A 56,501-nucleotide genomic window follows, 5' to 3' on the forward strand; every position below is an offset into this window, starting at 1 on the left:
ATGACCAGGCGACTCGCGTACGCACAGCTGACGAACTCGATCGGCGACGGCGGATTCCTCGTCGTCTCCGCCCTCTACTTCACTCAGATCGTGGGCCTGAGCGCGGCGCGGGTCGGCCTCGCGCTGACCCTCGCCTGGGGCGTCGGAGCCGTCGCGGGCGTCGGGTTGGGACATCTCGCCGACCGCCTGGGCCCGCGCACCACGGCCGTCGTGCTCGCCGCAGCCACCGCCACGAGCATCGCGATCCTGCTGTTCACGCGGAACTTCGCCGCGTTCGTGCTGGTCATGTGCCTGTACGCGAGCTTCCAGAGCGGCCTTCAGGCGTCCAGGCAGGCACTCCTCGCGGGCCTCACCACCCCGGAGGAACGCACCCGAGCGCGTGCGCGGATCCAGTCCACGGCCAACGCGGGCATCGCGATCGGCGCGGCAGCGGGCGGGTTCGCGCTGCACCTCGGCACGGAGGCCGCCTACACGGCCGTGTTCGTGCTCGACGTCCTCGCGTTCGTCGTCGCCGCCGTGGTCCTGGGCACGTTGCCGGAGACCGTGATGACCAGGGCGAAGGGCAAGTTCGACGTCCTCAAGGACCGCCCGTACGCGCTGATCACGCTGATCAACGCCGTGATGCTGCTCTACATGCCGCTGCTGAGCCTGATCATCCCGCTGTGGATCGTGCAGCGCACCGAGGCGCCGACCTGGCTCGCGGCCGCGTTGCTGGTCCTCAACACCGCGGCCGTCGTGCTGTTCCAGGTCCGGATCGCCCGGCGCGCCACCGGTCTCCTCGAAGCCTCGAAGCTCGTGAAGCACGCCGGGCTGATCATGCTCGCGTCCTGTGCGGTCTTCGCCACCACGGCGTTCAGCTTCGGCGCCTGGCCGGTGACGGCGCTGCTGATCGCGGCCGCCGCGCTGCAGGTGCTCGGCGAGATGATGCTCGCCTCCGGCGCGTGGGAGATCAGCTTCACCCTCGCGCCCGCCGACCGGCAGGGCCAGTACCAGGGCTTCTTCGCGACCGGAACGGCCGTCGCGCGCATGGTCGGCCCTGCCCTGCTCACCACCGTCGTGCTCGGCTGGGGAGCACTCGGGTGGCTCGCGGTCGGCGGGCTGTTCGTCGTGGCCGGTTACGCGATGGGACCGGCGGTGCGCTGGGCCCGCGAGAAGAACTCCACGAGCTCCGGTGCCATGACCGACGACTTGTACATGTGCGTCTGACCGGGCAGCGTCCGGTACTCCGTGTCCGCCCCGAGCACTTCCGCGACGTTCTTCATCGTGTTGCGGAGGTACTCGGGGCTCTTGCCGCCGTCCATCGCGAGGGTCGGCACCTTCACCGTCCAGCGGTCGGTCGGCAGCTTCGCACCGCGGCCGTCGTCGCCGAGGATCATCAGGTCCCACGGCAGGGTGTGCGCGACCGGCTTGAGCTTCTTCCACACCGGGGTCAGCTTCATGATCGCGAGGCCGAAACCGGGTACACCGACCAGCTTCATGAACGTCGAGAGCATGCCGGAACGATCGTCGCGGGCCAGCATGTCGTTCATCTGCCGCACGATGTCCGCGGGACGAGGCTTGTACGTGTCGTCCACGACGAACGGCGTCTCGTAGATCGCGAGCCGCGAGATGCCGGGCAGTCGTGACGCCGCTTCGAGAGCCAGCACCGCGCCCGACGAGACGCCGAAGACGAACGCGCTGCCGCCGGCTTCCTTGATCACGGCGTCGAGGTCCTCGACCTCGCGCTCCAACGACCACGGCGTCGCGCCGTCACCGGTCTCGCCGCGGCCGCGCCGGTCGTACGTGTGGACGGTGAAGTTCTTGTCCAGCACCGAGGCCAGCTCGGTGGACGGGCCGAACATGCGGTGGCACATCGCGCCGTCCACGATGATCAGCGCGGGGCCGGAACCGGTGATCGAGTACGCGACCTCGGTGCCGTCGGCGGAAGTCGTGAAGCGCGTCATTTCTGCTCTCCCAAGGTGGTGTCGAGGAAGTCCTGCCAGTCCTGTTCGGACTCGTCGCCCTCGAAGACGTTGTGCGCGGCGATGATCGGACCGAAGAACCCGCGCATGAACCGATACATGCCCTTGTCGGTGCGCAGCGCGAGAGTGTGAGCGTTGCGGTGGAACTCGACGGCGTCCGGGAGCCTGGTCGTGATCGCCTCGTCGAGCTTCTTCCAGGCCTCGTCCCAGTCGGTGATCATCGGCCCGAAGACCGTGAGCGGACGGGCCGTGCGGCCGGGGAAGTGCGTCAGGTACTCGAGCAGCGTGCGCCGGAACAGCGCGCCGCCCAGCGTCATCGCCTCGAACTCGTCGGCCCAGTCGTCGCCGGGCAGGAAGCCGCTCGTCACCATCCGCAGCACGGTGGCGCTGTGCTCGCGGCCCTCGACGAGGAACTCGTAGGCGATGAAGCGGCCGTCGGGCGCCTTGCCGCTGTCGTACGCGAAGTGGCGCCCCGGTTCGTCCGCGGTGATCCCGCTCGTCGGCTCGTACCCGCCGAAGGCCATCTTGACCTGGCCGTTCGCGACCTCGTTGCGGCCCATGAACCACGAATCGATGCCCGGCCCCGTCGCGATGGCCGTCCAGACGTCCTCGACTGACGCAGGCACCTCTAGGTCGTCGGTGCTCGTGAACTCGTGGCCCATCGGTTCTCCCTGTCCTGGTTCGTGGATGGTCTCATCCTGCTCCCGACGATTCTCTTCGTCAAGACAGCGCAACTAGTCTTGACAAAAAAAGTTGTCGGTGGTTCCGTTCTCGCCACACCGAACCTCTGGAGGAACCCATGTCCCGCACCGCCTGTGGCGTCGTCGCCGGTCCGCTCTACCTCGTCGTCGGGTACGCCCAGGCGTTCACCCGCGAGGGCTTCGACCTCTCGCGGCATCCGTTCAGCATGCTCAGCCTCGGCTCGCTGGGCTGGATCCAGATCGCGAACTTCATCGTCAGCGGCGCTCTGTTCCTGGTCGCGGCGACGGGCATGGCGAAGCACACGAAATGGGGAGCGCGGCTGATCGGCCTGATGGGGGTGGGGATGATCCTCGGCGGGGTGTTCGTCGCCGATCCGGCCATGGGCTTCCCCGCCGGAGCGCCGGACGGTCCACCTGCCTCGTTGTCCTGGCACGGCGCTCTGCACGCGGTCGCGTTCGGGCTCGCGATGATCGGCTGGATCGGGGCGTGCTTCGTGTTCGCGCGTAGGCTCGGAGGATGGCTGGCGGTGGTGAGCGGCCTGACGGGCGTGCTCCTGGTGGTGCCGATGGCGTTCCTGGGCAACCCCGGCGGGACGGTGCTGCTCTACGTGGTCGCGACGATCGGCTGGGTCTGGACCTCGCTCGTGTCCCTGAGGCTGAACCGGCCTGCCTTCTCGAGCTGATCTGCCCGGAGTGCGGGCGCGTCACCACCGACGAGTACGCGCCCGGTTGTGCCGCCTGTCAGACCAGCTGATGGGCGTGCATCTTGCTGATGTCGTAGGAGACTCCGCAGAAGGTGCACTGCAACCCGTACCTGCTGCTGATGGTGAACAGCGGGATGAAGAAGATCGTCGGCTTCGTGTAGCGCCGGAACAGGTTGTGCGCAGCCTGCTGGTGGCAGTGCCCGCACACCAGCGACAGCATGCGCAGCTGCTCGATCGTCGTGCGCCAGCCGAAAATGACCATCTGCTCTCCTTGTGCCGGTTGTCCTTTTGACGTGTGAGGGCCCCTTCGAGTTGCAGTCGGGCCGCTGAATTCAGAAAGTGGACAGGTGGACACCCTGCTGCGGCCCTGGACCCCCGACGACGCGCCGATCATCCTGGCCGCGTCGGGCGAGGAGATGATGGACCGCCAGTTCACGGCCCAGATCGACTCGCTGCCCGCGGCCGAGGAGTGGATCGCGCTGCTCACGGCCCGCCGGACCGACGACGTCGCCTACTCGTTCGCCGTGCTGCACGAGGGCGTGCCGGTGGGCAACGTCGCCGTGTCGAGTGTGGAGCGCCGTCACCTGACCGGGTGGGTCTCGTACTGGATGCGGGAGGAGGCGCGCGGCAAGGGGCTGGCGACCAAGGCCTGCCTCGCGGTCAGCGAGTTCGCCTTCTCCGAGCTCGGCCTGTTCCGCCTGGAGATCGCGCACCGCCTGGACAATCCCGCTTCCTGCCGCGTCGCGACGGGCGCCGGCTACGCGGTGGAAGGCGTCGAACGGGCCCGGTTGCTCTACGACGGCGTCCGCTACGACACCGAGACCCACGCGCGGCTCGCCACGGACTGAGGTTCACACCGCGCCCCGGCGGGGTAGCCGGGAGTGCATGAGCGGACTGCAGGACGAACTGCTGCGGACGTTGGTCAAAGTCGCCAACGCCTTGCGCAGCGCGGAGATCCCCTTCGCGCTGACAGGCGGTTGTGCGGGGTACGCGCGCGGAGGGCCGGCGAGCGAACACGACGTCGATCTCCTCGTGCGCCCGGAGGACGCCACGGAAGCCGTGCGCGTACTGGTGAAGCGCGGGCTTCGCGCTGCCGAGCCGCCAGAGGACTGGCTGCTCAAGGTCTACGACGGGGATTCGTTGGTGGACCTGCTCTTCCGGCCGAACGAACGCCTCGTCACCGACGAGATCCTCGCGATGGCCGAGGAGATGCCGGTCGGGTCGGTGATGCTGCCGGTCATGCCGGCGACGTTCGTGCTGAGCAGCAAGCTGCTCGTGCTGGACGGGCATCGCTGCGACTTCAGCGAGCTGCTGCCCTTCGCCCGCGCGCTGCGCGAACAGATCGACTGGGAGCAGGTGCGCGAGGAGACCAAGGAATCTCCTTACGCCGAAGCATTCCTGATGCTCATCGAACGCCTGGACATCATCGGGAGAAGCCATGAGTTCCGAGCAGTACCTGGCAGCAAATCTGCGTAGGGCGGTGGCCGAGGACCCTCGCACCGCCGAACTCGGCGTCCGGGTCACCGTGCGCGGTGACCACGTGATGCTCTCCGGCGACGTGGCGTGCGCGGACCGCCGTGCCGCGCTGGAGGAGGTCCTGCACGAGGCCGCCCCCGAACTGACGATCTTCAACGACGTGCGCGTGACGCCTGCGGGCGAACCGGAGGGTGAGGAGGACCTGCGATGATCCGAGTCGCGGCTGTCGGGGACATCCACCTCGGCGAGGACATGCGCGGGCATCTCCGGCCGGCGTTGGAGAAGGTCGGCGAGCACGCCGACGTCCTGCTGCTGGCCGGTGACCTGACCCGGCACGGCACGGTCGTCGAGGCCGCCGTCGTCGCCGACGAGTTCGCGGACCTGCCGGTGCCCGTCGTCGCTGTCCTGGGCAACCACGACCACCACGACGACAAACCGCTCGAAGTCACCAAGACGTTGCAGGACAAGGGCATCCATGTACTGGAGGGCACGACGTTCACCCACCGGGCGAACGGCTGCTCGATCGGCATCGCGGGCGTGAAGGGGTTCGGCGGCGGGTTCGCGGGCAAGTGCGGCAGCGCGTTCGGCGAGCGCGAGATGAAGGCGTTCATCCAGCACACCTGCGAGATCGCGGAGAACCTGCAGGGCGCACTGTCCGAACTGGACACCGACATCAAGGTCGCGTTGACGCACTACGCGCCGGTGCCGGACACGTTGCGCGGCGAACCGCCGGAGATCTACCCGTTCCTCGGCTCGTACCTGCTCGGCGAGGCGATCGACGCCACCGGCACGGATCTCGCCGTGCACGGTCACGCGCACTTCGGCACCGAGCAGGGCATGACGCCGGGCGGGGTGCGGGTCCGCAACGTCGCGCAGCCCATCATCCGCTCCGCCTACACGGTCTACGTGCTGGAAGGGACCTCTTCGTGACCGTCGGTGACTTCATCAGGCAGATCGGGCCGCGGTAGCAGGAGTTCTTCGAGTTCTGGGCCACGGAGGTCGTGCCTTGATCGACGTGTCACGGGCTAGAATCCCCGGTATGACCACCAGAAAGGGCCATGCCGCGTAGGCGCCCCGACCGGGCCCGCGTCCACCGGCGCCGGCCAGGACAGTCCATTCCCCAGGTGACCGGGGCCTCCGCACCCACGGCGGGTGCCATCGCGAGGTTCGAACGCGATCACTTCCACCCCGGCGCGGTCGCGAGGGCACTCCGTTGCTGGTCGGCCTTCGTGCACGGCCCGATCCGCGCCATCACCGATTCCGAGTCCTGCCACTACTTCTACGGCGGGTGGGACGAGCCGGACTGGTGCCGCGGCATCCTGCGTGACGCCCAGCGCGCCCTGCCCGCCAAGGCCGCGCGTGAACTGCGGGCACTCGTCCGGCCGCTCGACGAGCTCTACCTGACCCGTGCGATCCCTGCTCCCGGCAACGCCTCCCTTCGCGAGCTGCTCGACACGCCATGACAAAAGCGCGGCGGGACAAGGATGTCCCGCCGCGCTCTTCAAGGCAGCGCGACCACCTTCTCGGGTCGTCACCGCCGCCCTAGGCGAGGATCTCGCCGACCGTGCCGGCACCCACGGTCTTGCCGCCCTCGCGAATCGCGAAGCCCAGCCCGGTGTCCATCGCCACCGCCTTGCCCAGCTCCACCGTGACCTCGACGGTGTCACCTGGCAGGGCCAGCGTCCTGTCGAGCTCCACCACGCCGACGACATCGCCGGTGCGGAAGTGGAACTGCGGGCGGTAGTTCGACGCGATGCCCGTGTGCCTGCCGCCCTCGGCGTGCGAGAGCAGGTACACGGTCGCGCGGAACCGGTTGTGCGGCGCGACGCTGCCCGGCAGGGCCAGGACCTGGCCGCGCCGGACGTCGCCGCGCTTCACCCCGCGCAGCAGGATCGCGGCGTTGTCTCCCGCCTGGGCCTGCTGCATGGGCTTGCCGAACGTCTCGATGCCGGTGGCCACGGACGACACGGCGTCGCCGAGACCGAGCACCTCGACCTGGTCGCCGAGGCCGAGCACGCCGCGTTCCACCGCGCCGGTCACGACGGTGCCGCGGCCGGTGATGGTCAGGACGTTCTCGATCGGCATCAGGAAGGGACCGGAGATGTCGCGCTCCGGCACCGGCACGTGCGAGTCCACGGCGTCGAGCAACGACACCACCGACTGCACCCACGCGGGGTCGCCCTGCAACGCGCGCAGGCCGGACACCCGCACGACCGGTGTGGCGTCACCGTCGAAGCCGTACTGGGAGAGCAGGTCGCGGATCTCCAGCTCCACCAGGTCGAGCAGCTCCGGGTCGCTCACCGCGTCGGCCTTGTTCAGCGCCACCACCACGTACGGCACGCCCACGCGGTGCGCGAGCACCACGTGTTCGCGCGTCTGCGGCATCGTGCCGTCCTCCGCGGACACCACGAGGATCGCGCCGTCCAGCTGCGCCGCACCCGTGATCATGTTCTTCACGTAGTCGGCGTGGCCGGGCATGTCGACGTGCGCGTAGTGACGCGTCGGCGTCTCGTACTCGACGTGCGCGATGTTGATCGTGATGCCGCGGGCCAGCTCCTCCGGCGCCCGGTCGATCCGGTCGAACGCCGTGAAGGTCGTGCCCGAAGGGTCCTTTTCGGACAGAACCTTGGTGATGGCCGCGGTCAGCGTGGTCTTGCCGTGGTCGACGTGCCCCATGGTGCCGATGTTGAGGTGCGGCTTGGCGCGCACGAACTCTTGCTTCATTGCCCTATGTCCTCGGGAGTCACAGCTGGAGGGTTCAGAACCGATGGACCGCTACAACCCTCCTCCAGTGGTCCTGAAGGATGGACTGGAGAAGGGTCAGAGTCGGGCGCCGGCCAGCTGTGCCAGGACAACGGCGAGCGCGTCCGCAGGAACACCTGCGTACGTGTTGTGCTCAGCCGTCAGGAACATGCGTTGATCGTGACAGGCGACTAATTCGTTGTCACCTGGTTTTTCGCGAGCCCGATCAACGCCCGCGCGGCCGGGCTGTGCGGACCCTCCGCGCGCCACGCGAAGGCGAGCCGGCTGTGCGGCACCGGATCGGTGATCCGCACGGCGTGCAGATCACCCACCATCGACGACGCCAGGATCGCCGGGCCGAGCCCGCGCTGCGCCAGCGTGATCACCATCGTCGGTGCGGAGGCCTCGAACGCGATCCGCGGCCGCCGCGAGCCGCACGCCGCGTCCAGCGCTCCGCGCAACCCCGTCCCCGGCGGCAGGCTGATCAACCCGCGCTCCAGCAGCTCGTCCAGCGGCACGGACTCCCTGCCGTACCAGGGATCCGAGGCGCAGACCGCGGCCACGAGCGGTTCGTCGGCCAGTACCCGGACGGACAACCCCTCCGGCTCCGCACCCACGTACCCGACCAGCGCGAAGTCCAGCTGACCGTCCACAAGGGACGAGATCAGCGCGTCGGAGTTGGCCTCCGCCAACGTGATCTCGACAGCGGGGAACGCCGAGTGGAACTCCGACAGCAGCTCGGGCAGGTCCATGATCCCGCAGGACACGACCATCCCGACGCGGACGGCACCGCGCACCAGCCCTGCCATCTCCTCCACGGTTCGCCGAGCAGCCTCCACCGACCCCAGCGCTGCCCGCGCCAACGGCAGCACCGCCGCACCCACGTCGGTCAGCGTGACGGTGCGCCCCGACCGGTCCAGCAGGTCGTGCCCGAGCTCCCGCTCCAGCCGCCGGATCTGGGCGCTGACCCCGGGCTGCGCGACGTGCACCCGCTCCGCCGCCCGCGTGAACGAGCCCGACTCGACGACCGCGACGAAGTACTCCAGCTGCCGAAGCTCCATAATCAACGATTATAGAGGCCAGCACAACTAGGTCTTGGACATATAACAGCAGGCCAGCGACCCTATGTCCATGCACATCTTCTACCCCGGAGACACCGGCTACGACGAGGAACGCAGCGGTTTCCAGACCGGGCTCCGCCACGAACCACAGGTGATCTTCGCCGTGGAGAACGCGCGGGACGTCGAAGAAGCCGTCGGCTACGCCGAGACTCACGGCCACGAGTATTCGGTCCAGAGCACCGGCCACGGCCTGACCACGGCCACGACCGGCGTCCTGATCTCCACCAGGCGCATGAACAAGGTCGAGATCGACCCCGGCAGCCGCACCGCCAGGGCCGAAGCCGGCGCGGTGTGGCAGCAGGTGATCGAGAAGGCCGCCCCGCACGGCCTCGCCCCGCTCAGCGGCGACGCGAGCGACGTCGGTGTGGCCGGCTACACCCTCGGCGGCGGATTCAGCGTGCTGGCCAGGGAGTTCGGGTTCGCGACGGACCGCGTCCGCAAGATCGAGAAGACCGGCGATGTCGTCACCGCGCTGGAGTTCGAGCTCCTGCCGATCGACCAGGTCCACGCGGGCGAGATGTTCTTCGAGGCCCAGCACGCACCTGAGGTGTTCGAGGCGTTCCACAGCTGGGACCTGCCCGGCCACGTCACCCCGACGCTCACCACCCTCGGCGACGTCGTGCGCATCACCTTCGCGAGCACGAAACCGTTCGGCATCGACCATCTCCGCGTCGCGCCCACGCTGAAGGAGGAGTTCAGCGCGAAGCCGTTCGCCCAGGCCGCCGGAAAACCGCTGCCGCCGCACGCCTACCAGGGCGACAACGTCCTGCTGAACGACCTGCCGCTGGAAGCGCTGCACAACGCCAGGGAGGCCGCCGCGAACTCCAGCGCCGAGATCTTCCTGGGAGTGCTGCCGCTCGGCGGCGCCCTCAGGACCGAGGCCACCCACCTCGTCAAGCTCATCTCACCCCGGCTGGGTGTGGAGAAGCAGCACGAAGAGGTGTTCGACCAGGTGCGACCGTTCGTGGTCGGACGGTCGCGGAATTTCCGTTACGCCGTAGGCTGACCTGTATGACCAGTGTGGTTCTCGTGGAGGACCACGACATGGTGGCCGAAGCGATCGGGCTGGCGTTGGAACGGGCCGGGATCGACGTGATGGCCCGTGCGTCCAGCATCGCCACCGCTCTCGCGGAGATCGGCCGCGGGAGGCCCGACGTCGTCCTCCTCGACCGCAGACTGCCCGACGGCGACGGCACCGCGCTGATCCCGGAACTCGTCAGCGCGGGCGCCAAGGTGCTGGTGCTGACCGGCGAGGCGACGGCGTCGGTCGCGGCGCGCGTCGCCGAGGCCGGTGGTGCGGGCCTGATCCTCAAGTCGGCACGGCTGGACGACCTGGTCGAGGCCGTCCGCATGGTCGCGGCGGGCGAGGTCGTGTTCGACTCGCGGCTGCTCGCGGGCGTGCTCGACCGGTTGACCGGCCGGGTCAAGACAGCCGGAGCCACGCTCACCGCACGCGAGCAGGAGACGTTGTTGCTGCTCGCGGACGGCGCGGGCACCGACCAGATCTCGACCAGGCTCGGCGTCGCCCGCAACACCGCGCGCAACCACGTGCAGCGCGTGCTCGGCAAACTCGGCGCGCGCTCGAAGCTCGAAGCGGTGTCGATCGCCCGCCGCGAGGGCCTGCTCGACTGACGCACCTGCACCAGACGGCCTGATCCGTCTGCGTCTGCCCAGATCAGAGCCGTTGATGCACTGTGATGGAGTGGCCATGAGTCCGCTCACCGAAGCCGTCTTCTCCCTCCCGGAGAACGACCAGCGCGGCGGTGTGGCGCTCGCCCGGGATTTCGCCCGCCGCACCGCGCTCGTCTGCGGCTATCGCGGCAACCACGAGGACGTCGTGCTCGTCGTCAACGAGCTCGCCACCAACGCCGTCCGGCACGGCAGCGGCCGCGCTGTCGTGCGCCTCTTCGTCGGCGCGGACCAGGTGCTGGTCGAGGTCTCGGACGACGCCACCGACCTCGGGCCACGTGCCGGCGGCTGGGGCCTGCGACTCGTCGCGACGCTCGGCGAGAGCTGGGGTTTCACCGAACGAGCCGGTCAGAAGGTCGTCTGGTGTGAGCTGACGGCGTAGGCATCATGATGAGGCCGTGCAACCGGACGCCTGGCGCGACAGCGATCTGTTCCGCCTGCTCGTGCAGGGGGTGCGCGACTACGCGATCTTCATGCTCGACCCCGGCGGGCACATCGTGAGCTGGAACGCCGGCGCCGAGCGCATCAAGGGCTACACCGCCGAGGAGATCATCGGGCAGCACTTCTCGGCGTTCTACCCGCCGGAGGACGTCAGCTCGGGCAAGCCCGAGTGGGAGCTGCGGGTCGCGAGGGCCGACGGCGCGATCGAGGACGAGGGCTGGCGGGTGCGCAAGGACGGCACCCGCTTCTGGGCGAACGTGATCATCACGGCGCTCCACGACGACGCCGGTGAGCTGCGCGGGTTCGGCAAGGTCACCCGCGACATGACCGAACGGCGGCGCGCCGAGCAGCAGCTCACCGACCGGCGCCGGTTGCTCACCCACCTCGTGGAGGCGCAGGAGCAGGAACGGCAGCGCATCGCCTGGGACGTCCACGACGACACCATTCAGGCCATGGTCGCCGTCGACATGCGGCTCCAGCTGCTCGCCCGCAAGCTGCCCGAGGAGCACCGCGAGATGGTCGGGCAGCTCGACGGGGCGGTCCGCGCCACCATCAGCAGGCTGCGCAACCTGGTGTTCCGCGTGCGGCCTCCCGGTATCGAACGCCAGGGTCTGCGCGACTCGCTGGCCGTCTACCTCGCCGACACCTCCATGGCAGGGGAGATCAGGTACGGACTCGAACGCGAGCCGGGTGGCGACGCGGCCATCACCATCTTCCGCATCTGCCAGGAGGCGCTGACCAACGTCCGCAAGCACGCGCGTGCGTCGTCGACCGTCCTCGATCTGTCCACTGTGGACCAGGGATTCCTGGTCCAGGTGGCGGACGACGGCGTCGGGCTCCCCGACCTCGACCTGAACACGAGTCATTTCGGCCTGATCGAGATGCGGGAGCGGGCGGTGGCCTCCGGCGGCTGGTGCACCGTGACGGCGCGCGAGGGCGGAGGCACTGTCGTCGAGTTCTGGCTGCCGGACGTGCGGCCGTGATCGTCCGCGTGCTGATCGCCGACGACGATCCTCTGATCAGGGACGTCCTGCGCGACGTGCTCGACTCCGAGCCGGACCTGGAGGTGGTGGCGGTCGCCGCCGACGCTCGCGAGGCCGTCGAGCTGGCCGAACGGCACGCGCCGGAGGTGGTCGTGCTCGACGTGCGGATGCCGTTCGGTGGTGGCTCGCACGCGGCGTCCGAGATCCTGCAGCGCGCGCCCGGCACGCGGATTCTGGCGTTCTCCGCCTACACCGACGCGGGCGCGGTCGACGACATGCGCCGTGCGGGCGTCACGGACTACCTGGCCAAGGGTGTGCGCAACACCGAACTGGTCGCCGCCGTCCGGCGGTTGGGAGGACGATAGGTTGTGATGGGGAAGCAACGGCCGTAACGTCGGGGCGACAGCCGGGTTCAGCAGCGTGCTCGGAGTCCGAGTCTCGTGCGCCTTCGGCCACCGGGGAGTGCTGGTGAACGAAGAAGAGTTCAAGGAATCGCCGCTGCTCACGGTCCGTGTCGCGACTGTCGCGGGGATCGTCGTCATCGCCGTGGAAGGCGAGATCGACGTCGACACGGCCGACGAAGTGCTGGGCGCGGTGCGTCGCGCCTTCGTCACCGCCGGACCCGCGCTGATCGCTGACCTCACGCAGGTCAGCTTCTTCGGCTCGACCGGCATCTCGACGTTGATCACGGCCCACGAGCTCGCTGACGAGCTCGGCAAGAAGCTGCACGTCGTCGCACCGCAGCGGGCGGTGAGGCGACCGTTGCAGGTCACGGGAGTGGTCGACGTCCTCGCGCTGCACGACTCCGTCGAGGACGCGTTGTCGGCGCTGAAACCGGTGCCCAGCGAGTAGGCACCGGTTCGCACGTCGTCATCCGGCCAGTTCGGCCAGCTTCGGCACCACGTCGCCGGGGTGCGGCATGGCGGCGATCTCCGCGGCGATGGCGGCGTTCGCGGCCTGGACCTCGTTGTCCTTCAACAACTTCCGCGCGGTCTCGTGCACCGCGTCCGCCGTGAAGTCCTCGCCGACGAGCCGGCCGCCCAGGCGCGTGTTCGCGACGATCTCGGCGTTGCGGAACTGGTCGGCACCCTGCGGCAGCACCAGCTGCGGCAGGCCGTGCGTCATCGCGGCGACCGTGGTGCCGGCGCCGCCGTGGTGCACGACGAGATCTGCGTGCGCGAGCAGATCCGCCTGAGGCACCCACGGCAGCACGTGCACGTTGCCCGGCACGTCGGTCAGCACGGCCGGATCGACCTGCGGCCCGGTCGCGACCAGTACCTCGGCGTCCACGCCTGAGAGGCCGGCGATCGCGGTCCGCAGCACGTCCGGGTTCGAGAACGCGGTGCCGAACGTCAGGTAGACGAGCGGCCTTTCGTGCGCCGCGACCCAATCGGGCAATTCGCCCGGCTCGGCGAACGGAACCGGTCGCATCGGAATTCGATCCACGTCCGCGAGATAGTCCAGGTCCTGCAAAGACGACGGGAAGACGTCCAGATAAGTCGATCCGAGTCCGTAATGATGCCCATCGGGCAACGTGATGCCGAGTTCGGCGACGTACTCCAAAAGGAGGTCGCTCATTGCCTCCGGAACGAGGGTCTCGTCCATCTTGCCGAATCCGTGACACACCGTCGGAATCCCGGCGCGCATGGCGGCGAGACCCGCGCCGGGGTTGATGATCTCGAAGACCACCAGGTCCGGCTTGTCCCGTTCGAGCACCGGCTCCAGATCGTTCACGAAGGCCCTGGGCAGCACAGACCCGAACGCGTCCACGGCCGTCTGGCGCAGCATGTCGCGCCGGAACTCGCCCGTGCCGTGCAACTCGTTGGCCTGGCGGAACGCGTCCCAGATGCTGATGCCCGCGTCGACGACCGTGAAGCCCAGCTTTTCCACGGTCGCGTGGAATCCGGGGTCGACGGCGTAGAGAACGTCGTGTCCTTGCGCTCGCGCGGCGATCGCGAGCGGGAGTATGGGGTAAACGTGTCCGTGTGAGCCTAGGCTCGAGAAGAGAATGCGCACCCGGCCAGATTAGGTGCTGTTCTTTTCCGCCGGGAGTCAATCCTGCGAATCGTGACCCCGTGGCCGGATACTTTCCCACTGCCGGGCTATGTCGGAGGGCGAGACCATCGCGGCGATCTCCGCCCGCACCTCACCGGCCGCCCGTTGCAGCTTCGAGTCCTCGATGAGCCGGGTGAGCAACTCCGGCGTGACCTCCCGCGGCTCCGCCCGCAGCCCCGCCCCGCGCCCGGTGATCGCGGTCGCGTGCACGGTCCGGTCGCCAGGTCCGGGCTCGACCAGTTGCGGCACCCCGGCCGCGAGCGCGCCGAGCAACGTCCCCGCGCCGCCGTGGTGCACGATCCCGTCGCAGAACGGCAGCACGCGTGGAATCGGCACCCACCCGACCGTCCGGACGTTGCCGGGCAGGCCCTCGGTGCGGTCCGGGCGGACCAGCACGAACTCGGCGTCCACCCGCTCGGCCGCCTTGACCACGGCCGCCATCATCCGGCCCGCGCCAGGACCGGGCGCGGTGCTCCGGCTGACGAGGATGCGCGGCTTGCCGGACGGTTCGGCGAGCCACTGCGGCACCTCGCCGTCACCGCTGTAGGGGACGAACCGCATCCGCTCGCCACCGGGAAACTCCGCGAGCGACGGTGGTGCCGTGCGCAGAATCGTTGCGGGAGAACGCACTTCGGCCTTCATCCGCGCGCCGACCGCGGCCGTCAGCTCCAGTCCGTCGAACAGCGACACGTCGTGCACGATCGAGGGCACGCCCAAAGCGGACCCGGCGGCGGCCAGCGGTTCGTGCACCACGACGTCCGGCTTCCAACTCGCGGCAAGTGCTTGCAACGGCGCGGTCATCGCGTCGCCGACCGTGCCGAACAGCCGTGACACGAAGTCGAGCCGGCCGCTGCCGCGCATCTCCCTCTTGGCCACCAACGGATGCGTCAGCATGATGCGCAGCGCGATCGGTCCGAATCGGACGTTCGCGGGGACGACGTCCTCGACGCGCAGGCCGGAGTCGCGCACCCGGAGCGCCTCGCCACCCGTGGCGACCACGACCTCGTGGCCCGCCTCGCGCAACGCCAGGGCCAGCGGCATCAACGGGAAGACGTGACCCAGCAGGGGAGCGGCGACGACGAGAACACGCATAGTTCCAGGTTAACCGCATGCGCGCGGGTGGCACGGCTGTCAGAATCCGCGCTGGACCTGATCAGCCGCCGGCGAGCGGTCGAGTACTCGGACACGACCTCCTGACACCTGGCTCGCAACCAGATCGACGGGTACGGCCTCCTGCGCGCGTTCTTCGGCAACGAGACCGACTGACCTACGGCTCCACCAACCGGCGCACGGCGTCCTCGACGGACCGCCGCCGTTCCACGTGATCGGCGTCCCCCGCGGCGTTCGACCACATCGACGCGATCGCCAGCACCAATTGCAACACCTGCTCGGCGGAGAACCGCGACGACACCAGCCCCGACTCCTGAGCGGCCCGGATCGCCTCGACCTCGGCGACCCGGCTGACGCAGCCGCGCCGTTCCAGCCGTTGCCAGGTCGCGAGCCGGGTGAACTCCGGGTGCCGGTGGTGCAGGTCGTACAGGCGCGCCGCGTATCCGGGCAGGTCACGGGCGTCGAACTGCACGGCCGCCGCACTCGCGACCTCGGACTGCACGGCGTCGAACAGCTCGTCCTTGCCGCCGTAGTAGGTGTAGGCGAGACCTGCGGAACACCGGGCGATGCGGGCGATGCGTTCCATCCGCGCCCCGGCGATCCCGTAGGCGGCGAACTCGACGAACGCGGCGTCCAGCAACCGGCGGCGGGTGCGTTCCCGATCGCGGCTGGGCATGGGACCAGGCTATGGCGAAAGGGCCGCACCCCTGAAGGGATGCGGCCCTGAAACCAGGTGCTACTTGGCCATGTCGAACCAGTTGAAGCCCTCGACCATCTGACGGGTGGTGTCGCTGACGTAGCGCGGGCCGGTGAGCTCCCAGCGCGTCACGGTGCGGTAGGTGCCCGGCTCCAGCGACTCGTCCTCGCGGGTGTTCTCGTCGTCCTTGACCGGGACGTACTCCTTGATGGACCGCTTGGTCAGGGTGACGTCGAGCGACTCGTACGCGGACTGGGTGTAGAGGTAGTTGCCCTGGCCGCTGTCGAGCGCACGGCCCGGGTCGGCCAGCTTCAGCTGGATCGTGCTGCCGTTGAACGAGCCGGTCGCGGACACGACGGTGACGATGTGACCACCGCTGCGCTGCAACGAACCGGTGGTGGGGCCGGCCTTGTAGCGGCCGTACACGAGCTGAAGCGGGCCCTCGTTGAGCTTCTTCGCGAGCTCACCGGCGAAGTCCGGGTTCTCGTGGGTGCTCACCACGCCCGTGGAGGTCGTCCAACCGGCGTCGCGGGCGGGCTTGGTGGCGATGTCCCACGCCTTGCGAAGGTTGGTGAGGTTGGTGCCGCCGTTGTACTTCGAGTCGACGCCGATGCGCCAGATCGAGTTGGTGATGACGCTGTAGTCGCCCGTGTCCTTCGGGTCGAGGTTGCCGACCTTGGTGGTCAGCCAGCCGACGGGGGCGTCCTTCTCGTGGCCCCAGTAGTGCAGGACGTTGTAGAGGGAGGCCGGGCCGCAGTACGCGTTGCCGTTGTTCTCCAGGCCGGCGCGGAACTGGTCCACATCGCTGACGCCGCACTTCTTGACGTTGAACTCGCTGCCGGCGAGGTCGGAGGCGCCGACGCACGGCGGCGGCGTGCCGATGATCGGGTCCGCCACCGCGGTGGCGGGAGCGACGACGGCGGTCAGAGCGGCGGCGGCGATCAGAGCGTTGCGGATCATTTCGGTTTCCCCTTTGAGTTCTTGTGTTTCCCCTGCGGTGACACAAGATTCGCCGAGGCGAACCCCCAAAGGCATGAGGGGAGATCCCTCAACCCTCCTGCGGAAAAGATGGGTGTATCAGGCACACCCCCACATCGCTCTGTCTTAGGCGAGGACGCGGGCGAGATCCCTGCGACCTGCGATTCCGAGCTTCGTGTAGATCCGGCCGAGGTGGTTCTCGACGGTCTTGGGCGTCACGAACAGCTCCTGCGCGATCTCCCTGTTCGCCCTGCCGGCCGCCGCCAGGTCGGCCACGCGCCGTTCGGAGGCCGTCAACGCCTCCGCGCCCAGCGTGATCTGGCGCCGTGGCCGGTCGCCGAGTGCCTCCAGCGCCTCGACCGCGCGTGTCTGCAGTGCCGCTGAGCCGCAGGCTCCGGCCAGTTCGATCGCCCTGTGCAACGGCTCGCGGGCGTCGGTCCGGCGTCGCGCCACCCGTAGCGCTTCGCCGAGGTCGACCAGGGATCGGGCGAGTTCCAGGCGTGACGGTGACGCCTCCAGCACGGTCACGGACTCGGTCAGCAGCTCCAGCCGTGCGTCCGCGTCGGCGTTCGAGAGCAGTCGCAGGGCCGCGCCCACTTCGGTCGCCGCGCCCCACTTGCGGGCCACGCCGAGCTGTTCGGTGGCCAGTTCCAGGGCGAGTTCCTGCTGGTTGAGGAGCAATGCGGCGCGGGTGGCCACCGCGCGCCACGGGATCGTCGGCGGATCGACGTGCACCTGATGCATCGCGTCACGCTGGCGGTAGGCCTCGGACATCGCGCGCCGTGCGTCGCCCTCGGCCAGTGCGATCAACGCGCGCACCTCGTGCAGCCAGATCATCGGCATGGTCAGGCGGGCATCGGCGTGCTTGCTGTCGAACGCCGTGATGAACGCGTTCGCTGCCGTGACGTTGCCGCGTTCGAGCGCCGCGTAGACCGCGAAGTGCGTCGAGGTCGCGCGCAGACTGATCACCTCGGACACCGGGTCCTCGTGCGCGACGGCGGCCAGCGCTCCCTCGGCCTCTGCCTCGACGACCTGCATGTTGCCGCAGCGCCAGTTCAGGAACAGCGACGCGTTCGCCACCATCGCGAACTCGATCGGCGAGCCGTGCGCCCGCACCTTCAGCCTGGCCCGCTCGATCTCGTGCCGCGCGGTGTCGACGCCGTCCGCGGCCATCAGCGCGAGCAACGCCACCAGCCACGCGACCATCGCGTCCGTGCTGCCCGTCGCGTCGTCCAGGTAGGCGCCGTTCGCGAGCGCGCGCGTTGCGGTCGTGGCGACCTCGTCGTGCGGCCACACCTCGTAGCGGCCCATCTGCGCGAGGAGGCCGAGCAACGTGCGTTCGTCCGGGGTGCCGCCCGCCAGTCCCGCGTAGCCGCTCAGGTGTGCGGACGCGACCTGGCGCTGGTCGGGGAGGAACGAGCGGAACACCGCCAGCCGTGCTTCGAGGTGCAGCCGTGACTCGCCGTCCGGGCGGGCTGCGATGGCCTCGGTCAGTTCCGCGATCGCCGCTGCCGGGCCTTCCAGCGCGGCCGTCGCCGAGGCCGCCGCGGCGACCAGTTCCGCGTCCGGCAGGCCTTGGGCCGCAGCCTTCAGGTGCCGGTGTGCGCTCACGGCGTCACCGACCCGCAGCAACGCGCGCCCGAGTTCGGCACGCAGTCCGGCGTCGCCCGGCTTCTCGTCCACCGCTCGCGCCAGATGTCCCGCGGCGGTGCGCGGGTCGCCGGCCGAGAGCAACGTCGCCGCGGCTTTCCTGAGCACCTCGGCGGCGTTCGGCAGCGTCCCTTTGGGAGCGTGGACGAGATGTGCGGCCACTCGATCGGCCGAAGCGTGCGACTCCTGCAACGACTTCGCAGCGCGCGCGTGCAGCGAGGCGCGCGCGATCGGCCCGAGACCGGTCAGCACCGCTTCACGCACAACGGGATGCACGAACTCCAGGTGCTCGCCGGTGATCAGCACGTTCGCCGCCGTGAGCGCCTCGACCGCGGCGGGGAGATCGCCGACCTCCGCCAGTTCCGCGGCCTGCCACGGATCGGCGTGCGTGCCGAGCACGGCGACCGCGCCCGCGAGCGCCACCGCCTCGGCGGGCAGTCTTCCCAGCGTGGCGCGGAAGACGGTGCTCGGCCCGAGCGTGCCGACCTTCTCCGCCGTCGCGGCGTCGTCCAGGGGCAGTCCGAGCGCCGCGAGCTCGTCGACCAGGACGCCGGACAGGAACGGGTTCCCGCCGCTGGCCGCGTGCAGGGCGGTGATCACCTCGGGGTGCCCGCCGACCAGCGCGCTGAGCGCGTCCGTGGTGAGCGGGCGCGGCAGCAACCGGTCGGCGGACACGCTCAGCTGCGCGAGCGGCCCGAAGTTGTCCATCGGCGGCCTGGTCGCGACGACCAGCGCGATCGGCAGGTCCGCGATCCGGCGGGACAGGTAGACGAGGAACTGCAGCGACGAGTGGTCCGCCCAGTGCGCGTCGTCCACCGTGATCAGCAGCGGGCGGGTGGACGAGAGGTCCACCGCGACCCACCACAACGAGTGCAGCGTGCGGGCGAGCTCGGCCTGACTCGGGTCGAGCGCGGCGTCGTCCAGGGCCTTCAGCGCCGCCCCGGACGGTCCGGCGAGGATCTTCTCGCGCAGTTCACCGGAGTACCGCGACACCGAACGCTCGACCATCTGCCGGACGACGCCCCACGCCATGGCGCTCTCCAGGGCGTCGCCGACGGCCTGGAGCCGCCCGAACCCACGCTCTTTGGCCAGCTCACGGCACTCGTGCACGAGCCTGGTCTTGCCGATGCCCGCACGGCCCTCGATGACGACGACGCGACCCTCACCACGGGTGGCTGCGTCCAGAGCTTCACGAATGTGCGCGATCTCGGAGTCACGTTCAAGTGGTTCACGCACGAATTGATCGTAGCGGCCATCCGGCGGCCTACATGCTGGTCATCGGCTGCGCAGAAGGGCGACTTGATGCTCCATCCGAGTGATCGTCAGTACACGCACCCGTCCCGCACGGGCCCTTCGCCGTTGAACTGCGTCTCGACGAACTGCTTGGCCTGAGCCGGGTCGACCGCGAATCCGAAGGTGCCGTCGCGCTGAACGGGCTCACCCACCGGCAAGGTCGTCGTCCGGATCTTCACCGGCCCCTGGAACCGTGCCGCGAACTCCGCCACGTCCCAGCCCTGGTCGACCTGGATCGTCCCGCTGACCTGGCGGGCGATCATCAGCGCGTTGTCCTTGGTGATCTTCGCGGCGAGGCCGGCGAGGAAGGCCTGGTGCCGCTTCGCCCTGTCCAGATCGCCGCCCGTCAGGTCGAACCGCTGCCGCAGGAACGCCAGCGCCTGGTCGCCGGAGATCAGCTGCCTGCCCGCGGGCAGGTCGGTGCCGCTGCGCGGATCCTTCGCCGGCGCGCTCAGGCACACCTCCACGCCACCCACGGCAGCCGCGATCTGCCCGAACGCGGACATGTTGATCGCCGCGTAGTGGTCGACCTTCGCCCCGGTCATCTGCTCCACGGCGTCCGTCAGCTTGCGGGGGTCCTCCATGTACAGGCTGTTGATCCGGTCGGGGCCCGACCCCACGTAGATGTCGCGGGGCAACGAGATGACCGTGGCCGACCCGTCGCCCTCGAAGCGTGCGAACACGAGCGCATCGGTGCGGTGGTACTCGTCCGTGCCGATGAGCAGGACGTTCTGCGCGGCCGGTGTCTGCGCCGCCGGCGACGCGTCGGTCTTCTTGAGGGTTGTCGGGATGACGACGGCCGCGACGGCCGCGGCGACGGTCAGCGTGGCGACGCCGACGATCAGCCCGAACGGCTTGCGCTTCTTGGCTTTGTGCAGGTTGGCCAGCACGGTCCGGGAGTCCACTCGCTCCTCGGCTTCGGCGGCGATGGCCTGACGGATCAGGTCGTTCATGAGTGCACCCCCAGGGTGGCGGACCGGGCGAGTTCGTGCGTGCGCAACGTCTGCAGCGCACGAGAGAGTTGGCTGCGCACGGTGGATTCCGCGCACCCGAGCACCTGTGCGATCTCCGCGTCGCTGCAGTCCTCGTAGAACCGCAGCACCAACGCGGCACGTTGCTTGCGCGGCAGGATGGCGATCCGTGCGCGCATGGCCTCACGTTCGGCATGCGCGTCAGCCGGATCGGCCATCGATGGTGCGTGTTTGGCGAGCTCAGCGCGTTCCACTGCGATCTCGCGCGCTGCTCTGCGACGCCGCCACGACAGGTAGTCGTTGGTGACCATGCGCTTCACGTAGAGGTAGGGCGCATCCATAGCTCCGATGCGTTCCCACTTGCCCTGCGCGCGTATGAGCACGTTCTGCACGATGTCCTGCGCCAGGTGTTTGTCGCAGGTGATCGCGGTGGCGTACCCCAACAGCCGGTCCAGTCGATCAGCGACGAACTGGTCGAACCCCACGCCGCCCCCTTCTCCTCTGTGGTCGCTTGCGGATCGGGAAACCCCTCTCGCCGCTCGATCCGCTGCATCGCGTTTTGTGGTCCAGCCCACAGATGTCTCGGTTTGGACGGATTTCGGCGTGAATCCTTTTCATGTTCACGTCCATGGACGACCCTTCACCCCATGCGCATCATCCCTGCACTCGCGCTGTTGTCGCTGCTCCTCGTCCCCGTCGACGCGGCCGCGGCCCCCAACGGCAACTACTACCTGCAAAGCGCCGTGACCGGCCAGAACGCCGCCGTGTCCGGCTCCTCCGTCCTCCAGCACCGCCCCAAGGGCAACGAGGACCGCCAGCAGTTCTCCTGGAACGGCAGCACGTTGGCGGAGGGCGGCCAGTGCCTGGGCCGCAACGGCGACACTGCCCAGATGGTCAGCTGTTCCAGCGCCGAGGCCCAGTGGGTCGGGCTCCTCGACGACCAGGACAGATACCGCTTCAAGGACCCCGGCGCCGACCGGTACCTGATCGCGTCCGGCACCGACCAGATCCGCGTCGGCACCGGCAACGACACGTGGTTCCTCACCCCGGTCAACCCGGTCCGCGTCCAGACCCCGGCCGACCCGCGCCTGGACGAGATGACGTTCCTGACCGCGCACAACGCCTACGCGAACGGCGTCGACGGCGGCTTCATGTTCGCCAACATCGCCCCGAACCAGTCACGCGGCATCGTGCAGCAGCTCAACGACGGCGTGCGCGGCTTCATGCTCGACATCCACCAGACCCCCGACGGCGCCATCCTCTGCCACAACAGCTGCACGGCCGTCAGCAAGCCGGTGGCCTTGAACGTCGACATCCAGCGCATCGTCGACTTCCTGAAGTCACGCCCCACCGAGATCGTCACGGTCTTCCTCGAGGACTACGTCTCCGCCGACGTCCTGCGCTCCGAGCTCGCGCGCGTGAACGGCCTCGGGGACGTCCTGTACCGCGCCGAGGGCGTCCGCGAGAACGGCTGGCCGAGGTTGTCCCAGATGAGGGCCACCGGCAAGCGTTTGCTCATCTTCACCGACCACGGCCGGGACGGCCGCGAGAACTCCGGCGTGCTCTACCAGAAGGACTGGACCGTCGAGAACTACTGGTCGATGGGTTCCGGAACCGGCGCCTCCGACTGGTCCTGCTACTCCCGCTGGGGCGAGAAGCCACTGACCGCGACGGAAGCCAACTTCCGCCCGCTCTTCGTCATGAACCACTTCCGCGACGTCCCGATGCAGGGCACGGTCTCCACCGACAACTCGAAGTTCGTCAACCGAGCCCAGCGCTTCTGCGAACCCGCGGCCCGCAAGACCCCGAACTACCTGGCCGTCGACTTCTACCACCTGAACACGCCGTCACTCCCGGCCGAACGCCACCCGTCCGGCTCGGGTTCCGTCGAGCTGTCGGCGAACTCCGCGCTGTGCCTGGACAACAACGCCGGCGGCACCCAGAACGGCAACCCGGTCCAGATCTGGGGCTGCAACAACTCCTACGCGCAGAAGTGGCGCGTCGTTGCGGACGGCACGATCGCCATCTCCGGCAAGTGCCTCGACATCAGCAACAGCGGCACCACCAACGGCACGGCCGTCCAGCTGTGGGAGTGCAACGGCACGGGCGCGCAGCAGTGGCGCGTGCGGTCGGACGGCTCCGTGCAGAACCCGCAGTCGGGGCTGTGCCTGGACAACCCCAACGCGTCGACCACTCCCGGCACTCGCCTGAACATCTGGAGCTGCAACGGTTCCGCGGCTCAGGCCTGGAGGTTCCGCTAGCACCGTGGCCCGAAACCTTGCCGGCCATTTCGCGGTCAGACGGGCGCATCGCGGTGCCGGGAGGTGTCCTGCTGAGCGTGAGATTGCACGCCAAGGTTTCGGGTCACGGTGCTGCCATGCGGCCGATGCCGACGTAGACGTCCGCAGGGCCACCTTCTCCAGCCGGGCCGAGCTCCGGGTGCCACTGAGGCGCCGAGACGACGCCCGGCTGGAGGATCTCCATGCCCGCGAACATCGGCTCGAACTGGTCGTGCGAACGGAAGTACATCGGGTCGCGGCTGTGCTTCATCGCCTCGACGACGGCGCCCATCTCCTCCGGCTTGAAGTCGGCCGTGAGGTGCGACAAGGCGATCAGGCTGCCGGACGGCATGGCGTCGCGGTAGCGGGCGACGACCTCGGCCGGGCCCTTCTCGTCCGAGACGAAGTGCAGCACGGCGACCATGAGCAGGCCCACGGGCCGGGAGAAGTCGATCAGGTCCTTCACGACCGGGTCGGACAGCACGTCGTCCGGGCGGCACATGTCCGCCTGCACGACGCCCGCGTTGTCGTTGCCCTCCAGGATGAGCTGGCTGTGCGAGACCGCCACCTCGTCGTAGTCCACGTAGACGACTCGTGCGTCCGGGTTTGCCTGTTGCACGATCTCGTGGACGTTGCCGACCGTCGGAATGCCTGAACCGAGGTCGAGGAACTGCGTGATTCCCTGCTCCATCATCAGCAGGACGGCGCGGCGCATGAACGAACGGTTCGAGGCGGCGATGGCACGGCCGTCGCGCAGGATCTGCAGCACCTTGTCGCCGACCACGCGGTCCGACGCGAAGTTGTGGCCACCTCCCAGCAGGAAGTCGTAGACCCGTGCCGCGCTGGGCACGTCCGTGTTGATTCCCGCGGGCACCCAGGAGAAAGGCTCGGCCATGCCGAAGAACTTACTCGAATGCGCGCACGCGTGTATCGGCCCGGATCGGGTGAAAGATCATCCAGAACGCGCGAAACGGGCCGAAACCTGCTCTGCCAGCACAGATGCACCGGCTGAGTGGGCTTCCCTGCCTAGCCGGCGCAGCTGGTCGTCGACGCGGGACGAACGCAGGTTCTGTGCGGACGCCACGGCTTCTCCGGCGAACTCGGTCGCCACCGCTATGTCGCCGAGAGCGAGATGACTGCGGGCCAACGCCGTCAGCGCGAGAGTGCGGGCCCGGCCTTCGCCATACGTGCCGACCTTTGTGGTGAGCGCGGCGATCGCTTGTTCGGGATCGTCCAAGGAGTGCCGGTCGGCCCACGCGTTGTGCGCCGCCACGAAACCGAGCTGGAACGCCTTCAAGGCGTCGTCAGGTGCGTTGTGGTGCAGGAACATCCGGCCGGCCCGCGTCAGCACGGAGGCGATCAGCGACTCGTTCTCCGCCTGGCGCGCCAACGTCAGAGCCTTGGTGAAGTGCGGCAGCGCGACCCCGGGTCGTCCGCTGTCGAACGCCGTCCAGCCCGCCAGCTCGTAGACCTCGGCGACCGCGGTCCACGTCAGGGCGTCGCCCAGGACGATCATCGGTTCGACAGCGGCGAGGTGCTCCAGAACCGCGGTGTGGCAGGCGATCCCGCCGTAACGCCGGTCCAACGCGCGCAACGCCTCGGTGCGCGCCGCGATCGCCTCGGGCGCGACGTGGACCGAGGGCATTCCGGACGGAAGCCAGTCGAACGTGGGCGCGCCGACCGTGATCCGGGCCGCGTGCTCCAGGAACCGTTGCCGTGCCTCGGAGTTCTCCCTGATCAACTCCTCGGCCTCGGGGAAGCCGTCCGCCACGGCGGCCAGGCACCACTGCTCGGCCTCGGCTGCCTCGCCGAGTGCGAACAGGACGTGCGCCAGCCGCACGGCCGCGTCACCGAGGCGTTGGTCGGCGGCGACCCGGAAGTGCACGGCCGCCTCGCGCAGGCGACCGGCCCGTTCCGCGGCCTCGCCGAGGCGGTACAGCCGCTCGACGGCCTCGTCGAGCTCGAACTGGCTCAGCAGCTCACTCATCACTGCCTCCGAGAATCCGTCGCAGCTCGGCCCGGCCGCGGGTGAGGTGCGTGCGCACGGTCGACTCGCCGACCATCAGCACCGCGGCGATCTCGCTGACCGAGTACCCGAGCAGGTGGTGCAGCGCCACGGTCTCGCGGTGCCTGGGGGAGAGCTCGCGCAACGCGGAGTGCAGCGCCTCCACCTCGTGCACGGGCTGAACGACCTCGGGCACCTCGGCCAGCGGCGTTTCGTGTCCGTAGCGCTGCTGCCAGCGCCGCATGAGCCGTATCGCGACCTTGAGCACCCACGCCTCGGGCTTGTCGTACGCGTGGATGTCGTTCCACCGGTGCCGTGCGATCACCATCGCGTCCTGCGCGATGTCCTCGACGACGCGAGTGTCGCCGCTCAGAGCCGTCAGCGTCTTCGTGACCACGGGCAGGCAGCCGCGGAAGAACTCGGCGAAGCCCAGATCCGGCTCCGGTGTGCTCAACGGCCTTCCCTTCAGCGTCCGCTCACGTCGTTCACCGCCCTGGGGCGACCTTCAACGGTTACAGGCGCTGAAACCAGCCAAGGCTGACAGCGAAGGCCGAATTCACCCGTTCGGAGTCCTACGGGAGCAGATGACGGAAGGCGTTGACCAGCAGCATGCGTTGCTGGTCAACGTCGAGCCCCTCTTCCGGCAACGGCCGGAACTCCTTGTTGCCCTGGGAGCCACGCGGGCCGTACGACTCGACGCGGACCGCGATGTCCACGACGTCGGACGTGAGCTCCACAGTGGACTGATCGTCCGGAATCGGTTCGTTCTGCTGGTAGAGCTCGTAGGTGAACCGCATCCCGATCGCGCCGTCGAACGTGGCCTGCTCGGTCGGCAGCTGCATCGCGTCGAACACCGACCGGTACAACGCGGCGCCGGTGAGGTGCAGCGGGGTCATCACGACGTGCGTGGTGCCGAGGTCGTGGCTGCGCACCGAGATCGCGACGGTCGGGCCGTCCGGCGTCGGCGGGACGGGCTGCGGGAACACCGGGAGCTCCGACTTGCGGTCGGAGCGCCAGATCGAGACGAGGCGGTCGGCGGCGTCCACGAGGTCGATGTGCTTGCGCGGCGCGAGGAACGGGGGCAGCGGTTCCTCGTCGAGCCGCACGATGAACAGGAACGCACGGCGGCGCGTCATCTCCAGGTTGAACGCCCCCGTCCACTCCTTGGCGACCCACTCGCGATGCGGGGTGTTCGCCGACCACAGCAGGACGTAGTAGTCGGAGGTGGCCAGCGCCTCGTCGATCGCCGCTATCACGTTGTCGCCCGGCGCGATCTCGTTCTCGTCCAGGTAGGCGCTGACGTTGCGCGCTTCCAGCTCGGCACGGAGTTGCTCGGCGTGCGGGCGGTCCTTGCCGGCGAACGACAGGAACACCTTGGGACGGGTTTCGAGCGGCACGGGGTCTCCGTTCTTCCTGAATCGTCTGCGCAGCGGGCCCGCTGAGGTCTGAACGCCCGCGTCGCCGTGCAGGGACCAGCACGCCCAGTCGGCCGGGTGCCGGTCGGCGACTTCTCTCAGTGCGTGCTGCAGAGCGCGATCTCTCGGGAGTCTCGTCAGGTGACGGTCGAACGCGTCGAGCACCTTCCGCGTCACCTCGTCGCCTGCCTGCCAACGGGCCGCGACGACCGAGGCCGCGCCCGCGGTGATCGCCGCGCGGACGAACCCGGTTCCCTCGTCGTGGCCGCGTTGCTGCGTCATGCCGGACTCGCAGGCGCCGAGCACGACTGTGCCGCACGCGCTGAAGTCCAGCTTTCCCAACGCTTCCACGGACATCCGTTCGTCGCGGAACTCCAGCCACGACTGGCCGGGGTTCATGCGGTCGTTCGTGCTGTGGGCGTCGAGGCGGATGCGGTGGAATCGGTCCTCTTCGAGAGTCCGTCGCAGTTCCGCGGACTTCCGGAGGGTCGCCGTCTCGTCGCCTCTCTGCCTGCGGGAGCGGCGTTGCAGCGGGCGCAGCGCGGACAGGCAGGGCAGGCTGGACAGCGCGTGGCTCACGCCGAGGTGGTGGCCCGTGCCGGAGACGGGCAGGCCGGCGAGCGGGACGTCCGCGAGAAGGTCACCCGCCACCACCGCGATCCGGGTGACCCCGGGCGGCAGGGCCTCGATGACGTCGTCCAGCGCGATCAGGCGGGTCAGGTCGCCGAGCAGGGTGCCGAGGATCGCGTTGTCGTACTTGGGTTTCCACGCCTTGAGCCGACGGATCGTGTCGGTGAGCTCGCCGATGTGGACGTCGGTCGTGACGTGCGTGATCCTGCGACCGATGATCACGTGGTGGAGCCGGTCCGGCGTCGCGTGCATCATCCACACGACCTGGTCCTTCGGCAGCCGCCTCGTGGCCCTGGCGAGCCAGCGCCTGGCCGCCGGCAGGTCGACGAAGCTCGGGAGGTCGCGGGGCTCGGTGAGGACTGCCGCGCCCCGTGCCGCTTCGACGGCGACCACCAGGCCCGCCAACGCTTTGCCGCCGTCGCGCTGGACGCGGCGGACCGCGGCGAGCACTCGGCCGTCGTGTTCGTCGGGGGCGGCGCGCAGCATCCGGAGCTTGCCGCTGGGGCCGTCGTGGTGGTCGGTGCTGTTCTCCTCGATGCGGTGGGACTCGGCCCAGTGTTGTGCGGCAAGGTCTTCGTGGCCCGCGTCGGCGAACGTGTCGCCGAGTTTGCGCAGCGCCAGCGCGGTGAGCTCGGCGTGACCTGATCGGCTCGCGACCTCGAAGTGCAGTGCGGCCTGTTCGAGGCGGCCCTGGGCGTAGGCGAGCTCGGCGGCGGTCAGGTGCCACAGCGGGGAGTTTCCCTCGCCCAGCATGCCTTCCGCCTTGAGCAGCTCGTGCTCGGCGATCAGGCGGCGGACGTGGCTGAGCCGGCGTTCCGGCCGGAGCGTCTGGGTGGCGTCCGGGAGCTGCGCGATCACCTCCGGCCCTGCCGCGGCGGCCAGCAGCGGGAAGAGCCGGCGAGCCGCGCCCGCCTGCCTGGTCATCACCAGCAGCACCGTCAGCTCGTAGAGGACGGCGTACCGCAGCGCGGCTTCGATCTGGTAGCTGGTGAGGCATCTCGTCATCAACGCCAGCGCTTCCTCGTACCGGACCTCGCGCCGGAGCGCGGCGGCCCGTCGCAGGAACTCGGCCGGATTTCGGGGAGCCTGACCGTTGATCTTCGTGACGCGCGTGCCTCTGCGCACGTCCAGGAGAACCCGGTCCCGGCCGATGTGCTCCAGGTGCTCGGGGCGTCCGGCGCGGCGGAAGTGGCGTTCGGCGGCGTCGAGCTCGCTTTCCGCGGTGGGGTAGTCGTAGCGGTCCGCGGCGGCCAGCGCGGCCACTCGCGCGAGCCTCGCCTGCTCCAGTTCGGTGAGTTTCACCTTCCGCAGCTCGCGCACGTCCTTCTCGGCGGCGACGTGATCCGTCGCGGCACTGCGGATCTGGGCCCTGAGGACCCTCAGGGTGATGTCGTTGCCCGTGCCCAGGTACTCGTCGCAGCGTTGTGCGGCCTTGGCGATCGCGCCGAGGTTCAGCAGCGTCGCGCAGTGGTCGTGGGCGACGAGCGGGCTGATCTTCGCGGCCTTCGCGTAGGCGAGGTCGACGCCGAGCACGTTGCCGCGCAACGCGGCGGACCGGGCGGCCTTGACCGCGTCCGCGAGTGGGGTGCCGGGTTCTATGTGCATTCAATGCCCTGTGCGGAAGGCATAACCAGGTTGTATTTCGCCCATTGCTCCATCTGATCGGGAGAACGCGCGGGCGGCCACGATGCTCGCAGCCGCGTCAAGCACAGCCGCGACCAACGCGATGAGATGCGTTCGTTGGCGCATGCACGATCCTCCGTGCGTCGCAGATTAACGATCCAGACGGCCCACAGATCGTTTGTCAACTTTCTGTCAACGAACTGCTCAAACGATCTTGTCGGTGCTCCTCGGCACACTGGATCCACCACCGATCCGAGGAGACCGCCATGTGCTGGGACTGCGACCACCCCGCCGACCGAATGGAAGAACACCTGGCCACGTTGCGCCGCTGCATCGACGCGCGAGGCTGGGCCGTGCAGGCGATAGAACGGGACCGAGCCCACCCGCCGTGGGCCTACACGGTGGGCCTGACCCCGCGGGGCCTTCCGGAGCTCGTCGTGACGGGAATGCCCGTCCTGGAAGCGGGCCGCCTGCTCGACGACATGGCCGAACACCTCGCCCACAGCTGCCTGCCCGACCCCGGCCGCCGCTTCACCGTGCCCGGCGGCCCGCTGCTGGAGGTCGTCCGCGTGGCGCGCCCGTGGGCCCACCTGCTGGTGTCCGCGCGGCTCTACGGCGAGGGCATCCAGGCCTTGCAGCTCGTGCACGCCGACGAGTCCGGGCACTGGCCGTGGGACCGCTCTTACGAAGGGGTGGTGGGAGGTCAGCCGGTGCTGGGCGTGAGAGCGGGACCACCGGGCGGGTGAGCCTCGCGCACCGACCGGCTGATCCGATCACCCAACCCCCGCAGGTGCTCCACCAGCTCGTCCGGCCCGTGCACGACGAAGTCGCACCCCAGCAAGGCCAGGCGGAACGCGAGGTAGTCGATCGTGTCCTCGACGCTGTGCCACGAGCACGAGCCGTCGTCGAGGGCAGTCAGGTCGCCGGCGAAGTCCGCAAGCCGAGCCCGCGCCAGCTCCACCGGTAGCCGCAGGGTCGCACGGGCCCGGAAGGTCGGCGCCGAGTCGTACATCTTCCGCGTCACGAACTCCGTCGCGTCCCCGCCGGGCGGCACGCGCGGTGCGAAGCGCGCCCCGGTGGCGAGCGCGGAAGAGACGCGGTCCAGCCGGAAGATCCGCCAGTCGTCCCGTTCCACGTCGAAAGCGAGGAGGTACCAGCGCCGGCCGAGCGCTACCAACTGAACAGGCTCCACGTGCCGCTTCGACACCACGTTCTCGTTGGCTACGTAGGCGAACCGCACCCGTTCGCGGGCGGCGACCGCACCGGCGATCACGGTCAGCTGGCCGGGGTCGACCAGGGAGGCGTCCGAGGCTGACACGGGTGCCGTGGCCGCCGTCAGTGACGCGACCCGCCGGGCCAGCCGGGGCGGCAGCACCTGCTGCAGCTTCGCCAGGGCGCGCAGCGACGCCTCGGCGATGCCCGCCACCGGTTGCCGCGCGGCGGTGCGCAGGCCGACCGCGATGGCGACGGCCTCCTCGTCGTCGAGCAACAGCGGTGGCATCGCCGCGCCCGCACCGAGCCGGTACCCGCCGAGCACACCCATCGAGGCCTCGACGGGATAACCGAGGTCGCGCAACCGGTCGACGTCACGCCGCACCGTCCGCGGCGTGACCTCCAACCGGGCAGCCAGCTCGCTGCCGGGCCACTCGCGGGGCGTCTGCAGCAACGACAGCAGGCGCAACAACCGGGCCGCATCACTCATGCCGCAAACCTAGGCCAGAACTAGGACCAATCTCGTCCTACATGCGCCATACGGTCACCCCAACGAGCAAAGGGGAGACCGATGAACGTCGTGCCCGAGGGCTACCACACCGTGACGCCGTGGCTGATCACCGCGGGCCACACCGCCGAACTGATCGACTTCATCACGGAGGTGTTCGACGCCACCGAACTGGGCCGCGTGGGCGAGGCACCGCGCATCGGCCACGCCGAGGTCCGCATCGGCGACTCGGTCGTGATGCTGTTCGACGTGCCGGACTGGCCGCCCACGCCCGCGTTCCTGCGTCTCTACCTCGCCGACGACGCGACCACGCTCAAGCGCGCCGTGGCACTCGGCGGCAGGATCGTCACCGAGCCCACCGAACTGTTCTGGGGCGACCGGGTCAGCCGGTTCGCCGACCCGTTCGGCAACCTGTGGTGGCTGCACCAGCGAGTCGCGGAACCCACCGAGGCCGAGCTGGGCGCGAGGATGCGGGACCCGGTCTTCATCGAGGCCATGAAGTACGTGCAGAGCGCGGACTTCACTCCGCGGACGTGACCCAGTCCTCGGTGTCGCGGTGCCGGCCGAGCCCCACGGCGTCGAACTCGTCGTGGTGCTCGCCCTTCACGACCCCAAGCCGCCGCAGTGCCTGGGAAATCGGCGTCACGCCGGGCATCGGGTCGTCCTCTTCCCGCACCAACGGCCCGAGCACGCTGCGGCCCTGGTCCCAGACCTGGGCCCGTTGCGAGCCCGTGCCGCCGAAGAACTCCGCGTCCACGAACGCGACCGGCCCGCGCAACGACCACTCCGCCAGTTGCCTGGGGCCGGGCACAGCGGACAGCGGAAGCAGCACCAGGTCCTGCGGAAGCGGAACGACTTGATCGCTCACCAGCACTCCGGTGCCGGCGATGACGGCTTGAAGGCGGTACACGTCAGCCGGTGACCCGGTCGCGTTCGTCCTCCGTCAGCGTCGGCTCCGGAGACGCCGACCGCGGCCCGCGCATGGTCGCCCACACCACCTTGGGGCTCACCAGGTTCGCCATCGGAGCGGACAACGTGAACGCGTCCAGGAACGCCCGAGTCACCGCGGCCTCCGTGGTGGCCGTGCGCACCAGACGGTCCACATAGCGCTGCAGAACCCGCCCGGCCAGCGGCAACGGCTTCCCGACCGCGCCGGGATACAGGATGTCCTGGTTGGTCGCCATCGCCCAGGCCCCGTCGACCACCTTGCCGATGCCGCGCTGGATCTGCTGGGCCGAGTGCCCGGCCGCCAGACCGGCGTCCAACGCCTGCGCGCTCTGCGCCGCGATCGACATCCCGTGCCCGTAGACGGGGTTGTAGGTCGCCACCGAGTCGCCCAGCGCCACCAGCCCGGCAGGCCAGGACTTCAAGCGCTCGAAGAACATCCGGCGGTTCGCGGTGCTGTGCGATCCGTACACCGGCGACAGCGGTTCGGCCGAGGCGATCAGCTCTCCCACGACCGGATTGCGCACCGACCGGGCGAAGCCGACGAACTCCGACTCGTCGGTCGACGGCTCGCCGCCGCGCGTCCCGGACAACGTGACCAGCCACTTCCCGTCCTCGATGGGCAGCAGGGTCGCGGTGCAACCGGGTTGCGGATCACGCGGGTTCGCCTGCACGTTGACGATCGGGAAACCGGAGGCCGCGGTCGGCGGTGCCTGGAAGATCCTGGTGGCGTAGGCAAGTCCGGAGTCGACGCTCTCCGAGTGCACGGCAGGCAGCCCCAGGTCGACCAGCCAGGCGGGCAGCCGGGAGCCGCGCCCGGTCGTGTCCACGACGAGGTCGGCCTCCAGCGACATCCGCTCGTGCGAGATCCGGTCCTCGACCAGCACCCCGGACACCGCGTCCCGGTCACCGAGCAACGACACCGGCTCGGTCCCGGTCAGCACGGAGATCTTGTTGTCCCGCAACGCCTGGCTGCGCACGACCCAGTCCAGCAGCCCGCGACTGCACGAGACGATGAACTGCATCTCGGGGAACCGCGGCACCCATCCCTGGGCGCTGAGCGACACCAGGTCGTTCGGCACGCCGATCCGGTGTGCGCCGGCGGCGAACAACGCGTCCAGAGTGCCCGGCAGCAACGACTCGATCGCCCGTGCGCCACCGGACATCAGCAGGTGCGCGTGCCGGGCCTGAGGCACGCCGGAACGGGGCGTGGGGCCGTCCGGCAGCTTGTCGCGCTCCACCACGGTGACCTCGTCCACGTGCCGGACGAGGACGGACGCCGCGAGCATGCCCGCGAGCCCGCCGCCGAGGACAACGGCGTGTGTGGGTGCCATCTAATCCATTCCCCCTGCTGCTTCCACGCGCGCTGCGTCGGCGACGGCGGCGTCGACTATCGGCGAGTGCTGGTACGCACGCGAGATCCGGACCCACCTGTCGTGCTCGGCGGCGAGGTCGGTGCCGTCGACGATCTCCGAGGCGGGACGGCGCTTGGGTGCCCGGGAACGGCCACCCGACGAGCCCGCGGCCCGCAGCTGGGCGGCCTCCACGACGGCGGCCACCTCGTCCTTGGGCAGGGAGGCACCGCGCGCGAGCGAGGTCGCGGCCTCGCCGACGGTCAGGTCGAAGTACGGCGTGAGCGCCCAGCGCCAGTCGTTGAGCTCGATGATCTGCCGGCGCACGCGGTGGTGCGGGTTGAGGAACTTGCCCGGCGCCACCAGCACGATGCCGGGGTTCACGTGCACCAGCGCGCGGTGCAGCGGCCGCAGCGCGAAGTACGTGCGCCAGCGCCGCACCCACAGCGACGGCGACGGGCGGCGCGGGCCGAAGACCGGCAGGGCCATCGCGATCACCAGTGGGAAGATCGACAGCGACGCCATCAGCGGCGCGGCCAGGCTCAGCACGTCGAAGCTGCGCTCACCGAACCAGTTCATCAGCAGCACGAACAGCTTGATGACCGCGAACGCCACCGGGAACAGCCCGGTCGCGCTGTACCAGCGCAGGCCGCGGGCGAGCCAGGGCCGGGCGGAGATCGCCTCGTCCCGCGCGCCCTGCCAGCAGTGGTAGGCCTGGCCGCCGCAGCCGACCGCGGTCGCCACCAGGTAGATGAACAGGAACACCGCCACCGTGGGCTGCGTCGCGTAGAACGTGTCGAAGTCGACCTGGCGTTCCTCGTCGACCTCGGACTTGAAGAACAGCACGATCATCGCCGCGATGATCGAGCCGTAGCTGACGACGATCAGCCGGACCCGTTGCCACGCCTGGACCACCGGGTAGCGCCAGAACAGCACGAGCGCGAACGACGACCCGGCGAAGCCCACCACGAGGCTGTAGACGAGCAGCGCGGCGAAGTTCGGCACGCCGCTGACCCAGTTGATCCAGGTGATGTTCGCGGGTGCGGCGAAGAGGATGGCGAACGCGGAGAAGGAGACCGTGGAGATGAGCGCGACGACACGGGGGCTGCCCCAGCTCGACCGCAGTGCGCGGATCTTGTACGCGAGGAGGAGCAGGCCGACCATGCCGCACGAGAGGTAGATCAGGTTAAAGATCGCCACGACGCACCCAGCGAGATCTTCCTTCGAGAGACTCGGCCACCCGGCGCACGTGCGCGGGCTCCTCGGTGGTGGCCGTGTCGGCCCACACCCGGTGTTCGGTCAGCCGTTCCAGGAGGTGGTCGGCGAGGTTCTCGGCCTCGCGCTCCTCGTCCTCGGTCAGCGTCGTGCGCCCAGCGATGATCTTCGCCATCCGCGGCAGCAGGTGCGGCGCGAGCTTGCGCATGCCCTCGTCGCGGGTCAGCGCGACGGGCTGGTGCTGGAGCAGCACGTGCGCGAACTCGTGCAGCAGCACGTGCAGGCGGTGGTACCAGGACGGCGAGTCCGCGCAGATGACGAGGTACGTGCCGTTCTCGAGCAACGCGGTGGCGCCGCTCAGGCAGACCGCGTTCGTGATGGCGGCGAACCGGACGTCGACGGGACGGTCGAGCCGCTCACCCATGAGCTCGCAGACCCGGCGGCTCGCCTCCTGGTGCGTGGCGTCGGGCGGCAGGCCGAGGTCTCGGGCGACCTCGTCGACCAGCTTGCGCAGTTTCCTGCGGTTCACCCGTCGCCTCCTCTCGATGTCGTCTGCAGCGGTCCAGGCTGAGATCTTCACGCCGGCATCGTCATCAAGTGTGGTCCGCGGAAGTACGACGGCTGTTCAGCGGGAACGACCACCCTTCACCGACTTCGAGCGCCTGCCGGAACCCTTCTACCGCAGCGGCCCTGGCTTGCGGGGACAGATCGCCCGTACGTTCGGCCAGACGGGTGACGAACTCGACGACGCCGAGTTCGCGCAGTGCCAGGAAGTCTGTCAGCTCCGAGTCGACTCTCGCGGCCAGGTCGTCGTCGAGGAAGTACGCCGGATCGGCGCCGAAGTGGTCGGCCAGGCCGAGGATGTGCTTGAGCCGCGGGTTGTCGCTGGTGTTGCTCAGCAGTTCACGGATGTAGCTGGCGGAGATGCTGCCGAACTGCCCGGACGAGCTGATCGAGGCCGCGACCTCCTCCGGCGACCACGGTCCGCGGTCCGGCGGGTGCACGGCCTCGAAGAGCGTGCTCACGGCAGTCGGACGCCATCCAGGCTGTTCCGCCGGGTGCAGTTCGCGGCGTCCGCCGAGGAACACCGCGGGGTGCACGCCGAGCGCGCCGGCGAGGTCGACGATGGCCTGGCAGGTCGGGTTGTCCTTCACGCCGAGCCGCAACTGCGAGATGTAGCCGTGCCCGATGTCCCCGCCCCGGGCCTTCACGGCGGCGGCGAGCGCTACGTTGGTAACCTTGCCCCGTCCGTCGGGCGGGTTGTTGCACAGCTCGTTGAGGACCTCGGTGAACGGCCTCACGCCACACCTCCGCTGGAGCGACTCAGGGCCAGCGATCATTCCACTGTTGTGGAACCAAGAGAGCATATGACATCACAGGGGTTGAATCCACCTGTCCGTAGTCCTATGATCACACTCCGCCGCTTGCACTGATGTGTCGCGTTTGATCCGAACGACGTCACTTCAGTTGAAAGGGGCAGATCGGGCCAGTCAGAGCTGCAGTCTGGGGGGACTCATGGCGACTGTGCGAATGGGGTCACCGGTGGACCACGGTTCTCTGCGCCTGCACGACGAAAGCGCTCCCACGCGCTGCGGTTCGTGCGCACAACCAGTCGGCGCCTGGGCGACGGACCGCCTCACGGGCCTCCTCGGCCGGTGGGGCTGGGACGACCAGGCACCCGCGACGTACCGCCGCGCCCAGCGCCGGTGGGAGCAGGTCGCGCTGCTCATGCTCGACCTGGACCGCTTCAAGAAGATCAACGACGAGTACGGCCACCCCGCCGGCGACGTCGTGCTGACCGACGTGGCCGCGGTGCTGGCGACCCACACGCGCCCGACGGACCTCGTGTGCCGCTACGGCGGCGATGAGTTCCTCGTGCTGCTGCCCCGCACCACGGGCGGAGAAGCGGCCGTGGTGGCCGAACGGATCCTGCGCGGCATCCGCGCGCTGCAGACCGAGATCACCACGAACGACGGCTACCACCTCACCCTGCACGGCCAGACGGCGTCCATCGGCGTCGCGGCACACGTTCCGAGCCCCGAGGGCACGCTGATCGACCTGGTCCGCGACACGGACGCGGCACTGCAACGCGCCAAGCGAGGCGGCCGGGCCCGCGTCCAGATGCACGACCCGAGCACGTTCGCCGCCGAACGCGCCGCCGACTCCTCGGCCCTGCACCACCTGCTCGCGTTGCAGGACCTGATGAGCAGCGACCAGCTACCGCAGGTCCTGGTCGCGCTGTCCGACGGCGCCAAGGCGGCGGAGGACCTGGTCCCGGTCCTCGGCCCGAAGGTCATCAGGACGCTGGAACGCCTTCAGGACAACGGTTTCGTGCTCCGCCGCGCGGCCCGCTACGAACTCACCGCCGCCGCCCGCGAGTGGATCACGGACGTGCTGCCGGCCGTCGCCGCGTGGACGAACCGCCACCACGGCCTCGTCCACTAGCTACTTCGTGAACATGTTGACGTAGTAGCCGATCACCCCGCCGATCATCAGGGATGTGAGGTTGATCAGCAGGTCGTCCTTCTTGCGCTGCCAGAACGGCGGTGCCTCGTGGCGGGTTCGGGTGTGCAGCACCGAGGAGAGCGGGCGCAGGAGCCAGAACACCAGCCCGATCGCGACCAGTGCTCCGACCGGTATCAACGCGAAGTCCACGAGAGACGGGCTTGTTCTGCCGGAAGCCGTCGTGGTGCCGAGATAAGTGGTCACCGCGACGCAGGCAAGTGTGAACAGGACCGCGTTCCGCATGCTGTGCAAGGTCTTGTGGAAGAACCTCAGTCGCATGCACCTGTCTGCGATCTTGACGATCTCGCTCATCATGCCGCGCAGCTTGAGGTCCGGGGTTCGCACGACGATCTGGCACGGATAAGCGCCGAGGTACAGCCGGACGGATCCGCTCGTGACCGAGATCGACTTGACGCGACCCTGATAGCTGGACAGGTGGCTCACGTCCTTGAGCAGATCCTCGCCGTTCACCTCGATGATCAGATCTTCGCCGTCCTGGGCGGTCGCCTCCTCGATGAGACGGACCATCTCGTCGATGTCGTCCTTCCACATCCGGACTACCTTGAGGTTCTCCGTCCGGACCTTGGGTATGACGCCGTCATCGGCCATCACGGACCACCGTTCACAAGTTCCACGACGCGGTAGTTCTCCTTGTCCGTTGTGGAGGGACACGCTGCGGGCAGCGGTGTGAACCGCACGGTTCGACTGCTGTCCGGAGCCATGGCGCGCAACGCGTCGGAGCACGCTGCCGAGGTGCGAAGAACGACGACGGGGTACACCGTTCCCGTGCTGTCTCCCGTGTTGCCGATCGGCGCGTTGCGGAACTCCCACTTGCCGGCGGGAGAGATGAGCAGTGGGCGTTCATTGGTCTGGTAGTAGTAGCCGTCGGTCGGGTCGAAGTCGAGGATCCAGATCAGATCGCCGTCGCAGGCTGTGCCGGAGAAAACGGCTCCGCCGGATGCGGAGATCGTGGTGCGCTCGGCCGGGGTGGACACGCTGAACGGCGTCGTACACGCACCTTGGGGCGTCGTGATCGCGGGTCCGGTCGCCGCCGCCTGCGCACTGGACCTGGTGGTGGGCGCTTCAGCAGGGCTGACGGCGCCGTTGGTGCCGCGTAGCAGGACCATCACGGCTATCAGGGCTGTCGCTGTGACCATGCCGATCCCCGTCGTCGCGAGCAGCACGGTGATGATCTTGTTGCGATGCCGGTTGTCATGGTCCATCGTTCACCACGTGCACTGTCTTGTGATCTGCTGAGCCCGACTTGGGACAGCTTGCCGGTAGTGGCGTGAACCTGACCGTTCCTTCGTTGTCCGCAGGCATGCCCCGGAGCGCTGCGCTGCAAGTCTCGGAAGCGCGGATCACCACGATCGGATACACGGTTCCGGGCTCGTCGCCCTCGTTGCCGATCGGTGCGTTGTGGAACTGCCACTTTCCGGCGGAAATGTTGAGCGCATCTTCGTTGGTCTGATAGTAGTGGTCGTCCGTGGGGTCGAAGTCGAGGATCCAGATAAGATCATTTGTGCATGCGGTTCCGGAGAACGTGACTCCGCCGGAGGCGGAAATCCTGGTCATCTCGGCGGGACTGGCGACGGCAAAATTTCCAGTGCACGGCCCATTCCCGTGGGTGACCGGTCCTGACGTCGTCACAACCTTCGCGGAGGAGTTGGGCTTCGTCGTCCGGGAGGCCGCAGGCGACGCCGTCGTGCCCGTTCCCGATGTGCTCGTTGACGTTGCGGTCGTGTCCTCGGTAGTTGCCCCGGAGGAGGACGGCGATGTCGTGGCGGTCAACAGGACGTTTGTGCTCGGCGGATCCCGGGTCGGGTCGCCCGCGAGGAAAGCAATGGCCAGAAAGGTGGCCAAAAGCCCTCCGAGAACTGCGATCACCACCGCCGCGATCTTCCTCGTGCGAAGATTCTCGCCGTGCTGGCCGGTGGGCATGAGAATCCCTTCTGCGCCGGGTGGACGACGTGTTCGCTCGACTAGTTCGAAACGTCGGCGTCGCTCATTACCGGGCGCGTTCAGGTTCACTCGTTCAGATCAGCGCTATTCCAGGTGTTCAGTAAAATCCCCGCAAGTGTCGATCCCACGGGCTCATTCATCCGAGTCACTGCGCTGGTGGATCCGGACTTGCCGGCCACGAACGTGCAGTTGGACAGGTCAGGCGGTCGAGCCCACGCCCTTGATCCGGCCGTCCCGGAACGCGTCCACGAACAACCGGTGGTCCTCCCGAGTCTGCCGCGCGTAGTCGAGAGCGAACTCGACGATGGCGTCGGTGAAAGCCTCCTCGCGATCCCCGATGACCCCGGCGATGGCCTCCTCGCACTGGAAGTCGACGAGGGTCTGGGACGAGTCCGAGTCGGCCACGCAGTGCATCTTCGCGGTGGCGCGGCCCAGATAGCCGAGCACGGGCAGCATGTCGGCGGGCTCGGTGAGGTCCGACCAGTCGAGGTCGGCCTCGTAGGGGGAGAGTTCGGCGACGACGTAGCCGACGCCGTCGATCTCGGTGTGGCCGAGCCACGGGTCGGCGTGGGCCTGCAGGGCTCGCTGCGAGACGGCGGTGCGGTGGCCGTGGTCGGTGAAGTACTCGCGGATCCGGGTGTCGGCGACGATTCGGCTGGGGGCGGCGATGTTGGCCTGCTTCATCGACAGCACGACGTCGTTCTCCAACGCCTGTGAGCGGCCCTCGACCAGGATGTTGTAGGCGTGCAGGCCGGCCGAGCCGATGCCGAACCCGCTGCGGCCCACCACGTCCTTGACGGCGTAGGTGCGGCTCGACGCGCGTTTGCCGGTCGGGATGGTGTCCAGGTAGGACGCGAAGGCGCGGGCGACGGACTCCAGCACGTCGGACGACAGTTCGTGGGTGCCTTCGCGGTCGCGGCGGAAGCGGCGTTCGTAGTCGACGATCGTGGTCTTGTCGTCCAGCAGGCCGATCCGGGTGGCCAGGCGGGCTCGTTGCAGGACGCGGTGCAGGGCGCCCTCGGTGCTGTCCAGGCGCAGGCTGAAGAGCTCGTCGTCCGGGTGCTCGACGAACGTGCGGACCTGGGCGACGTAGGCGGCGACGTAGGTGCGGATCAGCTCGGTGATCGCGCTGTCGGGGAGTGCCTTGCGCCAGCCGAGCAGGGCCATCGAGGCGGCGAAGCGGCGGAGGTCCCACGTGAACGCGCCGAGGTACGCCTCGTCGAAGTCGTTGACGTCGAACACCAGGGTGCCTTCGGAGTCCATGTAGGTGCCGAAGTTCTGCGCGTGCAGGTCGCCCTGGATCCAGATGCGACTGGTGCGTTCGTCGATCCACTCGTCGGGCAGCTCGGCCATGTCGGCGTAGAACAGGCAGGCGCTGCCCCGGTAGAACGTGAACGGTTCGGCCGCCATCTTGCGGAACTTGTGCCGGAACGCGGCCGGGTCGGCGGCCATCAGGCCCGCGAAGGCCTCCTCCAGCACGCTCACGATGCGGTCGCCGCGATCAGTCATGGTGCATACCAGCACGTGAATGTCCGCGAGAGAAGTCGGGCGCGCGCAAATTTCGCCGGCAGTTCGGTCCGAGTTGGCCGCGGAACCTGGCCAAACCGGAGGAGCGAGCAGGAATCGAGAAGCCCGCGCGAGGACGCCACGCCTAACGTCGCAGGCATGTGCTTCATGTTCGGTGCGAGCGAGGAACAGCGGCGTCGCGTGCTCGCGGACGAAGCGAGCCGCGAGGAGGAGGTACCTGTCAGCGTTCCCGTGGCCGAAGACTGGTCGCGGGACTAGGGATCGCGTTCATGTCCGGGGCAAGACTCCGGACATGAACGGATCGATGTCGCGCCGGAGCATTCTCGCCGCGGGTGTGGCGGGCTCAGCGGCGGTTCTGCTCGGCACCGGGAGCGCCTCCGCGGCGACCCTCGTCACCCAGAGCGAGATCAACTCGCAGCCGACCTTCTACGAGGTGAACGGCGCCGCGTCGTCGTTCCGCTACGAGCCGGCGTTCTACGCCCGGCTGGAGACCTGGCACGTCCACTGGCGGAACTGGACGCCGTACCACTGGACCGCGCCGCACAAGATCTACTCCTACGGCGCCTACGTGAACAAGTCCGGCATGCACGGCGAGGGCAGGGCGTTCGACCTCGCGCGCATGCTCATCACGAACCGCGACACGGGGGCGACGTTCACCGCCTTCAACGGCCGGTACGACCAGTGGAAGAGCTCCACCGGCGACGCCCTGCGCACCGCCCGGATCCGGTACTGGGGAACGATGGCGTCCCTGCACTACCACTTCCGGCACGTCATCTCGTACCTGGACAACGCGGAACACCACAACCACGCCCACATCGACAACGCGATCTCGGGCAGCGGCGACTCCAGTTTCAACACCGGCTCGGCGACCCAGACGTACTTCGTCCAGGCCGCCTGCCAGTACATCTGGGGCATCTCGACCGGCATCGACGGCGACTGGGGCCCGCAGACGCAGCAGAACTCCTCCACCGCGCTCGCTCGCGCCGGCTCAGACGGCGTCATCACCACCCAGAGCCGCTGGCTCGCCTTCTGCAAGGCCAGCGCGCAGCAGGCCTGGGCGCTGGTGCCCTGACCTCACGCACGGCACTCCAGCAGCTCCAGGCCGGATCCGCCGCCATAGGCGCTCGGGTCCACTGTGGAGCAGTGCGCGGTGATCCACTCCTGGCGGCCGTTGTCGCCGCGGCCGCCAGGACCGCGACCGCCCATCTGGTCGCCGGCGCCGAGCACGAACTTGAGCCTGCCCTCGGCGACCCACGACTGAAGCTGGTCGACCGACGGCGCGTTGTCCGAGCCGGAGAACCCGCCCATGCCGATCACGACCTCGTCGGAGCCCATGATGAACGGCGACGCCATCTGCGCCGAACCGGCGACCGCGAGGGTGATCTCCGCGCCGTTGCCGTTCTTCTTGGCGTAGTCGAGGACCCGCTTCTGCTCGTCGGTGAGCGTGGTCTGGCCACCAGGGCCGCCCATCATCGGTCCCCGATTTCCCCGGCCGTTGGGTGGCTGCGCCCCGTTGGGCAGCTGCGTGCCGTTCGGTGGCTGCACCCCGTTGGGCGGTTGCTGCCCGTTGCGGAAGATCTGGAAGCCGCCGTTACCGCGCTCGTTCGGCCCGGCAGCGGGCATCACGCCGTTGGAGCTGGCTGTCGCCGCGACGGCGGTCGACCACACGGCGGGTACCAGCAGCACCGCGACCACCGCGGCCACCAGACCGGCCCGGCGCAGGCCGACGAGCAGCACCACGACCGCGACCGCCGCGACCCCGAGCACCGCCCACCGCGCCCAGCCGTGGAACGACGTGTCCCGCGAGACCAGGACGAACGCCCACCCGGCCGTGATCGCGACCGAGAGCGGCAGCAGGAAGCGCACGAAGCTCTTGGCACGCCAGAACATCACGATCCCGGCGGCGCTGATCGCCGCGACGGCCGGCGCGAGCATCGTCGTGTAGTACGGGTGGAAGATGCCCTGCGCGAGGCTGAACACCAGCGCCGTGACCAACAGCCAGCTGCCCCACATGAACCAGCCCGCGCGTTCGGCCGGAACACCCGGAACGCCGCGTCGCCACCGCAGCACGCCCGCCACCGCCACGGTGCCCAGGACCAGCAGGCACAACGGCAGCAGCCACGAGATCTGCCCGCCGACCGAGGCGTCGAACATGCGCGTGATGCCGGGCTGGCCGCCGAACATCGCACCTCCGCCGGGACCGCCGAACTCCATCGGTCCCTGACCGGTGGGCATCTGGCCGGAAGGCAGCTGACCGGGCGACATGCCCTCACTGCCCGGGTTGCCGTCCCCGCCGAAGACCCGCCCCAGGCCGTTGTACCCGATGATCAGGTCCCACGCGCCGCCGTCCGTGCTCCCGCCGATGTACGGCTTGGAACCCGGCCACCACGCGTGCAGCGCCACCCACCAGAACGACGACGCCACCAGCACGCCGCCGGCCGCCAGCAGGTCGAGGATCCGGCGCTTCACGGGAGCCGATGTCCCCACCAGGTAGGCCAGCGCGAACCCCGGCAAGACGATCCACGCCTGGAGCATCTTGGTCAGGAACCCGCAGCCGATGAAGAAAGCGCACCACAGCAACCACTTCGTGCGCGGACGGCTCTCGGCGGACTGAACCGACCGAGTGAAGGCGTACGCGGAAGCGACGAGAAGCAACACCAGCAACGTGTCCGGGTTGTTGTCGCGGTTGATCGCCACGGTGATCGGCGTCAGCGCGAGGATCAGCGCGGCGAGCAGCGCCACCTTCTCGTCGGCCCACAGCCGGACGGTGCGGTGCAACAGGAACACCGCCGCCACACCCTCGATCACCTGCGGCAGCAACACCGCCCAGCCGTGGAACCCGAAGATCCACACGGCGATCGCCTGCGGCCACAACGACATCGGCGGCTTGTCGACCGTCACCACGCCGGCCGGGTCGAACGAGCCGAACAGGAAGTTGCCCAACGACGTCGACATCGCTTTCGCCGCCGCCGCGTAGTACGAGTTGCCGACCTGTCCGGCGCCGATCGCCCACACGTACAGCGCACCGGCCAGCACGCAGATCGCCACGAGAGCCCAGGCGGGCCAACGGGGAGAACGCGAGACGGTCGGCACGTCGGCAGGGGCGGCCACTTCGGCCGTGGCGGTCATGCCTGGTCCTTTCGGTTGTCCCGGCGGAACACCCAGCTCCGCAACAGGAAGAAGCGCCCCACCGTGCCCAGCGCGGAGGAGCCGAGCAGCACCACCAGTTCAAGGGCGCGCGGTGGGTCAGGGGAGACCGCGGGCAAAATGAGCAGCGCGGCCGAGGTGAACGCGTAATAGAGCCCGAACACCACGAAGCCCTGCAGATGTGTCTTGCCGCGGGCGGTGTTGCGGGCCGTGAAGGTGAAGCGCCGATTGGCCTCCGTGTTGAACAGGGTGGTGATGATCAAGGCGACCAGGTTGGCCACCAGTACCGGCCACCACAGCCGGAAGATGCCGTACAGAGCCAGGTTCGCCAGCGTGGAGAGCACGCCGATCACCGCGAACGACAACACCTGCCAGGAGAGCCCGCCCTCGCTGCGGCTCAGCACGGCGTCCGGGTGGATTGCACGGGGCTGAGGTCGTTGGGGCAGCCCGTTCACGCGAGCTGTGCCGTTGGCCTTCGCACGCGCCACGCGGATCAACCCCTTGATGTCGTCGATGGCGGTGCCGACGACGTCGACCCGGCTGTCCACGTCCTCGATCCAGTCGACCGGCACCTCGTGCACGCGCAAACCGTTGTGCTCGGCCAGAAGCAGCAGCTCGGTGTCGAAGAACCACGCCTCGTCGCGTGCCTGGCCGAGCAACGGCCGGACGACCTCGGTGCGCGCGGCCTTGAAGCCGCACTGGGCATCGCTGAACTTCGCGCCGTGCGTCAGTCTGATCAACGCGTTGTAGGCGCGCGACACCAGTTCCCGCCGCGGCCCGCGCACCGTGCGCGAACCCGGTGCCAGCCGTGAACCGATCGCCAGGTCCGAGTGGCCGTTGAGCAACGGCGCGACCAGCGGCAGCAACCCGTCCAGCCCGGTCGACAGATCGACGTCCATGTAGACGACGACCGAGGCCTCGCTGGAGCCCCACGACTCTCTGAGCGCCAGCCCGCGACCCTTGCGGTCGAGGTGGTGCACGCGCACCCGCTCGTACTTCTGCGCCAGGTCCCAGGCGACCTCCAGGGTCGAGTCCGTGCTCGCGTTGTCCACCACCACGATCGACCAGTCGAACGGGAACTGCTCGCTCAGGAACGCGTGCAGCACCTCGACGCATCCGGGCAGCGCGCGTTCCTCGTTGTAGACGGGAATCATGATGTCCACCGTCGCCGTGGCCTGTGCAGTGCTCACCGCCATGTCATCTCCGTTCCACTGTGGACACAGCTGTGACCGTTGTGCAACCGAGCCTGCTGACGTTGTCGTGAGAACGTCCTTGGCTTCTGCTGAGAGAATCGTTAGAGCGCATACACACAGCTGGCTCACAGCGAGGAGCCCTACCGTCTTGCGCATGCGACTGCTCGTGGTGGACGACGACCCGGACGTGCGGGACAGTCTGCGGCGCAGCCTCGAGTTCGAGGGCTACGAGGTCACCACCGCCGCGGACGGAGCCGAGGCACTGGTCCGGCTCGCGGGCGCCGACCTGGCGATTCTCGACCTGATGATGCCGAACCTCGACGGTTCGGAGGCCTGCCGCCGGTTGCGCGCGGCCGGGGAACGCCTGCCCGTGCTGATGCTCACCGCCCGCGACGCGCTGGGCGACCGGGTCACCGGGCTGGACGCCGGCGCCGACGACTACCTGGTCAAACCGTTCGCGCTGGAAGAACTGCTGGCCAGGGTCCGCGCGCTGCTCAAGCAGAACCGGCGGCGCGCGGCCCCGCGCACGCTCCAGTTCGCCGACCTGGGGATGGATTCGGACGCCCGCGAGGTCGTGCGCGGCGGCGAGTGGCTCGACCTGACCCCGACCGAGTTCGACCTGCTGGCGGTCTTCCTGGGCAACCCCGAGCGGTTGCTGACCAAGCAGCACCTCAAGCACGCCGTGTGGGGCAAGGACAACGGCACGAACAACCTCGACGTGTACATCGGCTACCTGCGGCGCAAGACCGAGGCCGGTGGCCGCGCCCGCCTGCTGCACACCGTGCGCGGCATGGGTTTCATCCTGCGCGAGTCGCCATGAGCCGTCCGGTCCTGCTGCGCGGCAAACTCGCGCTGATCACCGCGTGCGTCGTGGCGGTCGCGATCGCCGGGATCAGCGTCGTCACCTGGCTCGCCACCGAGCACAACCTGCGTTCGCAGCTCGACAAGTCGTTGCTCGCGAGCGTGCCACCGCGGATCGGCCAGCCGCTGGAACCGGGGGAACGGCGCGAGTTCAAGATCCGTTGCGACCAGGGCGTTCCGACCGAGGGACTGCAACAGGTCCTGCAGGGCATCCAGACCCTGAACGCCGACGGCAGCACCTGTGCGCCGCCCGGCGTCGACCCGGTGGTCAACGTCGCCGGCGACTTCGTGACGACACCGACGTTCCGCGACGGCATCACCCAGTCCGGCGCCGAGGCACGCGTTCTCCTGCAACCGATGGACACCGGCGAGGTGCTGATCCTGAGCCGCAGCACGGCCGAGATCGACACCACGCTGACCACGCTGGGCGGTGTCCTGGTGGCCGTCTCGATCCTCGGCGCGCTGCTCGTGGCCGGCACCGGGCTCTGGCTGACCCGCCGCGCCCTGGCCCCGATGGAACGCCTCACCGAGACCGCCGAGCACATCGCGCGCACCCAGGACCTGACGACCGAGATCACCGTCGACGGCCAGGACGAGGTGGGCCGCCTGGGCCGCGCCTTCACGGCGATGACCGCCGCACTGGCCGAGTCCCGTCGCCGCCAGAAGGATCTGGTCAACGATGCCGCGCACGAGCTGCGCACCCCGTTGACCAGCCTGCGCACCAACATCGACCTGCTGGTGCGCAGCGAACGAACGGGCCGCGCCCTGCCTCAGCGCGCCGAGGTCCTCGACCGGCTCCAGGCCCAGAGCCAGGAGTTCGGCGACCTCGTCACCGAACTGGTCGTGCTCGCCCGCGACGAACACGAACTGGCCAGCGAACACGTCGACGTGGCCACGGTGATCGACCGGGCCGTCGAACGCGCCCGCAGCCGCGCCCACGACCACCTCTTCGACGTCGATCGCGCCGGCTGGTCGGTCGTCGGCGACGCGAACGCGCTGGAACGCAGCGTGCTCAACCTGCTCGACAACGCGGTGAAGTTCTCACCGGCCAGTTCCACGATCACCGTCCGGTCGAAGCCGGGCTGGCTCACCGTCAGCGACGAGGGACCGGGAGTGCCGTTCGAGCACCGGAACTCGGCGTTCGAACGGTTCTGGCGCGCGCCCGACGCCCGCGGCCTGCCCGGATCCGGTCTGGGACTGGCGATCGTGGCGGACGTCGTGGCCGTGCACGGCGGCAGCGTGCGGTTCGTGCCGAGGCCGCGCGGTGCGTCCGTGCGAATCGACCTGCCCGCCAACTGATCAGACGATCGGCGCTGGTTCGCACGGGTCGCTCTGCACCACGGTGGTGGTATGGACCGCAGACACCGGCGCCCTGCCCTGATGATCACCGCGCTCCTCTCGATCGCGATGTTCACCGCCGGCAACTCCGCCGCAGCTCCCCCGGAAGAACCGTCGAACCACTGGCAGTACGACCACTGGCCGCAGCAACAGCCGTGGCAGCAGTCCCGGGACACCGCGCGTGTGCTGGCGCAGAACGGGTTCCCCGGCCCGATCGACCCGCAGAACTGGGTCAACCCCGACCACATGACGTGGGCACGGGACTACAAGAAGATCCCCGGTACCAACTGGGCCGACCCGGCGGTCAAGGGTTCGGTGCGCACCTTCAAGGGCGCGCTGGTCCTGCTGGACTACCCGAACCAGCCGTTCGTCGTCACGCAGGACAAGAACTCCACGGTGTTCGGCAATCCGAGCGCCGAGGCGAGCAACGTGCCGCGCACCCAGGTCGGGCAGTTCTACCAGGACTTCCTCAACAAGCCGAACGGTCTCAACCGCGGTCACACCGTGCACGAGTACTGGATGGAGACCTCCGGCGGACGCTACGGCGTCGACCTGAAGGCGTTCGGCCCGTACACGATGCCGGGCAAGGACCACGAGTACGCCATGGAGTTCCAGGGCGGAACCGGTTGTCCCGCAGGCGATTCCTGCAACCGCAACATCCGCACCGACGGCCGTGCCGCGTGGGTGGCCGACGTCGGCGCGGAGGTGCCCGCCGGCTACGACTTCACCTACTACCTGTCGGCGGGCCAGGACGAGTCCGGCACGTGGCAGGAGTTCGGGATGATGAAGTTCCGGACCAAGGAGGACGTGACCGACGCCTTCGGCCCGCCGGACCCCGCGCTGCCGAACTGGTCGAGCACTCGTTACGTCGACTGGACTTCCTGGGCGGCGGGCTCGTCGATCTGGCCCAACGCGGGCGGCGGCTCGTCCACCCAGGCCGAGAGCTCCGGCCAGGGCGTCTACGCGCACGAACTGAGCCACATCCTCGGCATCGGCGACAACTACAACAACCCGTACGGCAACCCGCCGCGCCGTGACTACAGCGGCCCGTGGGACATGCTGTCGCGCGGCTCGTTCAACGGCCCAGGCGGCCCGCACTCCCGCTGGACGATCCCGTCGACCGGCGGCGGATCGCTCGGCGCGCAGCAGACGCTGCGCAACAAGATCAAGCTCGGCATCGTGGACGAGAAGAACGTCCTGCGGTTGTCCCGCGAGGCCCTGGCCGGCTCCGGCACGGTCATCGCGAAGATCACCGCGCGCGAGGTCAACCCCGGCGCCACCGGTCTGACCGGCATCAACCTCGCGCTGGGCACCGGCGACAAGACCCCGTCCTGCAACGTCTCCACCAACCCGTTCTGCGACGGTGGCGGCTACAACAACTACACGCTCGAGGTCGTGGACCGGATGGGCGCCGACTCGTTCACCCCGGACTCCGGCGTGATGCTGGCCAAGACCAAGAACGCCGACGCGGCGCCGTTCACGTGGGTGATCGACGCGAACCCGCAGGACATCGGCATGACCGACTACGTCCTGCCCGACGGCACCAAGGTCCCGATCACGATCGGCGACTACCGCCAGCTGTCCGACGCGCTGCTGCACGCGGGCACGAACTCCGGCAGCGAGTTCGAGTTCGTCGACACGGCCAACCGCCTGCACTTCTACGTGCTGGACCTGCAACGCGACTCCCGTGGCGTGCTGTCCTACACGGTGGCGGTCCGGTCGCTGGACGGTGCGGGACCGCAGCAACGCGGCGTGCGGGTCAACCCGACCGCGGCCCGTGCCGGCACCGACGGCGTGGCGACGTGCCGCTTCCCGTTGACCAACACCGGCCGCACGGCGCCTCCCGGTGGCCAGCACCCGGAGCCCGTCGACCAGTACCTCAACGGTGACGTGTACCGCGTGACGGCGAAGGCCGAGAACGGCTGGACCGTGTCGGTGCCCAACGCGCTGGCCACGGCCAAGTTCGGCGGGACTGTCGACGTTCCGGTGCACGCGCAGCGGGGCAGTGGGCCGATCATGTCCAAGGTGACGCTCACGGCCGTGTCGGAGAGCAACCCCGGCAGGTCCGCGACCGCGACCTGCACGGTGACCGGCAGCTAGCGGTGACGGCTCCGGACCGGCCTGCGCCGGTCCGGAGCTTGCCGCGGTGGAACCGGCCCTGACGTGAGCATCACGAAGCACGCCAACAGCAAGATGGCGCCGCACGCCAGCCACGTCAGCGTCTGGACCGTGGAGACCGGTGGGATGACGCCGATGCTGAACAGCAGCAACGGCATGCCGAGCGAGTAGCAGACACCGGCCGCGAACGTCCGGCCCGAGCCGTTGACCAGCAACGGAACCGCGGCGATCCCGGTCAGCACTGCGAACACGAGCCACGCGTACGTCAGCCCGGTGTGCAGCGCGATCGTGACGTCCAGGCCGCCCTTCGCCCGGATCGCGGACTCCAGTTCGGTCGCGTGGCTGAACCCGACGGCGGCCCTTGTCCCCGCGGCGACGGCTGTGAGCAGCAACGACGCCCCCAGGATGGTGCGACCGCGCCGGACGGGATCGACTCGCTTCCTGGTGTCCACGAACCCAGTCTGTTGGCAGTCCCTGGTCGCGTGGCGCCGCACACGCCGAAGTGCACTCAGTGGTGGTACGGGATGCGGGCCATCGGCTCGACCAGTTCGCCCTCCTCATAGGACAGATGCGACAGCAGCGTGTCGGTGAGCAGATCGACCGCCTTCTGCACCTCGCGGATCCGGTGCGGCTCCGCGACCGCGGCCACCAGCGCGGCGTCGAGGCGTTCGAGCACCTCGTGGATCACCTGGTGCTCCTCGGACAGCCGGTCGAGGACCGGTCCGAGGCGTGCGTCGCCCTCTCTGAGCTGCGGGTACAGGCTCGTGTCCTCGAGCGTGTGGTGGATGGTCACGAGGCGGCAGTAGCTCTCGCAGTACGCGCCCATCGTCCAGTTGTTCTGACGCATGGTCATCGTGTTGATCTCGGACCGCGCCTCGCCGACGTCGAGGATGCCGTCCGCGACCTGGGCGACGATCGAACGGACCTTCGTCAGCTCCTCGCGCAGGTGGTTGTGGACCCCGATCAGCTGACGGCCCATCGCCCTGCCCGAAGCGGTGTAGACGGCGTCCGCTTCAGGCGCCGGGCCTTTTGGGCGCGTCGACTCGTCCCACAGAGGTTTCGAACCGCGTTCCTTCTGCACGATCTCGCGCACGGCCGGTGCGACCTCCTCTGCGAACGTGCGCAGCTCGTCGTCGGTATCGACCATCAGGATGAATCCGCTCATGCCGTCGTTGAGTGCCAGTTCAGCGAGTTGTTCCGCGGTGAACTCGGAGCCGATGTTGTAGATCCTGCGGATGTCCTTGGGCTCACGCCCGGCTTCCTGCGCGGCCTCGTCGATGATGGCGTTCATCGCCTTGAGTTGTTGTGGCGGCGCGTACGGGCTCGACGGCAACCAACCGTCGGCGAGGCGCCCGGTGAGGTGGAGCATCCGCTTCTTGTAGGCGCCCAGCCAGATGCCGATGTCGTGCGCGGGGAACGGCCCGGGGCGCGCGCCGTTGAGCGAGTAGTGCTTGCCGTGCAGGCGAATTCCGCGACCGGGCGTCCAGAGTGCCCGGATCACCCCGATGGCCTCTTCGAGTGCCTCGACCGACTCGGCCGGGGTGCGGTGCGGTCCGTTCATGGCGGCGATCGCGTCCCAGAACGCTCCGGCGCCGAGTCCCAGTTCCACGCGCCCGCCGGTGATGACGTCGAGACTTGCCGCTGCGCGCGCAAGCACGGCCGGTGGCCTGAGGGGCAGGTTCGCCACGTTGGGGAACACACGGACGTTGGTGGTGGACGCGGCGATGACCGACAACGACGTCCACGTGTCGAGGTTCGCCGCGTTGTACGGGTGGTCCTGGATGCTGACGAGCTCCAGTCCGAGCACGTCAGCGGCCTGCGCGAGCCGCAGCGTGTCCCCGAACCGCTCGGCGCCGGGCGGCAGGAACACCCCGAACTCGAGTGGGTGGCCATAATCTGTCATGCCGAAAGTATGCCATGCAGATGTTCTGCTTCACAGACGTTCTGTTCGGGCTACCATTGGTCGGGTGACCGCGCTTGAGGACGACTTCGGCTGGACCCTCGGTGTGGTGTTCCGCGCCTTCATCAAGGCCACGAACCAGGCCGTGGGAGATCTCCCGGGCGGTCATCGCGGCTACCAGATCCTCACCGCCGCCACCCGTGACCAGCCGGAAAGCCAGTCCGCGCTCTGCCAGCAGCTGGGCATCGACCGCACCGTCATGACGTACCTGCTCGACGACCTGGAACGAGCGTCGCTGGTCGAACGCCGCCCGGCGCCCACCGACCGCCGCACTCGCCTGATCGTGGCGACCGACGTGGGCCGGGCCCAGTTGGTGGAGCTCGATCGCCGCCTGGAGCACGCCGAGGCGCACGTGCTGTCCGGGCTGTCCTCGGGGGACCGGGAGACGTTCAAGGCGCTGCTCTGCCGGCTGGCCGGTCACGTCAACGAGCTGGACCCGGTGCCGAGCGCCTGCCAGGCCGTGCAGGACATCGCGGCGAGCACGCCCTAGCCGAGGCACCTGTCGACGGCCTCGACGCTGTCGACGACGTGGAACTCGACGCCCATCGCGGCGAAGTGCAGGCGCACCGCGTCGATCTTGTCGGTGGCCCCCTTCGTGTCGAGGACGAGGTGACGGTCGCCCTCGGCGCGTTCGACCACGAGCGCCCAGTCCGGGGTGCAGGTGCCGAGTGGAGTGGCCACCTGGAACGACGGCGGCAGCTTGACGAACGCCTTCACGTCGGCTCGCTCCCGGAGGTGGAGCGCGAAGTTCTGCTCAGCCGAGCCGGACAGCCGCGCCTCGCGCGGGAGCGGCGGACAGTGGCGTTCGACCAGTTCGTAGCGCAAGCCGTTCACTAGGAGCCGCGCGGTGGCGGACTTGATCAGAGCGCTCGCCCTGGTGAGGTAGGCCTGCGGGTTCCGCCGGAACCGCGGCAACGTCCCGGACTCGGTCAGCACGTGCGCCAGCGTCGATCGCGTCAGCCGCGTCTGGTCGGCCAGCACGGAGAGGATGTCCGGAAGGTCTTCGTCGCGGGTGATGCCGACGTGCCGGACCGCCGCGGTGTTCGCGCTCAGTCCACTGTGGTCGATGCGCTGGACGACGTTCGTCCGCCACTCGCTGGTGCGTTCGGGCACCGCGATGTCGTGCAGCGCCTCGACGAGTGCCTTGCGCAGTGCGGCCTCGTCGACGTTCACCCGGTACTCGGTGCGATGGCTGATCCGGTTCCACAGCTCGATCAGTTCGGGGCTTTGCGGGCGTTCGGGGATCACATCGACGTGCCGGTCCGCCCTCGTCACGTCGAGGGGCTTGGCCAGGCGCTTGATCAGTCCCAGGATCACGCCCGACTCGCGCGGCGCGACCGAGTCGACCAGTGCCTTGAGCTCCGGGCTTCGCACCGCCGCGCGCAGACTGTCCTCGACCTTGCCCTGCGCGTCGACGTACCCGGCGTGCCGTAGGGCTTTGAGCACGCTCTCGGCCGTCGCGGCACCGACCGGGCGCATCTGGCCGTCGCCGTCGCGGTACTGGAGCCGGGCGAACCCGTCCACGGTGGCGACACCGAACTCGATGCCCAGGTCTTCGGCGAGTTCGCGTTGGAGTTGTTCGGCGAACTCCTCGTACGACTCGTTGGCGATCACGGTCAGACGGTTGATCGCGAAGCCGTGCTGGCGGTCGCCGTTGCCGTCCACGCACAGGCGCAGACCCCGGCCGACGCTCTGCCGGCGCCACCGTTCGGTGCCCATGTTCCGCAGCACGCAGATCTGGAACACGTTGGGGTTGTCCCAGCCCTCCTGCAACGCCGAGTGGCTGAAGACGAACCTGATGGGAGTGCCCGGGGTGGTCAGCTCCACCTTGTTCCGCATGATCTGCTCGTAGGCGAGACCGGCCTGCTGACGCCCCTTCTCCGAACTTTCCGAGGTGTCGACGAGGCGTTCGCCGGTCGCCTTCCGGTCGACCGAGAAGTAACCCTGGTGGCTACGCCTGGCGTCCGCGATCGGCTCATCGGCTATCCGGGCGTACTCCTCCTCGAAGATGGTGGCGTACTCGCCTGGCTGCGCCTCACCGTTCTGGTAGACGCGGTACTTGGCCACGGAGTCCACGAAGAACAGGCTCAGCACCTTGATCTTCCGCCCCTGCAGGGCGAACTCCCGTTCCTTGCGCAGGTGCTGCCTGATGGTCTGGGCGATCATCTGCCGGGCGCGCTCGCCCGGACTCACCTCCTCGCCGAGCGCGTCTCCGACCCGTAGCGGTTCGGCCACGGTGTCGAACGTGACGGACTCCGCGCCTGGCACGGCACTGATGCCGACGATGTTCAGTCGCTCGTAGCGGGTCAGTTTCGTTGCTGTGGCGAGGTTTCTGCGATCGACCGTGTCCACGGTGACGCCCTTGCGCCCGCCTCCGGCGACGTCCACCTCGACGCGGGCGGTGAACCCGCTCTTCGCGCGCCTCACGCCGAGCAGCCGGACGTAGGGCTGGGTGCTCGACTCGGTGACGAGCGAGTCGATCTCGATCTGCTTGACCAGCTGCTTCTCGTAGGCGGCGATCGCGTCGAGCCGGTAGAGCAGATTTCCCTTGTCGTGCTTGGCATGCGTCGCCGAATAACGCAGCACGGCGAGCGGATTCAGCTCGCCGACGCCCCACCGCCCCGCGCCGGCCTTCCTGCTCGCCGGCCCGTCGTCGCCGTAGACGCTCTGCGGTTCGTCGACGATCACGACCGGTTCGGTGGCGCGGATCAGGTCGATCGGCCGCTCGAAGTCGAGCTCCTCCACCGCCTGATGGATCCGGTTCGTCCTCTTGTTGATCGCCGCGGCCGTGACGATCATGATCTCGACACCGGACGACGCCGCGAACGCGCGGATCCGCGAGATGTTGCCCGCGTCGTGCTGGAACGCCTGCACCGGAGGATTGCCGTAGAGCGCGCCGAAGTGCTCGCGCAGCATGTCCACCGAGCCGGCCGTTCCCTCCTTGATGGCCACCGACGGCACGACGACGACGAACTTCGTGAACCCGTACAACTGGTTCAGCTCGTAGATGGTCCGCAGGTACACGTACGTCTTGCCGGTACCGGTCTCCATCTCGATGGTGAAATTCATCGAGTCGAGCGACGGCTCCGGCGCCAGCCCCGCCCGGTTCTGCACGTCGCGCAGGTTCGCCAGGATCGTGTCCGCGTCAAGACAAAGCCGGTTTCCGCAGCCGGACGTCCCCCGCAACGCTTCCTGCCCGGCGAACAACCCGGTCACGGCGTCGATCGCCGCCAGTTGGTGGTCGAGGTCCTTGGCGAAGGCGAACTTCATCGCGTCAGATGCTCCGCAAGGTGGTGAAGCCGGCCTGCTCCAGCGCGACGGCGAAGTTGAGCTTGGCGCAGTCGTCCCGGAAACCCGTGTCACGGACCACAACGGTGATGTCGGAGTTCGCCGGATTCTCATCCCGCCACGCGACGATCGCCTTGGCCACCTTGTCCGCGCGGTCCGTCGTCACGTCGGCGCCGAAGTACGCGTAGACCGTCCCGCCGACGTTGTAGAGCGTGCTGCCCCCGACCTCGCGGATCTCCACCGGCGTGACCAGGTCCACGCCAAGCCGCAGCATCATCTCCACGAGCAGGTCGTCCGTGCCGCGCCCCTCGACGAGGTTGTCCACCGAGCCCAAGAGGTCCAGCTCGGCGAGCCCGTTCCACGCCTTGATGTTGCTCGTGGCCAGCCGGTAGGAACGGAACCCCGTGTCCACCCGACGCCTGGCGGCGATCTCGGCCCCCGCACGACGCAGCCGTTCGCGCGCGATGCCGGCGATCGTCTCGTACCCGTTCTTCCCGACCTTCTCGTCGAGCTGGACGAGAACGTAGCGCCGTTCGCCGTCGTCGGCCGCGTTGAGGTTCATGACCGCGTGCCCGACAGAACCGGACCCCGCGAAGAAGTCGAGCACGAACGCCTTCTTGTCGCCCTGCGTCACCGCGTTGATCCACTTGGCGAGGACCGACACGTCCTTGGGAAAGTCGAACACCTGCGCCTGCAAAGACTTCGCGAGCGCCTCACTGGCGGTGGCCCGAACCTGCCAGAAGGCGGGCCGAATCGGCTGTTCGCGAGCATCCTCCAGATAGGTCTTCGAGGAGATCGTGCTCTCATGATCCCTGCCGAAGAGGATCAGTCCTTCCGCGATCTTCTCGGCCATGCTCTCCCGCGAGTACCGCCACCCGTTGGGCGGCGCCACCACGGGCCTGCCGGTAACGGGGTGCGGCACGTCGAACATGAGGTTCTCACGCGGGTTCGGGCTGCTCACCGGACTGCGCCGGAAGGCCTTCCCGTGTTCGTCGATCTCCTTGTACTGCAACAGACCCTTCTCGACGTCAGGCTTGGTGTTCCACCACTTCCGGAAGATCTCGGTGGCACGACCGGCATCGTGCCCGGACTCCGCCCAAGCCCGCTTGGACGCGGCCAGCACGAGCTCGTAGCCTTCCTTGGGCTCAACCCACCGCACGTCGTTCCGCACGAGCAGGCCGACATCCTTGGCGTAGATGAGCATGTAGTCGTTGCCACCAGCCGTGAACCGGGCGTCGTTCTTCCCAACCCCTTGCCACACCACGTTCGCGGCAAAGTTCTCAGCCCCAAAAACCTTGTCCAGCAACAACCTCAGCCGCGCATGCTCCGTGTCGTCAATCGCGACGATGACAACACCGGTGTCCTTGAGCAGGTTGTGCGCCACCAACAACCGCGGGTACATCATCGACAACCACCGCGTGTGCCTGGACGCCGCACTACGCCGATCCTGCGCGCGATCAGACCCTTCACCCACCTGCAACGGCCCCAACGCGTCCCGCAACCCCGCTTCGGTCTCGTACTCGGCGATGGTCGACATCCGCGAGTCGTCGTAAACGAAGTCGTTGCCGGTGTTGTACGGCGGATCGATGTAGATGACGTCGACCTTGCCCGTGTAACCGCGGCGCAGCAGGCGAAGCACCTCGAGGTTGTCGCCCTCGATGACGACGTTGCGCGTCGTGTCCCAGTCCACCGACTCACCGGGCCGGGGCAGCAACGTGCCGGTAGCGGGCTCGGCAGACAGCCGGCGAGCCTCACCCATGCCGGGCCAGCGCAACCCGAAGACCTCGGCACCCGGCCGAACCTTCTCCCCGAGGATCTCGCGCAGAGCGTCGACGTCGAGCCCCTGCTCGGTGACCACGCCGGGAAACAGCCGGGCGAGCGCCTCGAGGTTGCCCGCCGCCTCACCGGGGCAGGTCAGGGCGGTGACGGGTGCGAAATCCGCGGCCAAGGGAGGTCTGCCTCCGACGATCGTCTCCAGTGTGGGCCTGCACTGTAGAGCGCCCTACCCGAGCACCGCCCGAACCAGCCCGGCGCTCCCGAAGACCAGCACGAGGGCGAGCAGCATCCACCCCGCCCGAGCGCCCAGCAGCCGCGCGCTCGGAGTTTCCTGCGCGCGTGCTCGGGCGTTGAGCGCTTCGGCGCGCAGGACACACGCGAGCACGCCGAGCCAGATCACGAACACGCCCAGGAACACGGGGTAGCCGAAGATTCCGCCGGCCAGGAGCCCGATGAGGATCGGCGTGAAGACCGCGATCCACAGCGTGCGGAACAGCAGGCTCCATCGACAGGTGGCCACGCATGCCTCCGCTCGCCGGGCACGTCAACTCCAGCTCGGCTACCTTACGTGATCACTCGGGCACTGTCGGTTCATCGAGGCCCGCGCCGGGCGCGCAGGAGCTGACTTCGCGCGACAAGGAGGTGCGGGAAGAGCGTGACGTCTCGCCGCAACAGTCGAGGCAGTAGCAATGACGGTGATCCACTTCCCGTCCAACGCCCAAGAACAGCCTGGTCTTAGAAGAGGATCCCGGGATGGGGGTCTGGGGGGCTTGCCCCCGGCCGGGGTCTGAGGGCTCGGCCCCCAGAAAACGCCCGAAGGTGACCCGGTTCGCGCTTTCCGCGAACACACGATCCGGACTGGTACGTCCCGGTCACTCGTTGGCGCGCGGACGTTCGTTGAGCCAGCAAGCAAGTTGCAGTACTTCTCGCATCGAATATTCCACTTGTCGAGAAGCTATTTGAAATGCAATGTCCCACTAATGAGTGAATGGCGTCTGGGTGGCGTAACAGGCCAAAGTGCTGCCCGATGGGACAGAGGTCCGTAAATTAACTGGTGAAGCGGAGTTTCC

The 56,501-nt window shown here is 68.8% G+C and carries 55 protein-coding genes; 22 read left to right on the forward strand and 33 right to left on the reverse strand.

Features of this window, described 5'->3' with window-relative positions:
* On the forward strand, window positions 1–1,206 hold the full coding sequence (locus BM417_RS13425) for an MFS transporter (RefSeq protein ID WP_093592419.1): 1,206 nt from the start codon (window positions 1–3) through the stop codon (window positions 1,204–1,206).
* Here BM417_RS13425 and BM417_RS13430 read toward each other — a convergent pair.
* Together BM417_RS13430 and BM417_RS13435 are read right to left on the reverse strand one after the other, a co-directional pair.
* Window positions 1,116–1,943, reverse strand: a complete 828-nt coding sequence (locus BM417_RS13430) for an alpha/beta fold hydrolase (protein ID WP_093592422.1) — start codon at window positions 1,941–1,943, stop codon at window positions 1,116–1,118. The two genes, BM417_RS13425 and BM417_RS13430, sit on opposite strands and share 91 nt — an antisense overlap.
* The gene (locus BM417_RS13435) at window positions 1,940–2,623 is read right to left on the reverse strand and encodes an SRPBCC family protein (RefSeq protein ID WP_093592425.1); all 684 of its coding nucleotides are present in this window, start codon (window positions 2,621–2,623) and stop codon (window positions 1,940–1,942) included. The genes BM417_RS13430 and BM417_RS13435 overlap by 4 nt, the downstream gene beginning before the upstream one ends.
* A gap of 137 nt (window positions 2,624–2,760) precedes the next feature.
* Here BM417_RS13435 and BM417_RS13440 point away from each other — a divergent pair, with 137 nt between their 5' ends.
* Window positions 2,761–3,345, forward strand: a complete 585-nt coding sequence (locus BM417_RS13440) for a DUF998 domain-containing protein (RefSeq protein ID WP_093592428.1) — start codon at window positions 2,761–2,763, stop codon at window positions 3,343–3,345.
* 58 nt (window positions 3,346–3,403) lie between these two features.
* Here BM417_RS13440 and BM417_RS13445 read toward each other — a convergent pair whose 3' ends face one another.
* Window positions 3,404–3,628: a zinc-ribbon domain-containing protein gene (locus BM417_RS13445; protein ID WP_093592431.1), complete on the reverse strand. Its 225-nt coding sequence runs from the start codon at window positions 3,626–3,628 to the stop codon at window positions 3,404–3,406.
* A gap of 85 nt (window positions 3,629–3,713) precedes the next feature.
* On the opposite strand from BM417_RS13445, the gene BM417_RS13450 reads away from it, so the two are divergent.
* From BM417_RS13450 to BM417_RS13470, 5 genes are all read left to right on the forward strand, one after another.
* Window positions 3,714–4,214 (forward strand): GNAT family N-acetyltransferase, encoded by a 501-nt coding sequence (locus tag BM417_RS13450; protein ID WP_177320412.1) that lies wholly within the window; start codon window positions 3,714–3,716, stop codon window positions 4,212–4,214.
* Between the two features lie 37 nt (window positions 4,215–4,251).
* Complete coding sequence (locus tag BM417_RS13455; protein ID WP_093592437.1) at window positions 4,252–4,842, forward strand: nucleotidyltransferase family protein; 591 nt, start codon at window positions 4,252–4,254, stop codon at window positions 4,840–4,842.
* 4 nt (window positions 4,843–4,846) lie between these two features.
* Window positions 4,847–5,053 (forward strand): BON domain-containing protein, encoded by a 207-nt coding sequence (locus tag BM417_RS13460; protein WP_322788954.1) that lies wholly within the window; start codon window positions 4,847–4,849, stop codon window positions 5,051–5,053.
* Complete coding sequence (locus BM417_RS13465; protein WP_093592442.1) at window positions 5,050–5,772, forward strand: metallophosphoesterase family protein; 723 nt, start codon at window positions 5,050–5,052, stop codon at window positions 5,770–5,772. Before BM417_RS13460 ends, BM417_RS13465 begins: the two co-directional genes overlap by 4 nt.
* A gap of 194 nt (window positions 5,773–5,966) precedes the next feature.
* The gene (locus BM417_RS13470) at window positions 5,967–6,305 is read left to right on the forward strand and encodes a hypothetical protein (RefSeq protein ID WP_093592445.1); all 339 of its coding nucleotides are present in this window, start codon (window positions 5,967–5,969) and stop codon (window positions 6,303–6,305) included.
* Window positions 6,306–6,384: 79 nt separating this feature from the next.
* Here the strand turns inward: BM417_RS13470 and tuf are convergent, their stop codons facing one another.
* Both tuf and BM417_RS13480 read right to left on the reverse strand, forming a co-directional pair.
* Complete coding sequence (gene tuf, locus BM417_RS13475) at window positions 6,385–7,566, reverse strand: elongation factor Tu (RefSeq protein ID WP_093592448.1); 1,182 nt, start codon at window positions 7,564–7,566, stop codon at window positions 6,385–6,387.
* A 209-nt stretch (window positions 7,567–7,775) separates the two neighbouring features.
* On the reverse strand, window positions 7,776–8,645 hold the full coding sequence (locus BM417_RS13480; RefSeq protein ID WP_093592451.1) for a LysR family transcriptional regulator: 870 nt from the start codon (window positions 8,643–8,645) through the stop codon (window positions 7,776–7,778).
* Between the two features lie 70 nt (window positions 8,646–8,715).
* On the opposite strand from BM417_RS13480, the gene BM417_RS13485 reads away from it, so the two are divergent.
* The 6 genes from BM417_RS13485 (at window position 8,716) to BM417_RS13510 (ending at window position 12,670) form a co-directional block, all read left to right on the forward strand.
* Window positions 8,716–9,711 (forward strand): FAD-binding oxidoreductase, encoded by a 996-nt coding sequence (locus BM417_RS13485; protein ID WP_177320413.1) that lies wholly within the window; start codon window positions 8,716–8,718, stop codon window positions 9,709–9,711.
* Between the two features lie 5 nt (window positions 9,712–9,716).
* Window positions 9,717–10,337 carry a response regulator transcription factor gene (locus tag BM417_RS13490; RefSeq protein ID WP_093592456.1) on the forward strand — a complete coding sequence of 207 codons (621 nt, stop codon included), beginning with the start codon at window positions 9,717–9,719 and terminating at the stop codon, window positions 10,335–10,337.
* A gap of 76 nt (window positions 10,338–10,413) precedes the next feature.
* Window positions 10,414–10,776, forward strand: coding sequence for an ATP-binding protein (locus tag BM417_RS13495; RefSeq protein WP_093592459.1), 363 nt, complete (start codon window positions 10,414–10,416; stop codon window positions 10,774–10,776).
* 16 nt (window positions 10,777–10,792) lie between these two features.
* Entirely contained in the window at window positions 10,793–11,818 is a 1,026-nt protein-coding gene (locus tag BM417_RS13500) for a PAS domain-containing sensor histidine kinase (RefSeq protein ID WP_245821902.1), read from the forward strand.
* The gene (locus BM417_RS13505; RefSeq protein ID WP_245821903.1) at window positions 11,815–12,183 is read left to right on the forward strand and encodes a response regulator; all 369 of its coding nucleotides are present in this window, start codon (window positions 11,815–11,817) and stop codon (window positions 12,181–12,183) included. Before BM417_RS13500 ends, BM417_RS13505 begins: the two co-directional genes overlap by 4 nt.
* Window positions 12,184–12,286: 103 nt before the next feature.
* A complete protein-coding gene (locus BM417_RS13510; RefSeq protein ID WP_177320414.1) occupies window positions 12,287–12,670 on the forward strand; it encodes an STAS domain-containing protein in 384 nt (127 codons plus the stop codon).
* Between the two features lie 18 nt (window positions 12,671–12,688).
* On the opposite strand, the gene BM417_RS13515 is transcribed toward BM417_RS13510, so the two are convergent.
* From BM417_RS13515 to BM417_RS13545, 7 genes are all read right to left on the reverse strand, one after another.
* Window positions 12,689–13,834 carry a glycosyltransferase gene (locus tag BM417_RS13515; RefSeq protein WP_093592465.1) on the reverse strand — a complete coding sequence of 382 codons (1,146 nt, stop codon included), beginning with the start codon at window positions 13,832–13,834 and terminating at the stop codon, window positions 12,689–12,691.
* Window positions 13,835–13,870: 36 nt separating this feature from the next.
* The gene (locus tag BM417_RS13520; RefSeq protein WP_093592468.1) at window positions 13,871–14,965 is read right to left on the reverse strand and encodes a glycosyltransferase; all 1,095 of its coding nucleotides are present in this window, start codon (window positions 14,963–14,965) and stop codon (window positions 13,871–13,873) included.
* A 175-nt stretch (window positions 14,966–15,140) separates the two neighbouring features.
* Window positions 15,141–15,659, reverse strand: coding sequence for a TetR family transcriptional regulator (locus BM417_RS13525; RefSeq protein ID WP_093592471.1), 519 nt, complete (start codon window positions 15,657–15,659; stop codon window positions 15,141–15,143).
* Between the two features lie 60 nt (window positions 15,660–15,719).
* The gene (locus BM417_RS13530; RefSeq protein WP_093592474.1) at window positions 15,720–16,640 is read right to left on the reverse strand and encodes a hypothetical protein; all 921 of its coding nucleotides are present in this window, start codon (window positions 16,638–16,640) and stop codon (window positions 15,720–15,722) included.
* 144 nt (window positions 16,641–16,784) lie between these two features.
* A complete protein-coding gene (locus BM417_RS13535) occupies window positions 16,785–19,544 on the reverse strand; it encodes a helix-turn-helix transcriptional regulator (protein ID WP_093592477.1) in 2,760 nt (919 codons plus the stop codon).
* 86 nt (window positions 19,545–19,630) lie between these two features.
* A complete protein-coding gene (locus tag BM417_RS13540) occupies window positions 19,631–20,554 on the reverse strand; it encodes an LCP family protein (protein WP_093592479.1) in 924 nt (307 codons plus the stop codon).
* On the reverse strand, window positions 20,551–21,057 hold the full coding sequence (locus BM417_RS13545) for a SigE family RNA polymerase sigma factor (protein ID WP_093592481.1): 507 nt from the start codon (window positions 21,055–21,057) through the stop codon (window positions 20,551–20,553). Before BM417_RS13545 ends, BM417_RS13540 begins: the two co-directional genes overlap by 4 nt.
* Window positions 21,058–21,219: 162 nt before the next feature.
* Between BM417_RS13545 and BM417_RS13550 the strand changes: the two genes are divergently transcribed.
* Entirely contained in the window at window positions 21,220–22,833 is a 1,614-nt protein-coding gene (locus BM417_RS13550) for a PI-PLC domain-containing protein (protein WP_218164461.1), read from the forward strand.
* Window positions 22,834–22,936: 103 nt separating this feature from the next.
* On the opposite strand, the gene BM417_RS13555 is transcribed toward BM417_RS13550, so the two are convergent.
* The 4 genes from BM417_RS13555 to BM417_RS13570 form a co-directional block, all read right to left on the reverse strand.
* On the reverse strand, window positions 22,937–23,746 hold the full coding sequence (locus tag BM417_RS13555) for an SAM-dependent methyltransferase (protein WP_093592484.1): 810 nt from the start codon (window positions 23,744–23,746) through the stop codon (window positions 22,937–22,939).
* 57 nt (window positions 23,747–23,803) lie between these two features.
* Window positions 23,804–24,838 (reverse strand): tetratricopeptide repeat protein, encoded by a 1,035-nt coding sequence (locus tag BM417_RS13560; RefSeq protein ID WP_093592487.1) that lies wholly within the window; start codon window positions 24,836–24,838, stop codon window positions 23,804–23,806.
* Entirely contained in the window at window positions 24,831–25,310 is a 480-nt protein-coding gene (locus BM417_RS13565; protein WP_177320415.1) for a sigma-70 family RNA polymerase sigma factor, read from the reverse strand. Before BM417_RS13565 ends, BM417_RS13560 begins: the two co-directional genes overlap by 8 nt.
* A 118-nt stretch (window positions 25,311–25,428) precedes the next feature.
* Window positions 25,429–28,506: a TIR domain-containing protein gene (locus BM417_RS13570; protein WP_093592493.1), complete on the reverse strand. Its 3,078-nt coding sequence runs from the start codon at window positions 28,504–28,506 to the stop codon at window positions 25,429–25,431.
* 284 nt (window positions 28,507–28,790) lie between these two features.
* Between BM417_RS13570 and BM417_RS13575 the strand changes: the two genes are divergently transcribed.
* Window positions 28,791–29,270 carry a DUF4262 domain-containing protein gene (locus tag BM417_RS13575; RefSeq protein ID WP_093592496.1) on the forward strand — a complete coding sequence of 160 codons (480 nt, stop codon included), beginning with the start codon at window positions 28,791–28,793 and terminating at the stop codon, window positions 29,268–29,270.
* Here the strand turns inward: BM417_RS13575 and BM417_RS13580 are convergent.
* Entirely contained in the window at window positions 29,228–30,226 is a 999-nt protein-coding gene (locus tag BM417_RS13580) for a helix-turn-helix transcriptional regulator (RefSeq protein ID WP_093592499.1), read from the reverse strand. The two genes, BM417_RS13575 and BM417_RS13580, sit on opposite strands and share 43 nt — an antisense overlap.
* An 81-nt stretch (window positions 30,227–30,307) precedes the next feature.
* On the opposite strand from BM417_RS13580, the gene BM417_RS13585 reads away from it, so the two are divergent.
* A complete protein-coding gene (locus BM417_RS13585) occupies window positions 30,308–30,781 on the forward strand; it encodes a VOC family protein (protein WP_093592502.1) in 474 nt (157 codons plus the stop codon).
* Here BM417_RS13585 and BM417_RS13590 read toward each other — a convergent pair.
* The 5 genes from BM417_RS13590 to BM417_RS13610 form a co-directional block, all read right to left on the reverse strand.
* On the reverse strand, window positions 30,765–31,112 hold the full coding sequence (locus tag BM417_RS13590) for a hypothetical protein (RefSeq protein WP_245821905.1): 348 nt from the start codon (window positions 31,110–31,112) through the stop codon (window positions 30,765–30,767). The two genes, BM417_RS13585 and BM417_RS13590, sit on opposite strands and share 17 nt — an antisense overlap.
* Window positions 31,113–31,155: 43 nt before the next feature.
* Window positions 31,156–32,523, reverse strand: a complete 1,368-nt coding sequence (locus BM417_RS13595) for an FAD-dependent oxidoreductase (RefSeq protein ID WP_093592508.1) — start codon at window positions 32,521–32,523, stop codon at window positions 31,156–31,158.
* Window positions 32,524–33,741, reverse strand: coding sequence for an MAB_1171c family putative transporter (locus BM417_RS13600; protein ID WP_093592511.1), 1,218 nt, complete (start codon window positions 33,739–33,741; stop codon window positions 32,524–32,526).
* Complete coding sequence (locus tag BM417_RS13605; protein WP_143138633.1) at window positions 33,728–34,285, reverse strand: hypothetical protein; 558 nt, start codon at window positions 34,283–34,285, stop codon at window positions 33,728–33,730. Before BM417_RS13605 ends, BM417_RS13600 begins: the two co-directional genes overlap by 14 nt.
* 64 nt (window positions 34,286–34,349) lie before the next feature.
* On the reverse strand, window positions 34,350–35,057 hold the full coding sequence (locus BM417_RS13610; RefSeq protein WP_093592516.1) for a hypothetical protein: 708 nt from the start codon (window positions 35,055–35,057) through the stop codon (window positions 34,350–34,352).
* Between the two features lie 241 nt (window positions 35,058–35,298).
* Here BM417_RS13610 and BM417_RS13615 point away from each other — a divergent pair, with 241 nt between their 5' ends.
* On the forward strand, window positions 35,299–36,201 hold the full coding sequence (locus BM417_RS13615) for a GGDEF domain-containing protein (protein WP_177320416.1): 903 nt from the start codon (window positions 35,299–35,301) through the stop codon (window positions 36,199–36,201).
* On the opposite strand, the gene BM417_RS13620 is transcribed toward BM417_RS13615, so the two are convergent.
* The 4 genes from BM417_RS13620 to BM417_RS13635 all read right to left on the reverse strand — a co-directional run bounded on the left by BM417_RS13620 (window position 36,202) and on the right by BM417_RS13635 (window position 39,732).
* Window positions 36,202–36,870: a hypothetical protein gene (locus BM417_RS13620; protein WP_093592523.1), complete on the reverse strand. Its 669-nt coding sequence runs from the start codon at window positions 36,868–36,870 to the stop codon at window positions 36,202–36,204.
* Window positions 36,870–37,484 carry a hypothetical protein gene (locus tag BM417_RS13625; protein ID WP_093592526.1) on the reverse strand — a complete coding sequence of 205 codons (615 nt, stop codon included), beginning with the start codon at window positions 37,482–37,484 and terminating at the stop codon, window positions 36,870–36,872. The genes BM417_RS13620 and BM417_RS13625 overlap by 1 nt, the downstream gene beginning before the upstream one ends.
* Window positions 37,474–38,202, reverse strand: coding sequence for a hypothetical protein (locus tag BM417_RS46760; protein WP_143138634.1), 729 nt, complete (start codon window positions 38,200–38,202; stop codon window positions 37,474–37,476). The genes BM417_RS13625 and BM417_RS46760 overlap by 11 nt, the downstream gene beginning before the upstream one ends.
* A 219-nt stretch (window positions 38,203–38,421) precedes the next feature.
* The gene (locus tag BM417_RS13635) at window positions 38,422–39,732 is read right to left on the reverse strand and encodes a DUF2252 domain-containing protein (protein WP_093592532.1); all 1,311 of its coding nucleotides are present in this window, start codon (window positions 39,730–39,732) and stop codon (window positions 38,422–38,424) included.
* Between the two features lie 310 nt (window positions 39,733–40,042).
* Here BM417_RS13635 and BM417_RS13640 point away from each other — a divergent pair, with 310 nt between their 5' ends.
* Window positions 40,043–40,822, forward strand: a complete 780-nt coding sequence (locus BM417_RS13640) for a hypothetical protein (protein ID WP_093592535.1) — start codon at window positions 40,043–40,045, stop codon at window positions 40,820–40,822.
* A gap of 2 nt (window positions 40,823–40,824) precedes the next feature.
* Here BM417_RS13640 and BM417_RS13645 read toward each other — a convergent pair whose 3' ends face one another.
* Both BM417_RS13645 and BM417_RS13650 read right to left on the reverse strand, forming a co-directional pair.
* Window positions 40,825–42,879 (reverse strand): ArnT family glycosyltransferase, encoded by a 2,055-nt coding sequence (locus BM417_RS13645; RefSeq protein ID WP_093592538.1) that lies wholly within the window; start codon window positions 42,877–42,879, stop codon window positions 40,825–40,827.
* Window positions 42,876–44,093 (reverse strand): bifunctional glycosyltransferase family 2/GtrA family protein, encoded by a 1,218-nt coding sequence (locus BM417_RS13650; protein ID WP_093592541.1) that lies wholly within the window; start codon window positions 44,091–44,093, stop codon window positions 42,876–42,878. The genes BM417_RS13645 and BM417_RS13650 overlap by 4 nt, the downstream gene beginning before the upstream one ends.
* A gap of 151 nt (window positions 44,094–44,244) precedes the next feature.
* Here BM417_RS13650 and BM417_RS13655 point away from each other — a divergent pair, with 151 nt between their 5' ends.
* From BM417_RS13655 to BM417_RS13665, 3 genes are read left to right on the forward strand one after another with little or no spacing between them, the layout of a single operon-like run.
* The gene (locus BM417_RS13655) at window positions 44,245–44,910 is read left to right on the forward strand and encodes a response regulator transcription factor (protein WP_093592543.1); all 666 of its coding nucleotides are present in this window, start codon (window positions 44,245–44,247) and stop codon (window positions 44,908–44,910) included.
* The gene (locus BM417_RS13660; RefSeq protein ID WP_093592546.1) at window positions 44,907–46,250 is read left to right on the forward strand and encodes a HAMP domain-containing sensor histidine kinase; all 1,344 of its coding nucleotides are present in this window, start codon (window positions 44,907–44,909) and stop codon (window positions 46,248–46,250) included. Before BM417_RS13655 ends, BM417_RS13660 begins: the two co-directional genes overlap by 4 nt.
* Window positions 46,251–46,301: 51 nt before the next feature.
* Window positions 46,302–48,389, forward strand: a complete 2,088-nt coding sequence (locus BM417_RS13665) for a M6 family metalloprotease domain-containing protein (protein WP_093592549.1) — start codon at window positions 46,302–46,304, stop codon at window positions 48,387–48,389.
* On the opposite strand, the gene BM417_RS13670 is transcribed toward BM417_RS13665, so the two are convergent.
* On the reverse strand, window positions 48,386–48,859 hold the full coding sequence (locus BM417_RS13670; protein ID WP_093592552.1) for a hypothetical protein: 474 nt from the start codon (window positions 48,857–48,859) through the stop codon (window positions 48,386–48,388). The genes BM417_RS13665 and BM417_RS13670 overlap by 4 nt on opposite strands.
* Before the next feature lie 56 nt (window positions 48,860–48,915).
* Window positions 48,916–50,310 carry an LLM class flavin-dependent oxidoreductase gene (locus BM417_RS13675; protein WP_093592555.1) on the reverse strand — a complete coding sequence of 465 codons (1,395 nt, stop codon included), beginning with the start codon at window positions 50,308–50,310 and terminating at the stop codon, window positions 48,916–48,918.
* Between the two features lie 64 nt (window positions 50,311–50,374).
* Between BM417_RS13675 and BM417_RS13680 the strand changes: the two genes are divergently transcribed.
* Window positions 50,375–50,857: a MarR family winged helix-turn-helix transcriptional regulator gene (locus BM417_RS13680; protein WP_245821906.1), complete on the forward strand. Its 483-nt coding sequence runs from the start codon at window positions 50,375–50,377 to the stop codon at window positions 50,855–50,857.
* Here BM417_RS13680 and BM417_RS13685 read toward each other — a convergent pair.
* Genes BM417_RS13685 through BM417_RS13695 form a run of 3 tightly spaced genes read right to left on the reverse strand, consistent with a single transcriptional unit; the run spans window position 50,854 to window position 55,951 of the window.
* Window positions 50,854–53,637 carry a restriction endonuclease gene (locus tag BM417_RS13685; protein WP_093592561.1) on the reverse strand — a complete coding sequence of 928 codons (2,784 nt, stop codon included), beginning with the start codon at window positions 53,635–53,637 and terminating at the stop codon, window positions 50,854–50,856. The genes BM417_RS13680 and BM417_RS13685 overlap by 4 nt on opposite strands.
* 4 nt (window positions 53,638–53,641) lie before the next feature.
* A complete protein-coding gene (locus BM417_RS13690) occupies window positions 53,642–55,603 on the reverse strand; it encodes a site-specific DNA-methyltransferase (RefSeq protein ID WP_093592565.1) in 1,962 nt (653 codons plus the stop codon).
* Between the two features lie 54 nt (window positions 55,604–55,657).
* Window positions 55,658–55,951 carry a hypothetical protein gene (locus BM417_RS13695; RefSeq protein ID WP_093592568.1) on the reverse strand — a complete coding sequence of 98 codons (294 nt, stop codon included), beginning with the start codon at window positions 55,949–55,951 and terminating at the stop codon, window positions 55,658–55,660.
* Window positions 55,952–56,501 lie beyond the last annotated feature (550 nt).

The sequence above is a fragment of the Lentzea waywayandensis genome, from assembly GCF_900115955.1.
Lineage (GTDB): Bacteria > Actinomycetota > Actinomycetes > Mycobacteriales > Pseudonocardiaceae > Lentzea > Lentzea waywayandensis.

Coding starts and splice junctions, on each gene's coding strand:
- BM417_RS13660 (WP_093592546.1), top strand. CDS start 44,907: ATGAGCCGTCCGGTCCTGCTGCGCGGCAAACTCGCGCTGATCACCGCG.
- BM417_RS13540 (WP_093592479.1), bottom strand. CDS start 20,554: ATGAACGACCTGATCCGTCAGGCCATCGCCGCCGAAGCCGAGGAGCGA.
- BM417_RS13490 (WP_093592456.1), top strand. CDS start 9,717: ATGACCAGTGTGGTTCTCGTGGAGGACCACGACATGGTGGCCGAAGCG.
- BM417_RS13640 (WP_093592535.1), top strand. CDS start 40,043: ATGAACGGATCGATGTCGCGCCGGAGCATTCTCGCCGCGGGTGTGGCG.
- BM417_RS13585 (WP_093592502.1), top strand. CDS start 30,308: ATGAACGTCGTGCCCGAGGGCTACCACACCGTGACGCCGTGGCTGATC.
- BM417_RS46760 (WP_143138634.1), bottom strand. CDS start 38,202: ATGCCCACCGGCCAGCACGGCGAGAATCTTCGCACGAGGAAGATCGCG.
- BM417_RS13575 (WP_093592496.1), top strand. CDS start 28,791: ATGTGCTGGGACTGCGACCACCCCGCCGACCGAATGGAAGAACACCTG.
- BM417_RS13635 (WP_093592532.1), bottom strand. CDS start 39,732: ATGACTGATCGCGGCGACCGCATCGTGAGCGTGCTGGAGGAGGCCTTC.
- BM417_RS13620 (WP_093592523.1), bottom strand. CDS start 36,870: ATGGCCGATGACGGCGTCATACCCAAGGTCCGGACGGAGAACCTCAAG.
- tuf (WP_093592448.1), bottom strand. CDS start 7,566: ATGAAGCAAGAGTTCGTGCGCGCCAAGCCGCACCTCAACATCGGCACC.
- BM417_RS13580 (WP_093592499.1), bottom strand. CDS start 30,226: ATGAGTGATGCGGCCCGGTTGTTGCGCCTGCTGTCGTTGCTGCAGACG.
- BM417_RS13675 (WP_093592555.1), bottom strand. CDS start 50,310: ATGACAGATTATGGCCACCCACTCGAGTTCGGGGTGTTCCTGCCGCCC.
- BM417_RS13650 (WP_093592541.1), bottom strand. CDS start 44,093: ATGGCGGTGAGCACTGCACAGGCCACGGCGACGGTGGACATCATGATT.
- BM417_RS13625 (WP_093592526.1), bottom strand. CDS start 37,484: ATGGACCATGACAACCGGCATCGCAACAAGATCATCACCGTGCTGCTC.
- BM417_RS13595 (WP_093592508.1), bottom strand. CDS start 32,523: ATGGCACCCACACACGCCGTTGTCCTCGGCGGCGGGCTCGCGGGCATG.
- BM417_RS13685 (WP_093592561.1), bottom strand. CDS start 53,637: ATGAAGTTCGCCTTCGCCAAGGACCTCGACCACCAACTGGCGGCGATC.
- BM417_RS13525 (WP_093592471.1), bottom strand. CDS start 15,659: ATGCCCAGCCGCGATCGGGAACGCACCCGCCGCCGGTTGCTGGACGCC.
- BM417_RS13495 (WP_093592459.1), top strand. CDS start 10,414: ATGAGTCCGCTCACCGAAGCCGTCTTCTCCCTCCCGGAGAACGACCAG.
- BM417_RS13665 (WP_093592549.1), top strand. CDS start 46,302: ATGGACCGCAGACACCGGCGCCCTGCCCTGATGATCACCGCGCTCCTC.
- BM417_RS13550 (WP_218164461.1), top strand. CDS start 21,220: ATGCGCATCATCCCTGCACTCGCGCTGTTGTCGCTGCTCCTCGTCCCC.
- BM417_RS13570 (WP_093592493.1), bottom strand. CDS start 28,506: ATGCACATAGAACCCGGCACCCCACTCGCGGACGCGGTCAAGGCCGCC.
- BM417_RS13435 (WP_093592425.1), bottom strand. CDS start 2,623: ATGGGCCACGAGTTCACGAGCACCGACGACCTAGAGGTGCCTGCGTCA.
- BM417_RS13480 (WP_093592451.1), bottom strand. CDS start 8,645: ATGGAGCTTCGGCAGCTGGAGTACTTCGTCGCGGTCGTCGAGTCGGGC.
- BM417_RS13645 (WP_093592538.1), bottom strand. CDS start 42,879: ATGACCGCCACGGCCGAAGTGGCCGCCCCTGCCGACGTGCCGACCGTC.
- BM417_RS13440 (WP_093592428.1), top strand. CDS start 2,761: ATGTCCCGCACCGCCTGTGGCGTCGTCGCCGGTCCGCTCTACCTCGTC.
- BM417_RS13455 (WP_093592437.1), top strand. CDS start 4,252: ATGAGCGGACTGCAGGACGAACTGCTGCGGACGTTGGTCAAAGTCGCC.
- BM417_RS13655 (WP_093592543.1), top strand. CDS start 44,245: ATGCGACTGCTCGTGGTGGACGACGACCCGGACGTGCGGGACAGTCTG.
- BM417_RS13555 (WP_093592484.1), bottom strand. CDS start 23,746: ATGGCCGAGCCTTTCTCCTGGGTGCCCGCGGGAATCAACACGGACGTG.
- BM417_RS13465 (WP_093592442.1), top strand. CDS start 5,050: ATGATCCGAGTCGCGGCTGTCGGGGACATCCACCTCGGCGAGGACATG.
- BM417_RS13560 (WP_093592487.1), bottom strand. CDS start 24,838: ATGAGTGAGCTGCTGAGCCAGTTCGAGCTCGACGAGGCCGTCGAGCGG.
- BM417_RS13430 (WP_093592422.1), bottom strand. CDS start 1,943: ATGACGCGCTTCACGACTTCCGCCGACGGCACCGAGGTCGCGTACTCG.
- BM417_RS13530 (WP_093592474.1), bottom strand. CDS start 16,640: ATGATCCGCAACGCTCTGATCGCCGCCGCCGCTCTGACCGCCGTCGTC.
- BM417_RS13520 (WP_093592468.1), bottom strand. CDS start 14,965: ATGCGTGTTCTCGTCGTCGCCGCTCCCCTGCTGGGTCACGTCTTCCCG.
- BM417_RS13445 (WP_093592431.1), bottom strand. CDS start 3,628: ATGGTCATTTTCGGCTGGCGCACGACGATCGAGCAGCTGCGCATGCTG.
- BM417_RS13425 (WP_093592419.1), top strand. CDS start 1: ATGACCAGGCGACTCGCGTACGCACAGCTGACGAACTCGATCGGCGAC.
- BM417_RS13485 (WP_177320413.1), top strand. CDS start 8,716: ATGCACATCTTCTACCCCGGAGACACCGGCTACGACGAGGAACGCAGC.